A 54,074-nucleotide genomic window follows, 5' to 3' on the forward strand; every position below is an offset into this window, starting at 1 on the left:
CGCCTTCTCCTCGGGGGCCTTGTCGATCTGGTCGTAGGCCGTGAAGGTCGCGCCGCCGCTCTCGGCCAGAACCTTCGTGATCGCCGCCGTCAGCGAGGTCTTGCCGTGGTCCACGTGGCCGATCGTGCCGATGTTGCAGTGCGGCTTGGTACGGCTGAACTTTTCCTTGCCCATAGCTTCCTGAATCCTACCGATTAAGGGCCGCGGCGCCCGGAGCGCCGGTTCTGGCGACCGTCGCGCGCGCCGGTCGTCGCCGCCCGCGCGAGCCTGGGGCCGGGCGAAAAGCGCGGATCGCTTAGAGGGAAGCCGTCCTTTGATCAAGGGCCACCAACCGGATGCCGCCCAGTCCGGTACCCGCGCGGTGCCGGACGGCGGCGGCACGGAACCGGCAAGCCAAGCCAAGCCAGGCCAAGCCGTGGTCGCCGCAGGACCAAGCGGAGCAGTTTTCGAGTAGTGTGGCGCCGCGGGCATAGTGAAGCTTCGGCGTCCGCTTTACCTCTGTTGTCAGCGAACATCGAACGATCAGGCCGCCACCCCATGATGAAGAAGCTCCTCCTCGCGAGCGCCGCCTCGGCCCTCGTCGCGGGCGCCGCCAGCGCCGCCGACCTGCCGCGCCGCGCCGAGCCGCCGCCGGTCTTCACGCCGGTCCCGGTCTTCACCTGGACGGGCTTCTACGCCGGCACCCACACCTCGTACGGCATCACCGAGAACGGCAACATCCGCACGCTGGGCAACAACGGCCCCGGTGCCGGCCCGCTGCTCGCGCCGAACCTCACCAACACCGTCGCCAACGTCGCCGGCGGCCGCCGCCCGGCCTCCTTCAGCACCGAGACCGACAAGATCGGCAAGATCGGCGGCGGCATCGGCTACAACTATCAGTTCACGCCGGGCTCGGGCCTCGTCGTCGGCGTCGAGGCCTCGTGGACCTGGACCGACCTCACCCGCGGCCGCTCCTTCGTCAGCGGCCTGAACGACGTGAGCACCTACCGCCAGAGCCTCGACTGGCTCGGCACCGTCACGGGCCGCGTCGGCTACGCCTTCGACCGGTTCCTCGTGTACGGGACCGGCGGCTTCGCCTACGGCAACGTGTTCTACGACGCGCAATTCCGCTCGAACAACGCGGCCGCCGGCTTCCCGCTGGCCTATGCGGGCCGCTACGACGACCTCGAGACCGGCTACGTCTACGGCGGCGGCGTCGAGTGGGCCATCCCGACCGACTCGTTCCTGAACTTCTTCAGCGTCGGCCGCTATCTCGGGCTCAAGGCCGACGTGACCCTGAAGGCCGAGTACCTGCGTTACGACCTCGGCAGCCGCAACGTGCTGGTCAGCAGCATCAACCCGGCCACCGGCGGCCAGTTCGTGCCGACCGCCAACGGTTCCTACACCTCGCGCTTCAACACCGAGGGTCAGCTGATCCGCGCCGGCTTCAACTACAAGTTCGGCAGCTACTGATCGACCCGGGCGGGACACCGCCCGCCGGGACGGATCATCGAGGGCGGGTGCCGGCGACGGCGCCCGCCCTTCGCATTTCAGGCCCTCGGCTGACGGACCGGTTCGTCGCCCTATCTCGCGGCGACGCCGCCGCGGGCGGCGCGATCCGGAGCCACGACCTGCCGATGACCGAGCGCCTGCGTCTCTACACCTCGCCGTCCGCCTTCCCGAACCCGCAGCGCGTGCGGCTCTTCATCCACGAGAAGGGCATCGCCGATCGCGTCGAGGAGGTGGTCTACGACATGGCGCCGGGCGGCCAGCAGCGGCAATGGCCGCATCTGAAGATGAACCCCTGGGGCGAGACCCCAACCCTGCTGCTCGCGGACGGGAGCTACCTCTCCGAGACCACCGGCATCGTGCGCTATCTCGACGCCGCCTTCGAGGGTCGCCGGATCACCGGCGCCGACGCCCGGGAGCAGGGGCTCGACGCGATGTGGGACAGCCGCATCTGGGTGCACATCCTCTACCGGATCACCACGATGTTCCACGTGCTGCACCAGGGACTCGGCCCGAAGCTCGAACTGACGCACAATCCGCAATGGGGCGAGCACTGCCGCAAGGAGGCGCTGGCCCACGCCGCGCTGGTCGATCGGCATCTCGCGGACGGGCGATCCTGGCTGCTCGGCGGAGCGGCGCCGACGCTGGCCGACATCACGCTCTGCACGGCGATTGCCTTCGGGAAATTCCCGGTCAACGCGACGCCGCTGGACGAGCGCTTCGAGCACCTCGACGCGTTCTGGAAGCGCTGGATGGCGCGCGACAGCTTCCGCAGCGCCTACGCGGACGGCGGCAGCGGCCTCGACGAGTTGGCCTCACTCAAGCGGTAAGGGGTGCCGGATTCGGCCGGGGGCGGGGCATCTTCTCGCGCATGGCCACGGGGCGAGGTCCCGGGGCCGAAGCCTCACGCGCCGACCGCGATGCGGTCGGGGCGGCGCTGGGGAGCCGGACGCGCGGTCTCGGGTGTGGCAGGGCGCAGCAGGTCGCCGAGGGACACGAACCCGTCGGCGTCCCCCTGCCCGGACCGGATGCCGAACCCCAGCGCGAAGGAACGGCCCAGGCCGGCGTCGCGCTCCAGGCCGAAGGCCTGCAGGGCAGCCAGGAAGGCTTCACGAAACAGGCTCGGACGGCACCAGCGCTTCTCGGCCATCTGCAAGGGCCAATCCCACAGCCCCTCCTCGCGACGCGCGGCGATGACCGAGCGTCCGATGAAGTAGCCGCTGGCGTGCTCCAGCCCGTCCTCGGACAGCGACCAGTCGTCGTTCCGGAAGGTCACGGCCGCGCCGGCATCGTTCATGGCTGGTCCCCTGCTCGCGTCCTTGCCGTGTTCCGCGGCCGGCAGGTTTTCAGGCCCGCGTATCGGCTGGAACATTCAAGGAACACTGGCCCGGAACGACACAGGGGTCAAGCCTTTGTTCTCATTGTGTTCGCGTTGGGCGGGGACGGCGCTGCCGCGGCGCTCACCGCCCCTTGCGGAACAGGGGGTGGTCGACCCGGTCGCCCGGGCGGATGCCGAGGCGCGCCGCGGTCCCGGCGTTGAGTTCGAGCACCGCCAGCACCGGCTCGCCCGAGAGGATCGTGGCGGTCGAGAGCGGCTCGGTGTCGGCGGCGACGCGGGCCACCGTGCCGTCGGCCCGGATGAACAGCATGTCGAGCGGCAGGTAGGTGTTCTTCATCCACATCGCGACCGGCTCGACCCGCTCGAAGTCGAACAGCATGCCGTGGTTCGGCGCCATGCTGCGCCGGAACATCAGGCCGCGGGCCCGCTCGGCGTCGTTGCGCATCACCTCGACGTCGAAACGCTGCGGGCCGCCCCGGGTCGCGATGGCCAAGGGCTCGGTGCGGGCCGCCTCCTGGGCGTGTGCGGAGACGGGAAGGGCCACGGGAACCGCCGCGGCGAGCGGCAGGGCGAGGGACGCGAGCGCCCGGAGGATGCGCAGCACGGGGACGGGACCTTCAGTGGGAGGCGGGAAGCGTGCCGTCCAACAACCGCACTTCGGCCGCCATGGCTCCCTTCGAGCCGTCGCCGAAGCGCACCAGCACCGTCTCGCCGGGCTTCAGCTCCGCGATGCCGTAGCGCCGGAGCGTCTCCATGTGCACGAAGATGTCCGGCGTGCCGTCCCCGCGCGAGAGGAAGCCGAAGCCGCGCAGGCGGTTGAACCACTTCACCACCGCCCGCTCCAGCCCGCTCGTCGGCACCACGGTGACGTGCGTGCGGGGCATCGGCAGCTCGGACGGGTGCAGCGCGCTCGACGCGTCGAGCGAGACGACCCGGAAGGCCTGCCAGCCGCGGGGGCGCTCCACAGCCTCGACGACGATGCGGGCCCCCTCGTTGGCCGTCTGGTGGCCGTCGCGGCGCAGGCAGGTGACGTGCAGCAGCACGTCCGGCGAGCCGTCGTCCGGCACGATGAAGCCGAAGCCCTTGGCGACGTCGAACCACTTGATGCGGCCGGAGACCTCGACGAGGTCGAGGGGCTGTTCGGGTGCCTCGCGCCGGGTCGCGTCCGCGATGTCGCCCACGGGCCTGGGGTCCCCCGACCCAAATCCGATCTCGTCAGACATCACGCGCTACCCACACCGAATCGCACATCGCGGTTCGCCCACAAGATTAACGAAGTCCTAGTGGCGCGGAAGCCCATTTGGCGGTCGGGTTGCCCGCCCGGGATGCAATCTTGGCCGTGTCGGCAGGCCTGCAACATCCGGCTTCGCGCCGCGCCGGCCCGGCGCAGGCCGATGCGACGGCGCGGGAATTTTCGGTCGGTGCGCCGCCGCGTCGCGGGTCGGACGGTCCCGGCCGGGGCGGGATCACGTTTCTGCGAGAGCCCGTCCGGCCGTCGCGGGGTGCGAAACCGGGCGCCGTGTTGCTATGGCCCCGCCATGCAGACGCCCCCGCCCGACCCCAGCCCCGATCCCGACCTGCGGGCAGCGCCCGACCTGCGGGCAGCGCCCGACCTGCGGGCAGCGCCCGACCTGCGGGCAGCGCCCGACCTGCGGGCAGCGCCCGACCTACGGGCAGCGCCCGACCGCCAGCGCCCGCGCGGACGCCTCGCGGTCATCGATGTCGCCCGCGGCGGCGCCCTCGCGGCGATGGCCGCCTACCACGCGACCTGGGACCTCGGGCACCTCCGGCTCACGCCGGAGAACCTGGCGCTGAGCCCCGGGGGCCGCGTCGCCGCCCACCTCATCGCGGGCGGTTTCCTGCTGCTCGTGGGCGTCGGCATGGTGCTGATGAACGGCGGCGGCATCCGCCCGCGTCCGACTCTGCTGCGGGCCGCCCGGATCGGCCTCGCGGCGCTGGCGATCACGCTGGCGACGTGGCTCGCCTTCCCGGACAGCTTCATCTTCTTCGGCGTCCTGCACTGCATCGCCGTATCGAGCCTGCTCGGGCTGCCGTTCCTGTTCGCGCCCGCCTGGGTGACGGCGCTCGCGGCGTCTCTGGTCGTGGCCGCGCCCCACCTCGTGCGGGCCGAGGTTCTCGACGCGCCGGCCCTGTTCTTCCTCGGCCTCGGGCAGGCGAGCCCGCGCACCAACGACTACGTGCCGCTCTTCCCCTGGTTCGGGATCGTGCTGGCGGGGATCGTGCTGGGGCGCCTCGGCCTGCCGCGCCTCGCCGCCTCGGGGCTCGGCGCGTGGCGACCCGCGGGGCGGATCGGGCGCTGGGCGGCCTTCGCCGGGCGCCACAGCCTCGCGGTCTACCTCGTGCACCAGCCGCTGCTGCTCGGTGCCCTGACCGGGGTGGCGATGCTCACGGGTCCGCATCCGCGGGCGGGCGAGCGGGCGTTCCGCCTCGACTACGCGCAGACCTGCACCCGCACCGGCGGCGAGCCCGGAGCCTGTCGGATCGCGGCCCGCTGCACCGGGAAGGCGCTCCGGCGCGAGGGGCTGTGGCAGGCGCAGGGGCGGCCGTTCACCGGCGAGGAGCGCCTGCGCGCGCAGACGCTGTCGCAGGCCTGCTACGAGGCCGCGGAGGGCACGCGGGGCGCGCCCTGAAGGGGCCCCGCGCCCTGGGCGCGCGCGGGGACCAGGGATCAGTCCTTGGCGCGCTCGACGTAGGAGCCGTCGGCGGTCATCACCACCACGCGGGTGCCGGCGGCGATGTGGGGCGGCACGGTGGTGCGCACGCCGTTCGAGAGCGTGGCCGGCTTGTAGGAGGAGGAGGCGGTCTGGCCCTTGAGCACCGGCTCGGTCTCGGCGACCTCGAGGGTCACGCGCTGGGGCAGCTCGATGGTCAACGGCGTCGCGTTGTGGATCGAGAGCATCACGGCCATGCCCTCCTGCAGGTAGGGGGCGGCGTCGCCGACCACGTCCTCGGGCACCGCGACCTGCTCGTAGTTCTCGGGGTTCATGAAGTGGAACCCCTCGCCGTCCTGGTACAGGAAGGTGTGCTCGCGGTCCTCCACGAAGGCGCGCTCGACCTGCTCGGTGGTGCGGTAGCGCTCCGAGACCTTCACGCCGTCGGTGATGCGGCGCATGTCGAGCTGCGTCACCGGCGTGCCCTTGCCGGGGTGGATGTTCTCGGCGAAGAGGATGACGTAGAGCTTGCCGTCCTTCTCGACGACGTTGCCCTTGCGGAGCGTTGAGGCGATCACCTTCACGGGATTGGTCCTAGATTTGACAAGGCGGGACGCGCGCGCCAAGCGCGGGGCGCGTTCGCCCGCCGGGGCCACGGCTGGCCCCGGCACTATCCTATCCGCAGCCGGCTTGCCAGCCGCCGCATCGCCAGCCGCCGGGCCCGAACCGTGCCGACAGCCCCCGACTCCCCCTGGTGGGCGCCCGCGCGCCACGCCGACCGCCGCCCGGCGCTCCTCCTGCGCAACCGGATCACGGAAGCGGTGCGGGCGCACTTCGCCGCCCGCGACTTCGTGGAGGTGGAGACCGCCTGCCTGCAGGTCTCGCCGGGCAACGAGGCCCATCTCTCGGCCTTCGCCACGCAGGCGATCGGCGCCGACGGGTCCCGCGCCACCCTCTACCTGCACACCTCGCCGGAATTCGCCTGCAAGAAGCTGCTGGCGGCGGGCGAGCCGCGCCCGTTCAGCCTCGCCCGCGTGTTCCGCAACCGCGAGCGGGGCCCGCTGCACCATCCCGAGTTCACGATGCTCGAGTGGTACCGGGCGGGCGAACCCTACACCGCGCTGATGGACGACTGCGCCGACCTGCTGCGGCTCGCCGCGCAGACCGCCGGAACGAGCCGCTTCGCCTGGCGCGGTCGCGACTGCGATCCCTTCGCCGAGCCGGAGCGGCTGAGCCTCGCCGAGGCCTTCGACCGGTATGCCGGCATCGACCTGCTGGCCACCGTCTCGGCCGGCGGCGAGACCGACCGCGACGGCCTCGCCGTCGCGGTGGCGCGAGCCGGCCTGCGGGTGGCAGAGGACGATTCCTGGGCGGATCTGTTCAGCCGCGTCCTCGTGGCGCGGGTCGAGCCCGAACTCGGTCTGGGTCGCCCGACCATCCTGTGCGCGTACCCGGTCAGCGAGGCGGCGCTCGCCCGCCCGTGCCCGGCCGACCCGCGGGTCGCCGAGCGTTTCGAGCTCTACTGTTGCGGCGTCGAGCTGGCGAACGCCTTCGGCGAACTGACGGATCCGGCCGAGCAGCGCCGCCGCTTCGCGGCCGAGATGGCGGTCAAGCAGGCCGTCTACGGCGAGACCTACCCGATCGACGAGGACTTCCTGGCCGCGCTCGCCGCGATGCCGGAGGCGTCCGGCGCCGCGCTCGGCTTCGACCGGCTGGTGATGCTGGCGGTCGGCGCCCGGCGGATCGAGGACGTCCTCTGGACCCCGGTCGCCGGATGAGCCGGCCGCTGCGCAGCCTCGACGACCTCGCCGCCGCGGGCCTCGTCGCGGCCGAGGACCTGCCCGGCCTTGCGGCGGTCGCCGCGCGCTACGCCGTCTCGCTCACCCCCGACGCGGCCGAGCTGATCGACCGCGCCGATCCGGCCGACCCGATCGCCCGCCAGTTCGTGCCGGCGCCTGAGGAGGCGGTGACCGCCCCGGAGGAGCGCGCCGACCCGATCGGCGACGGCGCCCACGCCCCCGTGCCCGGCATCGTCCACCGCTACCCGGACCGGGTGCTGCTCAAGCCGCTCCACGTCTGCCCGGTCTACTGCCGCTTCTGCTTCCGGCGCGAGATGGTGGGGCCGGACGGTCTGGGGACACTGAGCGAGGCGGAGCTCGAACGCGCGCTCGCCTACATCGCGGCGAACCCGGCGATCTGGGAGGTGGTGCTGACGGGGGGCGACCCCTTCGCGCTCTCGCCCCGCCGGCTCGGCGACATCGCCGGGCGGCTCGGGACGATCGCGCATGTGCGGGTGATGCGCGTCCACACCCGCGTGCCGGTGGTGAGCCCCGCCACGGTCACGGACGACCTCGTCCGGGGCCTGAAGCGGTTCGGGCGGGCGGTGTTCGTGGCGCTGCACGCCAATCACGCCCGCGAGTTCACCGAGAGCGCCCGCGCGGCCGTGGCGCGGCTGGTCGATGCCGGGATCCCGGTGGTGAGCCAGTCGGTGCTGCTGCGGGGCGTCAACGACGACCCGGCGAGCCTGGAGGCGCTGATGCGCGCCTTCGTGGAGAACCGGGTGAAGCCCTACTACCTGCACCACGGCGACCTCGCCCCCGGCACCGGCCACCTGCGCACGGAGATCGCCGAGGGGCAGGCGCTGATGCGGCACCTGCGCGGCCGCCTCTCGGGCCTCGCCCAGCCGACCTACGTGCTCGACATCCCCGGAGGCCACGGCAAGGTCCCGGTCGGGCCGGGCTACCTGCGGGAGGGGCCGGAGGGCATGCGGGTGACGGATCCGGACGGGCGGGAGCATCCGTACCCGCCGGAGGGCTGAGGCTGCCTCTCGACGCGCCGTCATCCCCGAGCGGGGCTCGGGTCCTCTCTCCCCGCGCGCGTCTCCCCGCACGGCGGGGAGAGGGGATCCGCACGCATCGGACGCTCGACCGGAGATCGGACGTGGTGTGGTAAGCTGCCCTATCCCGTGCGCTCGCGGCAGGCCCCGCACTCGCCCTCCACCTCGACGATCCGGCTCGCGGGCTTGAAGCCCGCCCGGTCGAGGGCGCGGCCGAGGCCCGCCTCGATCTCCGGCGCGGTGGTCTCGCCGATGCCCCCGCAGGTGCGGCAGATCAGGAAGACCAAACCCTCCCCTGCCCCGTGCTCGTGCGCGCAGGAGACGAAGGCGTTGCGGCTCGCGATGCGGTGGACGAGGCCGAGCTCCGTCAGGAAGTCGAGCGCCCGGTAGACCGAGACCGCGGCGACGCGCCGGCCCGGCACGCTGAGGCGCTCGGCGATGTCGTAGGCGCCGAGCGGCCCCTGCGCCGCCGCCACCGTCTCCAGCACGTCCCGGCGCAGGCGCGTGAACTGCAGGTCCCGGTCGCGGCAGAGCGCCTCGGCGCGCGCGACGACGTCGAGGCCGTGCGCATGGTGGTGATGGCCGGCACCGTGCTCGTGCCCGTGCATGACGATCCCCGGGATAGCGCGGCCGCGCGCGGGGTGCCCCGCGAGGGCCCGCCGAGGACCCGCATTGAACGCGCCGTATGTTACAGTGTATCAGCCTATATAGGCGGCCCCCCACTGTGCGGCAAACCGCGCGCGGTCGCACGCCCCGCCGCGGCCGGAAGGCGGTTCGGAGGCGGCTTTCCCACACATGACGGCACCCGTGTCTCCCATCCCCACGCCCCTCCGCCACGCCTCGCTGTTCCGCAGCGGCCTGGGCGTCCGCCTCGCCCTCGCGGCGGGCCTCGTCCTGCCGCTCTGGCTCGCCATCCTGTGGGCGACCGCGTGAACGCGCCGCTCCAAGTCCTGCCGGGCGCCATCCGCCTCGCCGGCCTCACCCTCGGCTACGACCGGCACCCGGCCGTGCACCATCTCGACGGCACGATTCCCGCGGGTGACATGCTGGCGGTGGTGGGGCCGAACGGGGCCGGCAAGTCGACGCTCCTGAAGGGGCTCGTCGGCGAGATCCCCTGCCTCGACGGCGCGATCCTGCGCGGCGTGCCGCGCGAGGCGCTGGCCTACCTGCCGCAGGCCGACGAGATCGACCGCAGCTTCCCGCTGAGCGTGCTCGACCTCGCCAGCATGGGTCTGTGGCGGCGGGCGGGCGCGTGGCGCAGCCTCGGGCGCAGCCGCGGCGCGGTGCTCGACGCGCTGGGCTCCGTCGGCCTGTCGGGCTTCGAGGAGCGCGCCATCGGCACCCTGTCGGGCGGGCAGTTCCAGCGCGTGCTCTTCGCCCGGCTGATCCTGCAGGACGCCGCCGTGATCCTGCTCGACGAGCCCTTCACGGGCATCGACGCCCGCACGGTGGACGACCTCGTCGGGCTGATCGGACGCTGGCACGCGCAGGGGCGCACGGTGGTGGCGGCGCTGCACGATTTCGCGCAGGTGCGCGCGCACTTCCCCCGCACCCTGCTCATCGCCCGCGAGCCCGTGGCCTGGGGGCCGACCGCCGCCGTGCTGACCCCCCAGAACCTCGCCCGCGCCGCCCGCCTCTCCGAGGCCTGGGACGAGGCGGCGGGGGTGTGCGCGCGCGGCCACGACCACGCTCCGGCGCATCCGGACCCCGCGCAGGCGCACGGCCACGAGCGCGCCCACGCCCACACCCACGCGCACGGCCACGCGCACGGCCACGAGCACGGCCACGAACAGGCCGGCCACGGGCACGGGAGCGCGGCGTGAGCGACCTTCTCGCCCCCTTCCTCGAGTTCGGCTTCATGCGCCGGGCGCTGGTCGGCTGCCTCGCGCTCTCGCTCTCGGCGCCCCCGCTCGGCGTGTTCCTGATGCTGCGGCGCATGAGCCTGATGAGCGAGGCGATGAGCCACGCGATCCTGCCCGGGGCGGCGGTGGGCTTCCTCGTGGCCGGCCTGTCGCTGCCCGCGATGACGCTGGGCGGCCTCGCGGCGGGCCTGGCGGTGGCGCTGCTCGCGGGGTTCGTCACCCGCTCGACGGTGCTGCGCGAGGATGCGAGTCTGGCCGCCTTCTACCTGATCTCGCTGGCGGCCGGCGTCCTCCTCGTGTCGCTGCGCGGCTCGCAGATCGACCTCCTGCACATCCTGTTCGGCACGGTGCTGGCGCTCGACGACCCGGCCCTGTGGCTGCTCGGCGGGATCAGCTCGCTCACGCTCTTCGCGCTGGCCCTGCTCTACCGGCCGCTGGTGATGGAGTGCGTCGATCCGCTCTTCCTGCGCACAGTCAGCCGGGCGGGCGGGCCGGCGCACTACGCCTTCCTGGGGCTGGTGGTGGTGAACCTCGTGGCCGGCTTCCAGGCGCTCGGCACCCTGCTCGCCGTCGGGCTGATGCTGCTGCCGGCCATCGCCGCGCGGTTCTGGGCGCGGGGCCTGAGCGGCCTGATCCCGGTCTCGATGCTGGTGGGCGCCCTGTCGAGCGTGATCGGGCTCGCCCTCTCCTACCGCTTCGACCTGCCGAGCGGCCCGGCCATCGTGCTGGCGGCGGGCGCGCTCTACGCGGTCTCGCTGGTGGCCGGCCCGCGCGGCGGCCTCGCCTGGCGCCTCGTGCGGGCGCGGCATCTCGAGGCCTGATCTCCACGGCGTTTCGAAGCGCGGGCGAACTTTCGGGCCTCTCGGATCATATGATTCCGTCGAGGAGAGCGGGATGGCGCGGTCGAGGCTCTACAAGGTCACCCGGGGCACGCTGCGGCTGCTGTCGCGCCCGGTGCGGCGGGCACAAGGGCGGGGCGGCATCGTGCTGGAGCCCTATCGCGGCTACGGCTCCCGGGAGGAGATCTTCCTGATCGGCCGGGTCTTCCGGCAGTCGCGTCCGAACCCGGACGCCGACCGCGACTCGCTCGCCGACCTCTGGCGCGACGTCGCCCGCCGCATCGCCCGGCGCGCGGTCAAGGGCGCGCCCGTCACCGCCCGCTTCGGCGGCACCGAGCAGCGCGTCGCCACCGACCGCGACGGCTATTTCCGCGTGCACCTGAGCCCGCGCGCGATGCCCGACTGCGACGGGCCCTGGCACGTGGTCGATCTGACGCTCGAGGCCGACCCGCCGGTCGAGGCGCGGGGAGAGATCTACGTGCCCCCGCCGCGTGCGCGCTTCGCGGTGATCAGCGACATCGACGACACGGTGATGCACACGGGCGTCGCCAACAAGCTGGTGATGCTCTGGCGCCTCTTCGTGGAGGATGCCGAGAGCCGCGTCGCCTTCCCGGGGGTCGCCACGCTCTACCGGGCGCTCCACGACGGGCGGGCGGGCGAGCGCAACCCGATGCTCTACGTCTCGCGCGCGCCCTGGGGCCTCTACGAGGTGCTGAGCGCGTTCTTCGCCCGCCACGCGATTCCCGCCGGGCCGGTGCTGTTCCTGCGCGAGTGGGGCCTGTCCTGGACGCACCCGCTGCCGCGCCGGGCCGAGGACCACAAGCGCATCCTCATCGGCAACATGCTGGCGCTCTACCGCGACCTGCCCTTCGTGCTGATCGGCGACAGCGGCCAGCACGACCCGGAGGTCTACGCGCAGGTGGTGGCCGAGCATCCGGGCCGGGTGCGGGCGATCTACATCCGCAACATCTCGGCGGATGCCGACCGCATCGCCGAGATCGAGGCGATCGCCGCCGCCGTGACGGCGGCCGGCGCGAGCTTCGTGCTCGCCGCCGACAGCGTGGCGATGGCCGAGCACGCCGCCGGCCTCGGGCTGATCGCGCCGGACGCGGTGGCGTCCGTGCAGGCGGAGCGCGCGGCCGCCCCGCCCGAGCCCGCGACCGGCCCGCTTCCGGGCATGCTGCGCCCCTCCGAGCCCCCGCCCACGGTGGTGATCGAGCCCGAAGGCGGCCGACGCCTGTAGGGTCCGGTTGCCCCTCCGGCCCCCCTCCCGCAGAGGCGGGGAGGGCGTGCGGCGCGGATCAGGCCGCCTCGGCGCGCCCCGCGCGGGCGGCCTCGAGCGCCCGCACCCGCGGGATCACCTGCGCGCCGAAATACTCCACCTCTTCCTGGAAGTGCAGGAAGGCGAGCAGGGCGAGATCGACGCCGACATCCTTCAGCGCCACGATGCGTTCGGCGATCTGGTCCGGCGTGCCGACGAGGTTCGTCTTGAAGCCGTCGTTGTACTGGACGAGATCCTCGAAGCTCGACTTGGCCCAGTTGCCCTCGCCCTCGGGCGAGGCCCGGCCGGCGTTCCTGACCTCGTGGCCGAAGGCCCTCACGGCCTCCGGGTCGGCTTGGTCGATGATCTCCTGCAGCACGGCGCGGGCCTCCTCCTCCGTGTCCCGCGCGATCACGAAGGCGTTGACGCCGACCTTGACCGCGTGCCCGTTCGCGCGGGCCTTGGCCTGGAGGTCCGCCACCTGCGCCCCGATGGTCTCCGGCGTGCCGCCGTTGGTGAAGTACCAGTCCGAGACGCGCGCGGCCATGTCGCGCGCGGCGCGCGAGGAGCCGCCCTGGAAGATCTCGGGCAGGCCGGACGTGGGCTTCGGCTTCAGCGTGTAGTCGGTGTAGCGGTAGAAGTCGCCGCGGAAGCTGAAGGCGTCCTGCGTCCAGATCCCCCGCAAGCTCCGGATGAACTCCTCGGAGCGGCGGTAGCGCTCGTCGTGGTCGAGCCAGGGCTCGCCGATCGCCCGGAACTCGCCCGAGAACCAGCCCGAGACGATGTTGACGGCGATGCGCCCGCCCGTCAGCTCGGCGATCGTCGCGACCTGCTTGGCCGCCAGCGTCGGGTGCCAGGGGCCGGGCAGGAGCGCGGCGATCACCTTGAGGCGGGAGGTCGCGGCGAGCAGCGCGTGGCTGAAGGCCACCGATTCGTGCTGGTACTCGGCGCCGTAGCCCGCCGTGAAGCGGATCTGCGTCAGCGCGTAGTCGAAGCCCGCCGCCTCGGCGATCTGGGCGAGGCGGCGATTGTACTCCGCGTCCCAGTTCGTGCGCTGGGGGATCCTGCTGATCACCAACCCGCCCGAGACATTCGGGACCCAGTAGGCGAAGCGGATCGGCTCGGACCCGCTCGTGCCGATGGCCATGGCGATTCTCCTTCGGTCCCGTGCCGGCGATCTCCGCCCGTCGCCGGTGCGGGAGGCCGTCCGTTGCTGTCTCGATCGAACGAGGCCAAGTATTCAGGCCGTCCGGTCCCGCGTCAAAAGCAGGGATATGCTTTCTTTCGGCCCGTCGCGCGATATCGTTCCCCGTTCTCCGCCCGGGACGGCACGTTCCTCCCCGGCGCCCCGGACCCGTGCGTCGCCAGCCGATCCGCCGCGCGCCGTCGGCGCCGGATGCAAGAGGCCGTTCCGTAAAACGAACGCAACACGCCCTATCGGTTCGGGGTCGGGCGGCTATCGGGCGAGAAAACTGATGATATGCGGCGATTTTCTCCCTCGATCGTCCGATGGAACACGATCATCTCCGCGGCCGCGTTCATTTATAAGAACGTTTCATTGACCGGCGCGCGTCCGTCCCGCAGCCTTTCGGCCATCGGAACAGGGCGGGCGGAGCACCCCCTCCCCGCCCCCCGCGGATAGCCACCGGACGGATGAGACGCATGACACGACCCAGACTCGTCGGCTTCAGCGCCAACCTGCAGCGGCCCTCCAAGACCCGCGCCCTCGTCGAGGCGGTCGTCGAGGAGGCCGCGGCGCGCGTGCCGCTCGACGTGCGGCTCTACGATCTGGTCGATGCCGGCAGCGGGCTCGGCGCGGCCTGGAGCCGGGACGCGCTCTCCCTGCCGGCCCGGCGGGTGATCGAGGCGATCGAGGAGGCCGACGCGCTCGTCGTCGGCTCGCCGGTCTACAAGGGCAGCTACACGGGCCTGTTCAAGCACCTGTTCGACCTGATCCCGCCTGCCGCGCTCGCCAACAAGCCGGTGGCGCTCGTGGCGACCGGCGGCGGCGCCCGCCACGCCCTCGTGGTCGAGCACAGCTTCCGGCCGCTCTTCGGCTTCTTCAACGCCCTGCAGGTGCCGACCACCGTCTACGGCTCGGATCCCGATTTCACCGACTACCGGCTCACCGACGAGGCCGTGCGGGCGCGCGCGTCCCAGGCCGGAGCCGAGATCGCGGCGCTCGCCACCCGCGGCACGCTGCCGGGCCTGCGCCAGGAGCCGGTCGCCCGCGCGGCCGCCGCGCGCTGACTGGACCCGCCCGACCGAGGCCCACCCACCCTGTCGCCGCCGCGGCGGCGCGTTCCAAGACGGCGGAGTGCCCGATGGCATCGACCCTCCTCGACGATCTCGGCCGCCGCGCCGCGCCCTGGCTGCTGCCGGTGCTGGCGCTGGCGGGCTGGCAGGCCGCGGTCTCGGCCGGCCTCGTCTCCAATCGCTTCATGCCCGCGCCCCTCGACGTGGCGCGCGCCGGCCTCGCGGCGGCGAGCACGGGTGAACTCTGGACCAATCTCGGGGTGAGCGCGCTGCGCGCCATCGCGGGCTTCGCCATCGGCGGCGGCATCGGCTTCGCGCTCGGCCTCGCCAACGGCCTGTCGCGTCTCTCCGAGCGGCTCACCGACACCAGCGTGCAGATGGTGCGCAACGTGCCCCACCTCTCGCTGATCCCGCTGGTGATCCTGTGGTTCGGCATCGGCGAGGAGGCCAAGCTCTTCCTCGTGGCGCTCGGCGTCTTCTTCCCGATCTACGCCAACACGCTGCACGGCATCCGCTCGGTCGATCCCGGCCTCGTCGAGATGGGCCGCGTCTACGGCATGTCGCGGGCCGAACTCTTCCGCCGCGTCGTGCTGCCGGGCGCCCTGCCCTCGATCTTCGTCGGCCTGCGCTACGGGCTCGGCATCATGTGGCTGACGCTCATCGTCGCCGAGACGATCTCGGCCTCCTCGGGGCTCGGCTACATGGCCATGCAGGCGCGCGAGTTCATGCTCGTGGACGTCGTGGTGCTGGCGATCCTGATCTACGCACTGCTCGGCAAGCTCGCCGACGCCCTGACGCGCCGGCTGGAGCGCGCCACCCTCGCCTGGAACCCCGCCTACAGGACCGCCTGATGCTGCTCGACGCCATCCGACCCGACGCCGACGGTGCGGACCGCGCCCGGGAGGCGGTGCCCGCCCGGCCGGACTCAGAGACCGCCCGCAGCCAAGCCGCGCCACGGAGGGGCCCCGCCCGCGGCGTCGCCGTGACGGTGCGCGACCTGCGCAAGGCCTTCGACGGCCACACCGTGATCGACGGCCTCGACCTGCACATCCCGGCCGGCCAGTTCACGGCGGTGGTCGGCCGCTCGGGCTGCGGCAAGAGCACCCTGCTGCGCCTGATCCTCGGCCTGGAGACGCCGACCGGCGGCCGCATCCAGCTGGAGGAACCGGCGGGCGTCGCCCGCCGCAACGTTCCGCCGAAGCGCATCATGTTCCAGGAGCCGCGCCTGCTCCCCTGGGCGCGGGTGGTCGACAACGTCGCGGTCGGGCTCACCGGCCTCGGCTCGCGGCGGGAGCGGCGGGAGCGGGCGCTCGCCGCGCTCGCCGAGGTCGGGCTCGCCGACAAGGCCGGGCAGTGGCCGGCCACGCTCTCGGGCGGCCAGCGCCAGCGCGTGGCGCTCGCCCGGGCGCTGGTGAGCGGGCCGGGCCTGCTCGCCCTCGACGAGCCGCTGGGCGCCCTCGACGCGCTGACCCGCATCGGCATGCAGGGGCTGATCGAGCGGATCTGGCAGCAGCAGGGCTTCACCGCGCTCCTCGTCACCCACGACGTCGCCGAGGCGGTGGCGCTCGCCGACCGCATCCTCGTGGTGGACGAGGGCCGCATCGCCCTCGACGTGCGGGTCGACGTGCCCCGGCCGCGCCGCCGCGGCGACCCTGACCTCGCGGCGCTCGAGGGCCGCATCCTCGAGAACCTGCTGGGCGAGAGCCCGGCCGCCTGAAGTCCGGAGTGATTCCATGACCCAATCGACCGACGGGCGCGCCGACGTCCTCTGGTTCCTGCCCACCCACGGCGACGGGCGCTATCTCGGCTCCGAGGAGGGCGCGCGCGCCGTCACGCTCGACTACCTCCGGCAGATCGCGCAAGGCGCGGACGATCTCGGCTATTACGGCGTGCTGCTGCCGACCGGCCGCTCCTGCGAGGATTCGTGGATCGTCGCCTCGGCGCTGGCGCCGCTGACGAAGCGCCTGCGCTACCTCGTGGCGGTGCGGCCCGGCCTGATGGAGCCCTCGGCCGCCGCCCGCATGGCCTCCACCCTCGACCGGATCTCGGACGGGCGCCTGCTCATCAACGTGGTGACGGGCGGCGATCCCGTGGAACTCCGCGGCGACGGCGTCTTCCTCGACCACGACCAACGCTACGCCGTCACCGACGAGTTCCTGGCGATCTGGCGCGGCCTGATGCGCGGCGACACGGTGAGCTTCGAGGGCCGCCACCTGCGCGCCGAGAACGGCCGGCTGATCTACCCGCCCGTGCAGTCCCCCTACCCGCCGCTCTACTTCGGCGGCTCCTCGCCCGCCGGAATCGAGGTCGCGGCCGAGCACTGCGACGTCTACCTCACCTGGGGCGAGCCGCCGGCGGGCGTGGCCGAGAAGATCGCGGCGGCCCGGGCGGCGGCCGAGCGGCGGGGCAAGACCTTCTCGTACGGCATCCGCCTGCACGTCATCGTGCGCGAGACGGAAGGCGAGGCCTGGGCGGCGGCCGAGGGCCTGATCTCGCGGCTCGACGACGCCACCATCGCGCGGGCGCAGGAGACCCTGAAACGCCAGGACTCGGTCGGCCAGAACCGCATGATGGCGCTGCACGGGGGATCCCGCGACCGGCTCGTGGTGTCGCCGAACCTCTGGGCCGGCGTCGGGCTGGTGCGGGGTGGTGCGGGCACGGCGCTCGTCGGCTCGGCCGACCAGGTCGCCGACCGGATGAAGGAATACATCGACCTCGGCATCGACCGCTTCATCCTCTCCGGCTACCCGCATCTGGAGGAGGCCTACCGCTTCGCCGAGCTGGTCTTCCCGAAGCTGCCGCTGCGGGCGACCACCGGGCCGGCGACGCGCGACCGTGGGCCTGTCGGCGAGGTCATGGCCAACGACATCGTGCCGCTGCGCCGCGTGAGCGCGCACTGAGGGGCGCGAAGCTCTCCCTCCCCCCCCTCTGCGGAGAGGGAAAGGCTGCGTCGCGCCCTTTCATCCGACTCCACCCGTCCAACCAAGGAGACCCCCCATGCCGGCCCGAGCCGCTCGCCTTGCCGCGCGCGCACCCCTCCACCCCGCCTGGACGCTGCTGACCGCCCTCGCCCTGGTCCTCCTCACCGCCCTCACCGCGCGCGCCGAGGACAGGCTGTTCCGCGTCGGCTACCAGAAGTACGGCACCCTCGTGCTCCTGAAGGGCAAGGGCCTCCTCGAGAAGAAGCTCGCGCCGCTCGGCTACCGGGTGCAGTGGGCCGAGTTCCCGGCCGGTCCCCAGCTCCTCGAATCGCTGAATGCCGGCGCCGTCGATTTCGGCTCGACCGGCGAGGCGCCGCCGATCTTCGCGCAGGCCGCGAGCCCGAACCTCGTCTACGTCGCGGCCGAGCCGCCGGCGCCGAAGGGCGAGGCGATCCTGGTGAAGGCTGATTCGCCGATCAGGACCGTGGCGGACCTGCGCGGCCGCACGGTCGCCCTCAACAAGGGCTCGAACGTGCACTTCCTGCTGGTGCGCGCGCTGGAAGAGGCGGGCGTGCCCTACGAGGAGATCAAGACCGCCTTTCTGACGCCGGCCGACGGGGCCGCCGCCTTCGCCCGCGGCGCGGTCGATGCCTGGGTGATCTGGGACCCCTATCAGGCCTCGGGCGAACGCTCGACCGGCGCCCGGACGCTGGTCAACGGCGAGGGCCTCGCGCCGAACCGGCAGTTCTACCTGTCGCGCCGCGACTTCGCCGACCAGAACCGCAAGGCGGTCGATGCGCTGATCGAGGCGGTCGGCGAGATCGACGCCTGGGCCAAGGACAACACCGACGCGGTGGCGACCGAACTCGCGCCGAGCGTCGGCATCCCGGCGCCGATCCTCGCGGTGGCGCTGCGGCGGCAATCCTACGGCGTCGCGCCCCTCGACGCGGCGGCCATCGCCGACCAGCAGCGGGTGGCCGACACCTTCCACAAGCTGAAGCTGCTGCCAAAGCCGATCACCGTGTCGGACGCGGTGTGGAAGCCGGGAAGCTGAGGAACGCGGGAGGTCCTTCACTCCGGCAGGCGCGGGAGCGGCGTGCCGTCCTTCGGGAGCGGATAGCGGGCCATGTTCAGCTCCATCGCCAGGAAGGTGTAGTAGCCGCTCACCGCCGCGAGATCGACGACGCCGTCCTTGCCGAAGCGCTGCTCGGCCTTGGCGAATGTGGTGTCCGAGACGCGCTTGTTCTCCTGCAGCTCGTTGGTGAAATCGTAGACCAGCGTCTCGTCGGCGCTCATGCCCTCCGGGCGTCGCCCGTCGCGGATCGCCGCGATCACCGGCTCGGCGATACCGACCTTCCTGGCGATCGGCGCGTGGACGTACCACTCGTAGTCCTGCGTCCAGCGCCGCGCCGTGATCAGGATGACGAGTTCCGAGAGCGTGGTGCCGATCTTCGGCTTGTAGCGCAGGTAATCGCCCATCGAGCGGGCGAGCGTCATCACCTCGGGCGAGTACATCAGCGGCTCGAAGGGGCCGAAGACGGGCGTCTTGCGCGCCGCCTCGAAGGCTTCGGCGGCCTGCTTCTGCTCGGGCGTGTACTGGCTCGGCGGAATCGTCGGCAGCCTCTCCGCAGCCCGGGCCGCGAGCGGTGAGACGATGAGGGCGAGGGCGAGGAGGGTACGCATCGTGGATCGGGTCTCCGAAGGGGGCGCCTCCTTGTCGCCGAGCGGGCGACCGGATGCGAGGCTCCTCCGGAGTGTCGCGCCCGGAAGGCCTGACACCGGCCGCGATTCGCGACGCCCCGCACCTCGCGGCGAAACGAAGAAGGCCCGGAGCGGCGGGCGCTCCGGGCCTTCGAAGGTGGCGGCGGGACGTTGGCTCTAGGCCAGCGCTTCCTTCGCACGCTCGGCGCGCTTGCGGTCGTTCGGGTCGAGCACGGCCTTGCGCAGGCGGATCGACTTCGGCGTGACCTCGACCAGCTCGTCGTCCTGGATCCAGGCCAGCGAGCGCTCGAGCGTCATCTTGATCGGCGGCGTCAGGCGCACGGCCTCGTCCTTCGAGGTGGTGCGGATGTTGGTGAGCTTCTTGCCCTTGAGCACGTTCACCTCGAGGTCGTTCTCGCGGTTGTGCTCGCCGACGATCATGCCCTGGTAGACCTTCCAGCCGGGCTCGATCATCATCGGGCCGCGATCCTCGAGGTTCCACATGGCGTAGGCCACGGCCTCGCCCTTGTCGTTCGAGATCAGCACGCCGTTGCGCCGGCCCGGCATCTCGCCCTTGTAGGGCTCGTAGGCCTTGAACAGGCGGTTCATGATCGCGGTGCCGCGGGTGTCGGTCAGCAGCTCGCCCTGGTAGCCGATCAGGCCGCGGGTGGGGGCGTGGAAGACGAGGCGCAGGCGGTCGCCGCCGGAGGGGCGCATCTCCAGCATCTCGGCCTTGCGCTCGGACATCTTCTGCACGACGACGCCCGAGTGCTCCTCGTCCACGTCGATGACGACCTCCTCGACCGGCTCCAGCACCCCGCCGTCCGCGTCCTTCTCGTAGACGACGCGCGGACGCGAGACGGCGATCTCGAAGCCCTCGCGCCGCATGGTCTCGATGAGGATCGAGAGCTGAAGCTCGCCGCGGCCGGAGACGTAGAAGGAGTCCTTGTCGGCGGCCTCCTCGATCTTGAGCGTGACGTTGCCCTCGGCCTCCTTGAACAGGCGGTCGCGGATCATGCGGCTCGTGACCTTGTCGCCCTCGGTGCCGGCGAGCGGCGAATCGTTCACGATGAACGACATCGTCACGGTCGGCGGGTCGATCGGCTGGGCCTGGATCGGGGTATCGACCTGCGGGTCGCAGAAGGTGTCGGCGACCGTGCCCTTCACGAGGCCCGCGATCGAGACGATGTCGCCCGCCTCGCCGACCTCGATGGGAGCCCGCTCAAGGCCGCGGAAGGCCAGGATCTTCGAGACGCGGCCGGTCTCCACGACCTTGCCCTCGCGATCGAGCACCTTGATCGACTGGTTGGGGCGGACGGTGCCCGAGGCGATGCGGCCCGTGATGATGCGGCCGAGGAAGGGGTTGGCCTCGAGAAGCGTGCCGAGCATCCGGAACGGGCCGTCCTCGGTCCGCGCCGGCGGCACGTGCCGGAGCACGAGGTCGAAGAGCGGGCTGAGGCCCTGGCTCTGGTCGCCGTCCGGCGAATCGGCCATCCAGCCGGCGCGGCCGGACCCGTAGAGGATCGGGAAGTCGAGCTGCTCGTCGGTGGCGTCGAGCGCGGCGAACAGGTCGAAGACCTCGTTGACCACCTCGTTGATGCGCGCGTCCGGACGGTCGACCTTGTTGATCGCCACGATGGGCCTGAGGCCGATCTTGAGCGCCTTGCCGACCACGAACTTGGTCTGCGGCATCGGGCCCTCGGCCGCGTCGACCAGCACGATCACGCCGTCGACCATCGAGAGGATGCGCTCGACCTCGCCGCCGAAATCGGCGTGGCCGGGGGTGTCCACGATGTTCACCCGGGTGTCCTGCCAGACGACCGAGGTCGCCTTGGCCAGGATGGTGATGCCGCGCTCCTTCTCGAGGTCGTTCGAGTCCATCGCCCGCTCCTCGACCCGCTGGTTCTCGCGGAAGGTGCCGGACTGCTGGAGCAGCTTGTCGACGAGCGTGGTCTTGCCGTGGTCGACGTGGGCGATGATGGCGATGTTGCGCAGCTTCATAAGGATGTCCGAAGCGTGAAGAACCCGCCACGGGGCCGGCCGATCTTGGCCGTCCCGCCGGGTGTGGTGGCGGATTCAGGGCTTTCCGCGTTGCAATAGAAGGTGCGGACGCGTCCGGCAAGTGCGCGTCCTGCAAGTGTGGGTGGGTGCCGTGCACCGATCATGCTGCGGCCGCCCCCGCATCCCCCTCCCCCGCAGGGGTGGGTGATCGCATATGCCGAGCGAGCCTCGGTCCGGTAAGGCGCGGGTCCCCTCTCCCGTGCGGGAGAGGGACAGGGTGAGGGATGAGAACTGTCAGGATCGGGCGCGACTGGCCCGCTCGGCAGCCATGAGTCCTCTCCGTAGAGTTCTCATCCCTCACCCCAACCCTCTCCCGCACGGGAGAGGGGGCGCGTTGCGGTTCGGGTGCGATCCGAAGCAGATTGCCCGTCTTATGCGATCGACCTGCCCGAGGAGGGGGAGGGAGAGCGCAGGAGCTTCCGCCCGCGATACTGAGACACGGCCCCCTGCTAATGCGCGAAGGCCAGCAGGATCGCCGGGACCACGGCGAGGCCGAGCGGCAGCGCCAGCAGCGCCGCCGGGCGCAGCCAGGCCGGGCGGTAGCTCAGCACCAGCACCACCAGCAGCGCGCCGCCGGTGAGCGCGCCGATCCACTGGACGGGCCCGAAGTTCAGGCCCTCCCAGGCGACGGCCCCGGCGAGCGAGAGCGCGAGCAGCGCCCAGCCCGCGGCGCGCAGCGGCAGCACCCGGCCGGCCGGCACGCGGCCGGCGAGCGCCTCGCGGTGATGGCGGTCGAGGCTGAGCGCCAGCGCCGCGAACCCGGCGAAGCAGAGGGTGACGTTCAGGACGACGACGAGCGGCGTCATGCGCGCAGGGCCTCCTCACCGGTCATGCCGCGGACCGGCCGCCGCAGCGGCGCGCCTGCCCGGGCGGCGGCCTTGCGGGCCGCGAAGACGAAGCCCAGCCCGAGGGCCAGCATCCACAGATCGAAGCCGAGGAAGCGCAGCGCGCCGCCGGGCTGGCTGAGCCCCCCGGTCAGGGCGGCGACCGGCGGCACCGCGAGGTAGAGCGCGCCGACGAGCCCGAGCGCCTGCGTCCAGGCGCGCGGCCCCGGCCGCAGGACGGCGTAGAGGGCGACGAGGACCCAGACACCGAAGAAGGCGCCGACCTCGAAGGACGCCCGCTCGGAGAGGCCCACCGGCAGCAGGCGGTTCGCCAGGAAGTAGGCGGCGATCCCCGCGGGCAGGCCCGCGATCGTGCCGAGGTTGAGCGCGCGCACCAGAAGCAGGCCGAAGCCGGCGGGCGCCGCGCCCTTCGGCGCCCGCGCCACCGCCCAGAGCACGAGGCCGGTCGCGACCGTCGCGGCGCCCATCAGGCCGCAGAGGACGAGCAGGAGCCGCAGCACAGGCCCGGCGAAGTGCCCCATATGCAGGCCCGCCATCACGGTGCCGGTGCCGGTCGCAGGCCCGACCGCGCCGTTGGTGCCGAGCACCGCGCCGGTCTGCCCGTCGAAGGCGATCTGCGCGTGGTGGTGCGAGAGGCCGTGCGGCTCCTCGAAGATCGCCACCACGGCGGCGTTGACGTCGCCGGGGTTCCAGACCGAGAGGCCTTCCGGCACCTCGCCCCCGCGCGCCATCGCGGCCGCGACGATGGGGCCGAGCGGCGCCAGCGTGCCGGGCCGGCCCGCCGTCCAGCGCAGCTCCGGCATCAGGCCGGCCTCCACGAAGTAGCGGATCTCGTCGCCCTTGTAGGCGGTGCGCACGCCCCAGGGCATGTAGAGCGTCGCCAGCAGGGTGAGGCCCGTATAGGCGATCATCAGGTGGAAGGGCAGGCCGAGGACGCCCGCGACGTTGTGGGCATCGAGCCAGCCGCGCTGGGCGGATTTCGCGCCCCGCCTGAAGGTGAAGAAGTCGGCGAAGATGCGCCGGTGCGTGACGATGCCGGAGATTAGCGCCACCAGCATCACCAGGGTGCAGGCCCCGACGATCCAGCGCCCGAGTGTCGGCGGCATGCTCAACTCGTAGTGGAAGCGATAGAGGAAGTCGCCGCCCCGCGTCTCGCGCGCACGTGTCGGCTCGCCCGTCGCCGGATCGAGCAGGGCCTCGTGGAACGGCCCCTCCATGCTCTTCCACCACATCACGGAGATCGCGGGCTTCTCCGGGGTCGGCAGGGCGATGAACCAGCCCATCGCGTCCGGCATCTGGCGCCGCAGATAGGCGGCCCCCAGGTCCGCAGCCCGGCCCGGATCGGCCTCGATCGCCACGAGTTCCGGCCGCATCCACTGCGTGATCCCGGCGCGGTAGAAGCTCGCCGTGCCGGTGACGAAGACCGCGAACAGCACCCAGCCGACCACGAGGCCGGACCACGCGTGCAGCCACGCCATCGCGTGCCGGAAGCCCTGCCGCATCGCCGCCTCAGCCCGCGAAGGCGCCGGCGAGCCAGAGCCCGCCCGCGAGCGGGGCGGCGAGCCCGAGGACGAGCGCTGCGGCCCGCGCCAGGGAGCGCGCGGCGAAGACCGCCACCACGACCGCGACCATGACGGCGAAGCTCAGGAGCGTCGCCGTGGTCACGGCCTCCGAGCGCGGCATCGGCAGGACCAGGGCGAAGAGCCCGGTCGCCAGGGCCGCGACCGCGTAGCCGCCGAGCGCCGCGAGCAGCACCCGGCCGAGGACGGCCGCGCGGTAGGCCGGCGTGGGCGCCGTGCGGGCGCTCACGGCGCGCGGGCCGGGGCGGGGCACCGGAGGGCGCCGGAAGGACGAGCGGACGACATGGGCCGAGCTACCAAGCGTGCGACCGCGCGCGCAACAGCTATGTTTCGGAACGATTCCAATCCCGCCGGCATCGCGGGCGGCGACGACTTGAACGGAGCCCTCGCTCGACTGCGGAAACACTTCGCCGCGATGTTCGGGCGGATGAAGCGGGCCGCGCGCCGCGGCCTCGACCCGTCCGGCGGCGCGAACCATCCATAGATTCAACCTGAGATAGAAACAGGCCGGGCGGCGCTGAGACTTAACTCCTGCGAAAGGCGGAGGCAGCACTCTCCGACGTCAAGTCGCGGCCCTGGACGAAGGTGATAGCTTTCGCGAGGGGCGCGGATCTCGGCACCGATCCCGCTCACCCGGGGGACCGTGCCACCAGGGGGAAGGCGGGGTCGCGGACGGTTCTCGGGTGCAGGTCGATGCCGCGTCCACGATCCGTCGTGGGCCGGCATGCCCGGTCCCGTCGCCGTCCCGGCCGGTCAGGAACGCGTTATGGATGCGCTTCTCGTCGATGACAGTTCGACCAGCCGCATGCGGCTGCGGGAGATGCTGGAAGCCGAGCCCGGCGTCACGGTGGATGCCCACGCCGATCCGGTCGCGGCCCTGATCGAGGCGCAGATGCGCGCCTTCGACCTCGTGCTGATCGATTACCACATGCCCGAGATGACCGGCGTCGCCTTCATCGAGCGGATCCGCACGATCCCGCACTACGCCCAGGTGCCGGTGGTGATGATCACCAGCGACGTCTGCGACGCGGCGCGGCTGGCCGCCCTCGAGGCCGGGGCGACCGACTTCCTCGCCAAGCGCACGACCGGCGTGGAGCTGCGCGCGCGCCTGCGCAATTTCGTGCGGCTGGCCGGCGCGGTGCGCCGCCTCGCCGAGCAGGCCGCCGTCCTCGACGGCGCGGCGGAGGCCGCCATGCGGCACATGCACGAGCGGGAGGAGGAGATCATCTTCCGCCTCTCGCTCGCGGTCGAGTACCGCGACAACGACACCGGCGACCACACTTGGCGGGTCGCCCGCTACAGCGAGCTGATGGCCGAGGCGCTGGGCCTCGCCCCCGAGATGTGCCGCCGCCTCTACCTCGCCGCGCCGCTGCACGACGTCGGCAAGGTGGCGGTCCCGGACGGGATCCTGCTGAAGCCCGGCAAGCTCGACCCGGAGGAGTTCGCGCTGATCCGCACCCACGCGGAGATCGGCCGGCGCATCCTGGGCGGCAGCGAGTCCGAGCTGATCCGCCTCGCCGCCGAGATCGCGGGGGCGCACCACGAGCGCTGGGACGGGAGCGGCTATCCCAACGGGCTCGCCGGCGAGGCGATCCCGCTCGCGGCCCGGATCGTGGCGGTGGCGGACGTGTTCGACGCGCTCACCACGGAGCGGAGCTACAAGAAGGCGCTCTCGTTCGCCGAGGCGCTCAGCCTGATCCGGGCGGAGAGCCGGGGCCACTTCGACCCGGCCTGCGTCGCGGCCTTCGAGCTCTGCTGGCCGGAGGTCGTCGCGACGGGCCGCAACGGGGCGCGGACGCGCGCCGGGCGCGGGGCCGCGACCGAGCCCTGGGCGCGCGTGCCGATGCTGCTGCGGGAGACCTCCGCCGACAGGCCGGACGCGCAGGACGCGGCGGCCTGAGGGGCGCCGCGAGCGGTGGACGGCGCCGACGATCGTCCGGCCGCGCCGTGTGCCGGGATTGCCCTGGCGCCACCGCCGGACGCATGACACGGGGGAGAGCAGATCCAGCCCAGAGGCGCGTCCGAGCGGCGCGACGCCCCCGTGACCCAGCCCGTGCCCTCCCGCCCCCAGATCCGGTTCCGCGGCCGCTCCTTCATGGCGACCGTGCTGGCGCCGCTTCCCCCGGTCGCCGACTGGCTCGGCGAGCTCGACGCGCTCGGGCGCCGGGCGCCGGCCTTCTTCGCCGGGCGCCCGGTGATCCTCGACCTCACGGGCCTGCGCCTGACGCGGGCCGACCTGGAGGAACTGGTCGCGGATCTCTCCGCCCGCGACATCGCGATCCTCGGCGTCGAGGGGGCGCCGCCCGGCGTGCTCGGCCCCGGCCTGCCGCCCGCGCTCTCGGGCGGCCGCCCGGCCGGCGAGGTCGCCCCGCCCGAGGGCGATGCCCCGGCCGCCGACGCCGCACCCGACGCGGCGGCGCCGCCATCCCCCGCCCGCTCGCTGATCCTCGACCAGCCGGTCCGCTCGGGTCAGACGATCCTGCATCTGGAGGGGGACGTGATCGTGATGGGTGCCGTCGCCTCGGGCGCCGAGGTGATCGCGGGCGGCTCGATCCACGTCTACGGCCCCCTGCGCGGGCGCGCGATCGCGGGTGCGGCCGGCCATGCGGGCGCGCGGATCTGGTGCCGCAAGTTCGAGCCCGAGCTCGTCTCGATCGACGGCCTCTACAAGGCGGCCGACGACCTCGACGCGGCCTTCCGCGCGCAGGCGGTCGAGGTGCGGCTCGTCGAGGACGCGATCCGGCTGGCGCTGCTCGACCGGGGGTGAGATGGGGGCGCGGCGCATCCTGCGCCTCGCATGGCGGCGCGCTCCCGCGTCGAAGCGGGCGATGCTCTATCGAAGGTCACCGCCGTTTTCCCGGACGCCCGGAGCGTCAGCGGAGGGTGATCCGGGAAAGCGGCGGCGTTTCATCCGCCGAACTCGGCGAAGCTACGCGGCAGACCGTTCGTGTCGACGCCCGATCCAAGGATCCTCGCATGAAATGCGCACAGGATCCCGGACCTTAACGCTTCGGTAACCATGTCGGCCGTCAATGATCCGGTAAGGAATCGTTGAGCCGTGACCAGCCAGACCCTTCCGGACTCTCCCACACCCCGCCCTCCCGCCTTCCGCGGGCGCGCCTTCAAGGCGCTGGCGCTGACGCCCGAGATGCCGCTCGCCGACTGGTTCGCGGGACTCGACGCGGCGCTCCGGCGGTCGCCGACCCTGTTCGACGGCCGCGCCGTGATCCTCGACCTCGCCGGGCTCGAGCCCGAGCCGGAGGCGCTCCGCACGATCCTCGCGGATCTGCGCGCCCGCCGCATCCGCATCCTCGGCCTCGAAGGGGCCCAGGAAGCGTTCGGGGTCGCCGACGACGGCCTGCCGCCGCTTCTGGCGAACGGCCGGCCCACGCGGAACCTCGACCTGCCGGCGCTGCCGCCGGCGGAGCCGGAGACCACCTCGCTCACCATCGAGGGCTCGGTGCGCTCCGGTCAGTCGATCGTCCACCGCACCGGGGACGTGACGGTGATGGGCTCGGTCTCCTCGGGAGCCGAGATCCTGGCCGGCGGCTCCATCCACATCTACGGCGCCCTGCGGGGGCGCGCCATCGCCGGCGCCGCCCGCAACCCCCGCGCCCGCATCTGCTGCCGCAAGTTCGAGCCCGAGCTTCTCGGGATCGACCGCCTCGTCCGCACGGCCGAGGACATGGGGTCCCATCTGCGCGGTCGACCCGCGCAGATCTGGCTCGATGGCGGCGCTATCCGAATGGCAAGCTTGGATTGAGGAGGAACGAGAATGGCAAAGGTTCTCGTCGTAACATCGGGTAAGGGTGGCGTCGGCAAGACGACCACCACCGCGGCCCTCGGCGCCGCCCTGGCGCAGTCGGGCAAGAGCGTCTGCGTCGTCGACTTCGACGTCGGCCTGCGCAACCTCGACCTCGTGATGGGCGCCGAGCGGCGCGTCGTCTACGACCTCATCAACGTGGTCAACGGCGACGCCAAGCTCCCGCAGGCGCTGATCAAGGACAAGCGCCTCGAGACGCTGCACCTGCTGCCGGCCTCCCAGACCCGCGACAAGGACGCGCTCACCGACGAGGGCGTCGCCCGCGTGATGGAGGAACTGCGCGAAAAGTTCGACTGGGTGATCTGCGACAGCCCGGCCGGCATCGAGCGCGGCGCCCAGCTCGCCATGCGGCACGCGGACGTGGCGGTCGTGGTGACCAACCCCGAGGTCTCCTCGGTGCGCGACTCCGACCGGATCATCGGCCTGCTCGACTCGAAGACGGTGCGCGCCGAGAAGGGCGAGACCATCGACAAGCACCTGATCCTCACCCGCTACGACCCCAACCGGGCCGACCGCGGCGACATGCTGAAGACCGAGGACGTGCTGGAGATCCTCTCGATCCCCCTGCTCGCCATCATCCCGGAGAGCCAGGAGGTCCTCAAGGCCTCGAACGTCGGCTGCCCGGTGACGCTCAACAACCCGCTCTGCGCCCCGGCCCGCGCCTACGCGGACGCCGCCAAGCGCCTGAACGGCGAGAGCGTCCCGATGACGATGCCGACCGAGCGCAAGTCCTTCCTCGACAAGCTCTTCATGCGGAGGGCGGCATGAACCTGCGCGGCATCTTCAAGCAGCGGACCTCCAGCACGGTCGCCCGCGAGCGGCTGCAGCTGATCCTGGCCCACGAGCGCGCGGAGAGCGGGCGCCCGGATCTCGTGATCACGCTGCGCGAGGAGATCCTCGCGGTGATCGCCAAGCACGTCGCGGTCGAGCGCGACAAGGTGAAGATCACCCTCGACCGCGGCGAGGGTGTCTCCACCCTCGGCGTGGACATCGAGCTGCCGCTCAACTCCTCCGCGAAGTTCGCGGCGGAGAAGGAGAAGAAGGCCGCCTGAATGGACGGTCGGGGAACGGCCTGACGCCCGCGGATCGCTCTCGATCCGCGGGTTTTTTTCGTTGCGGGGCTTCTCCCGCCTACCGGCTAGCGCCGCGCCTCCAGCCGGAACGGCGGCGTGTGCTCGGGCTGGGTCGTGACGACCGCGGCCGGCAGGATCGGCCGCGGGTCGATCGGGCTGATCCGGAAGCGCCCGACGATGCGGGCGAGCGCCAGCACCGCCTCGGTCAGCGCGAACTGCGCGCCGATGCAGACGCGGGGCCCCACTCCGAAGGGCAGGTAGGCGTAGCGCGGCACCGGGGGGGCGCCCGGCAGGAAGCGGGCCGGATCGAAGGCGTCCGGGTCGCGCCAGAAGCGGCGGTGGCGGTGCAGAACCCAGGGCGGGATCGCCACGATGTCGTCGGGCGCGATCGCGTGCGCCCCGATCCGGTCGGCGGCGACCGCGCGACGCACGATCAGGAAGGCCGGCGGGTAGAGCCGCAGGGTCTCGTCCACCACCGCGCGGGTCAGGGGCAGGCGGCCGTCGCTCGCGCAGCCCGCCGCCTCGGCGAGGTCGGCGCCCCGTGCCTCGGCCGCGACCCGCTCCTGAAGCTCGGGCGCGAGCGCCAACATGTAGAGCGCCCAGAACAGCGCGACGGCGGTGGTCTCGTGCCCGGCCAGGATCATGGTGGCGACCTGATCGCGCAATTCGCCGTAGCTGAAGGCCGCGCCGGTCTCGGGGTTGCGCACGGCGATCAGGATGTCGAGCAGGTCGCGGGCCTCGCGCGGGGCGGCCTCGGCGGCGCGTGCCGCGATGATCGTGTCGAGGAAGGGCGTCCAGCGCCGCCGGAACAGGGCGCGCGGCAGGTCGAGGGGGGCGGGCCAACCCAGCGGGATCAGGATGTCGAGGAGATGCGGGCGCCCGATCCGCACCGAGTACTCGGCGATGAAGCGCCGCAGCTCCGGCCCGTGCCGCTCCATCGCCACCGAGAACATGCTGCGCCCGGCGATCTCCAGCGCCAGCCGGTGCAGGAAGCCGAACAGGGCCACGGGCCCGCGCGCGGCCTCCGCCGTGAGCTCGGCCATCCCGTCCTCGATCGCCGAGGCGATGTGGGGCGCCAGCCGCTCGATCGCCTTCGGGGTGAAGGCGGGGGCGAGCGCCCGGCGCTGGTGGCGCCAGGCCGCGCCCTCGCTGATCAGCAGGCCGTCCCCGAGGATCGGGCGCAGGATGCGCACCGAGCCGGAGGTGCGCAGGTAGTTCGCCTGATTGTCGACGAGGATGTGCCGGATCGCGTCCGGGTCGCAGACCGTGAAGCTGCTCCGGCCGAGAACCCGGCGCTTCGTAACCGGCTCCTCGTAGGCCGAGGACGGCCAGCCGAGGAGCGCGTTGGCCCGGAGCGACTGGATGTAGGGGATCAGGGGCAGTTGGCGCGCGGCCGGCTCCCGCCGCGGCGGCACCAGCCGGGGTGCGTCGAGGAGTGCCTCACGCGCGTTCATGCCGCCTCCGGGCTCCGCCCGGGTCGCCGGGACGGCCGCTTGATGCCGGAGCGGGGAACCCGTGTAAACGGCCCGGCCGCGGGGCGGGTCCGCGCCGCGGGACTGGCGGGAGGATATGATGCGCGACGTGTCGCCGGGGATCACGCCGCCCTACACCAGGGACGTGCGCGGCCTGCGCCTCGCCGTACGGGTGACCCCGCGGGGCGGGCGCGAGGCGGTCGCGGGGGTCGTCCACGACGCGGAGGGACGTCCCGCGCTCGCCGTGCGGCTCGCCGCGCCTCCCGTCGAGGGCGCGGCCAACGCCGCGCTCGTCCGCTTCCTCGCCGCCGTGCTGGATCTGCGCCGGGCCGACGTCACGATCCTGTCCGGCTCGACCGGGCGGCAGAAGATGCTGCATCTGGCGGGCGATGCGGACGCGCTGGCAGGAAAGCTCGACGCGCTGCTGCGCGCGGCCGGGTAGGCTCCTGCCCCGCGCCCGCGCCGCCCCTAACCCAGCGCCTGCTCGACCGCCTTGCCGCAGGTCTGCGTGTCGGCGTTGCCGCCGAGGTCGCGCGTGCGCAGGGTCCGCTCGGCGAGCACCCGCTCGATTCCCGAGACGATCTCGGCGGCGGCTTCCCGCTCGCCCAGATGCTCCAGCATCATCGCGCCCGACCAGATCTGGCCGATCGGGTTGGCGATGCCCTGGCCGGCGATGTCGGGGGCCGAGCCGTGCACCGGCTCGAACACCGAGGGGTGGAGCCGCTCGGGGTTGATGTTGCCCGAGGGCGCGATGCCGATCGTGCCGGTGCAGGCCGGCCCGAGATCCGACAGGATGTCGCCGAAGAGGTTGGAGGCCACCACCACGTCGAACCGGTCCGGGTTCAGCACGAAGTGCGCCGTCAGGATGTCGATGTGGTACTGGTCCCAGGTCACGTCCGGGTAGTGCTCGGCGACCGCCCGCACGCGCTCGTCCCAGTAGGGCATCGTGATCGAGATGCCGTTGGATTTCGTGGCCGAGGTCAGGTGCCGGCGCGGGCGCGTCCGGGCCAGCTCGAAGGCGAATTTCAGGATCCGATCGACGCCGTGACGCGTCATGATCGTCTCCTGCAGGGCGAACTCGCGGTCCGTGCCGGCGAACATCCGTCCGCCCGCGTTCGAGTACTCGCCTTCCGTGTTCTCGCGCACCACCCAGAAGTCGATGTCGCCGGGCTTGCGGCCGGCGAGCGGGCTCGGCACGCCGGGCATCAGGCGCACCGGGCGGAGGTTGGCGTACTGGTCGAACTCGCGCCGGAACAGGATCAGCGAGCCCCAGAGCGAGACGTGGTCGGGCACGCGCTCCGGCATGCCGACCGCCCCGAAGAAGATCGCGTCGTGCGATCCGATCCGGGCCTTCCAGTCCTCGGGCATCATCCGCCCGTGGCGCTCGTAGTAGTCGCAACTCGCGAAGTCGAACCAGTCGAGCTCGAGCGCGAAGCCGTGGCGTCGGGCGGCCGCCTCCAGCACCCGCACGCCCTCGGGCACGACCTCCTTGCCGATGCCGTCGCCGGGGATCACCGCGATGCGGTACCTGCGCGCGCTGCCCATGCCGTCCTCCGATGCGGGTGTTGTATCTTCTGGTTGTGGCCGGATGAGCCTGCACGCCGTCCCGGTCAACGGGGCGGTCCGTCGGGGCGCTGACAATCAGCCGGGTTCCCCGGCGATCGTGCGGCGCTGGCGCTCCAATTCGTCGCTGTAGCGCTTCAGCGTGTGGCTCTCGGTGAGCATGCCGATGACGCGGCGCTGCTCGGGGCCGTCGAGGACGGCCAGCGCCTCGCTCTCGCAGCGGTCGAAGGCGGCCGAGGCCTCCTTGGCGTTCATCTCGGGCGTCAGGAAATCCTGCGGGTGGCGCAGCACGTCCTTCAGGGTTCCCCCCGCGCCGCCCGCGTCGCGCAGCGCCGCGTGGGCCTCTGGCACCAGCACGATCCCGGCGTAGCGCTCGGCCGCGTCCACCACGATCACCCGCGAGGGCGAGCCGATCGGGTGGGCGCGCAGGAAGCTCGCCAAGGGCGTGTCGAGGCTGACCGGCCGGACGTCGCGCCGCATCAGCCGCCCGACCGTGAGGGTGCGGATCCAGCCGATGTCGTGCGCGCTGCGGATGCTCTCGCCGCGCAGGTGGAAGCGCCAGGTGGCGAAGGAGTAGCCGAAGGTCTTGCGCACGGTGAGCGAGGAGGCGATCACCGCCGCGAGCACGAGCCCGGTGATCGGCAGCGAGCCGGTCACCTCCAGCGCCAGGAACGTCATGGTGAGCGGACCGCCGATCACCGCGACCGCGAGCGCGCTCATGCCGATCACCGCGTAGGCGAGCGGCGTGAGACCGAAGCCCGCGAGCGCCGGCACCGCCATCGGCGCCAGGATCGCGAAGAGCTTGCCCGCGAGCGCGCCGAGGAAGAGCGAGGCGAAGAACAGGCCGCCCCGGAAGCCCGAGCCGATCGAGATTGCCGAGGCGGTGGCCTTGGCGGCGAAGAGCAGGCCGAGCGCCAGGACGTCGTAGCCCTGCGCCGTCGCGGCGAAGTGCTGGTGCAGCGCGCCGTGCCCGCCCGAGAGCACCTGCGGGGAGACCGCGAGCGCGAGCGCGCCGACGCAGAGGCCGCCCAGCGCCGGCGCGGCCGCCCGCGGGATGCGGCTCGCCTGGACCAGCCGCTCGACCAGGGTGACGCCGCGCATGATCAGGATGCCCAATCCCGCGCAGAGGAGGCCGAGGGCCAGGCTCGGCAGGATCTCGGCACTGGTGACCTGCGAGGTGACAACCGCCTGCATGTTCTCGAAGGCGACGAGCGGCTCCGTCTGCACGATCGCCTGCGCGACCAGGCTGCCGCAGAGGGCCGCCACCACGACGGGCGTCAGCGTCGCGATCGCGTAGGTGCCGATGATCAGCTCGAAGGCGTAGAAGGCGCCGGTCAGCGGCGCCCCGAAGGCGGCCGCGATCGCGGCCGCGGCCCCGCAGCCGACGAGGGTGCGCAGGTCCGCGCGCCGCATCTCGAAGCTGATCCCGAGCCGCGAGCTGATGCCGGCGCAGATCTGGGTGTAGCCCGCCTCGAGTCCCACCGAGGCCCCGGAGCCGTTCGAGACCACGTTCTGCAGGGAGACCCAGAGGCTGTCGCGCAGGGACATCCGGCCGCCGTGCAGCGCGTTCGCCTCGATCGGGTCGATGGCCGCGCGCCGCATCGCCCGGAAGCGGCCGACCGCGAGGATCAGGAGGCCGAGCACCGCGCCGCCGAGGCAGGGCGCGAGCAGCAGCGTCAGGGGATCGATCCCGGCGCTCGCGCTGAGGCGCGCCCCCGCCGGCAGCCCGTAGAGCAGCTCGCGCAGGCTCTGCGTGGCGATGTTCATGGCCGAGACCACGAGCCCGCTGAGGCAGCCGGTCGCGGCGGCGAGCAGCACCAGCCCGGCCTCGCTGCGCCGGACGAAGGCGCGCAGGCGCTCGGGCGCCTGGATCCAGGCACGGCCGGCGCGCCGGCCCTCCCCGCCTCGGCCCTCGCCGCCGCGGGGCGGCTTCGCCGGTGGGGCCGGTCGCGCCGCGGGCCCGGCCGCGGCGGCCGGCACGCGTCTGCGGGTGCTGCGCTGGCTCACGCCTCTGTTCCTAGGGCGCGGGCGCGCCCCGATCCACGGGGCCTGCGTTCTTCGCACAACAAACCCGGCCCCTCGCCCCGACAACCCGCTTGAAAAGCCCGGCGGCTCGGGATAGATCGCAGCCAGTGCCGCCGTAGCTCAGTTGGTTAGAGCACCAGATTGTGGATCTGGGGGTCCCCCGTTCGAGCCGGGGCGGTGGTACCATCGAATTGCAGGATGGGATGCGGGGTTGGCTTCTTGCCGGCCCCTTGTCGTTTTCCGGCGCCGCGTCGGCCGCGGCGCCGGCCCATCCGGGCCGCGGCCTCGGGCCGATCCTCCACGGCGTCCGTCGGTTTCCGCGTGGTTACGCGGGCGCGCACGCGGCGTTCCGTCTCTGCCGGACCTGCTATGCCGGACCTGCCGGCATCCGCGACGACGAAACGCCATGACCTCCGATCTCGGCTTCGACACCGTCCTGCTCCGCCTCGGGCTGAGCTTCGCCGCCGCGCTCCTGCTCGGCTGGAACCGGGAGGAACTCGGTCATCCGGCGGGCCTGCGCACCCTCGTGCTGATCTGCCTCGCGGCCTGCACCGCGATGCTGCTCGCCAACTGGCTGCTGGCCGGCAGCCGCGGGTCGGGCGAGGGCCTGATGCGGCTCGACCTGATGCGGCTGGCGCAGGGTATCCTGGCCGGCATCGGCTTCATCGGCGCCGGCACCATCCTCAAGCAGGACAACATCGTGCGCGGCGTCACCACCGCGGCGACCGTCTGGCTCGCGACCGTGATCGGTCTGTGCTTCGGGGCGGGTGCGTGGCCCCTCGGGACGGCGGCGACCGGCCTCGCACTCGTGACCCTCCAGGGCCTGCGCCCGGTCGAGCGGGTCCTGCGGCGCCGCAGCTACGGCGCCGTGACGGTGGTGTTCGACCCCGCGCTCACCTCGCACGCCGCGCTCCTCGCTCGCCTGGCCGAGACCGGGTTCAGCGTGCGCTCCACCACCCTCGAGCAGGAGGGCGCGCGCGGTGAGTTGCGCTGCCTCGGCGCGTACGGGGCCGCGATGCCCGACTGGCCGCTCGGCCTGCTCGCCCGGCTGCGCGCGGAGGCGGGCGTCGGCCGCGTGGTCTGGGAGGACATGGCGTGAGGGAGAGCCCCGCGCGGGGCCGGAACGTCTCCCCGCGGGCGCCGGTTGTCCGGGCGAAGGAGACATCCCGATGATGCAGACCAGAACCACGCTGCTCCCGACCCTCGCGCTCGGAATCGCCCTCGGCCTCGGCGCGACCGCGGCGGAGGCCAAGGGCTGCCTGAAGGGCGCCGTGGCGGGCGGCGTCGCCGGCCACATGGTGGGCCACGGCAAGGCCGGGGCCGCCGCCGGTTGCGCGATCGGCCACCACGAGGCCAACAAGAAGAGCCGGCAGCCGGCGCAGAGCGGCCAGCCCCAGGGACTGTGAGCGCCGGGCCGCGGCCGATGCCCCGCTACTTCTTCCACACCCGGATCGGCGCCGACCGGGTCGCCGACCCGGACGGTGTCGAGCTTCGGGACCCGGACCAGGCCTGGGAAACCGCGCGGGATACGGCCCGGACCCTGATGGGGCGCGATCGGGCCGGCCAGTCCCGGCTGTTGGGTGCCAGCCTTGTCGTCACCGACGCGGCCGGCGAGGTCGTGCTGGAATTTCCCTTCGCCGAGGCCGTAGAGCCGCCGGAGGACGAGAACCGGCCCTAGCGGCTCGGGCCTTTATCCATGTCGGCAAAGATCCGATCAGCAGCGCCTCGACAAAACGGCCGCGCTGCTCCATCTCTAGGACTGCGCATTCTGCGCAACATTGATCCACGAGAGACAAATCCCCACGATGTCACGCAATCGCGTGCGGCGGTCCTTCACCGTCGAGACGAAAGCGCGCGGCCGTCAGGCGCCCGCGACCCTGCCCGTGCGTGCGCCGCTGATCGAGCAGCCCTCTCCCGCTTTTCCGAGCCTCGAGGCCGCCGCGCTGTTCGGCGCGGGTCCCGCCCGCCCGGCCGAGGCGGAGACCGCGCCGGTCGGGCGCCCGGCGCCTCGCCGCATCCTGCCGAGCCTGATCGCGGCTCCCGCCGCCGAGCCGGAGGAGGCCGAGGAAGCCGCGTCCGTCGCGCGCGAGCCGCGCCTGCCGCGGGTGCGCCGGGTCAAGCTCCCGCGTACCGAGGCGCCCACGGAACCGGCCCGGGCCGAGCCGGAGCCCGCCAGCCGCCCTGAGGCGCCGCCCGCACCGGTCGATTCGGCCCAGCCGACGTCGACGCAGCCCAGATCGGTCCAGGCGAAGCCCGCCGAGCCGGTCCGCCGCTCCGGCCGCCGAGCCGAGAAGGCGCTGCCGCTGGGCGAGCGCTGGAAGCGGCGCCTGCCGCGGGTCTGCTGGTAGGGAGGGACCCTCAGGGCGTATCGACGCGCTCGATATCGAGCGCGAGGTGGGCCCGCAGGATCACCTCGCGCCGGTCGTTCCGGACCACCGCCAGGAAATCCTGGCGCTCGGGTCCGGGCGCGAGCCCCTGGGCGATCTTGGCCATGATCCGGACGAGCTTGGCCCGAACCTCGGCCTCGTCGGCGAGGTCGAAGCCGACGCCGTCGCGCACGAAGTTCGCGCCGTCGTGCAGGTCGATGAAGAACCGGGCCATCGTATCCGCGCCAGTGTGGGACAATCGCCCACGGCATTAGGGGACGAGGCGCCGGCCCCACAAGGCTCCGGACGGCACAGCGGGAAATGGTCGCGGGCGCGTGAGCCCGGCACGCGCCGGCTCAGTCCTCCCGGTCCTCGTCGCGCCTCAGCGTTCGGATCAGGCCGCGCGCCGCCTCGCGCACGTCCGGCGCGTCGATCGACCGGAACAGGGCGAGCAGTTCGACGAGGTCGTCCGCGGCAAGATCCCGGCCGACGCTCTCACGGATACGACCGTCGAGGAAGATAATCGGATCGACCCGCAGGATGGATGCGATCTCGGCCAGAAGTGTTGCCGTGCGTTCCGACGTGGGGCGAGCTAGCGGATCACCGTCTGGGACATGTTCCACGCACAATCCCCTTGCATCGTTGCCGCCGCGCGGCCGGCTATAGCCTAATCGCGAATCCTCGTCCTATAGATTTGTCGATCCGGGACGCGCGTCCCGCATCCTGCGCGGTCCGGCATGCTTCCCAAGCTCGTCGATCATACCTACGACCTGTTCCGCTCCTTCGATCGCGCGAGCACCGTCGAGGACCTGAACGCCTGCCTGGTCCGGGCCGTGGCGCGCTTCGGCGTCGAGAGCACCTTCGCGGGCGTCATCCCGCTGCCCGGGATCGGCCGCAGCGCGCAGGCCGCCCACGTGCTGATCGACCGGACGCCGCAGGGTTGGACCGACCGCTACTTCCGGGTCGGCCATCTCGACCGAGACCCCACCATCCGGCGCCTCACGACCGACGCGACGCCCTTCCTCTGGTCGGAGATCGAGCCGCTCTACCGCGAGGATCCGGCCGCGCGGCGGGTGATGGACGAGGCCGGAGACTTCCGGCTGCGCCAGGGCTTCACCGTGCCGCTCGTCACGCTGGACGGGCGGGTTGCGGGCTTCAGCTTCGGCGCGGAGCGGCTCGACCTCTCGCCGGAGTTGCGCGGGATGCTGCACCTCATCGCCTCCTACGTCTTCGGCCGTTCGCTGGTCCTCAGCCACGTGGCCGACGAGGGCGGGGGGCGCCCGCCCGTGCGCCTGACGCCGCGGGAGCGCGAGGCCCTGCAATGGGCCGCCGCCGGCAAGAGCGAGTGGGAGATCGGCACCCTGATGGCGATCTCCGAGCACGGGGCCGAGAAGCACCTGCGCTCGGTCCACCGCAAGCTCGGTGCCGGCAGCCGCACCCATGCGGTGGCCGAGGCCTTGCGCCGCGGACTTATAACCTAGAGTGTCTCTTTCGAGCCCGTGATCTGGCTGTGAGAAGCCGTCCCGAGGGCTGTTTTCCTAACATCGAGAGCGTCGCGGGCTGCGGAATGGTACGCGATCGCGGACTGTGAGCTCTCTTCCAGGTTGCGGATAACGGCGATCATCCATCGCGGAGATCGCCATGATCCACATCGTCACGGCCGAGAACACGGCGCGTTACGCCGACGCCCTGGAGCAGGCCTGGCGCCTGCGCCACCGGGTCTTCGTCGAGGAGAAGGGCTGGTCCGACCTCGCCCGCCCCGACGGCCGCGAGATCGACGGGTTCGACGACGCCCACGCGCTGCACATGCTGGCGATCGAGGCGGGCACCGTGGTCGGCTACCAGCGCATGCTGCCGACGACGCGGCCCTACCTGCTCACCGAGGTCTTGTCCGAACTCTGCGAGGTCGAGCCGCCGCGCAGCCCCCATGTCTGGGAGTGGACCCGCTACGCCGTCGAGCGCGGCCACCGGGACCGCGGGCGCATCCTCAGCCCCGTCGGCAGCGCGCTTCTCACCGGCATCGTCGAGTGGGGACTCGAATCCGGCGTCGATGCCATCGTCATCGAGATGAACCCGCTCTGGCTGCTGCGCCTCGTGCAGCTCCATTTCCGGGTGACGCCGCTCGGCCTGCCCCGCCCGATCGCCGGCGAGGACACGGTCGCGGTGAGCGCGGCCTTCGACGCGCGCACCCTGGCGCGCCTGCGCGCCGTCCGCGGCGACGACGCCTCCGTCCTGAGCGCGCGGCCCCCGCGCCCGCTGCGCCTCGCGAGCTGAGCGAACATCCGGGAGATTCCGACATGCCCAAGCTTCGACACGACATCGAGACCGTGCCGGCGGCCGCCGGCGCCGCGCCGGCGGATCCGGGCGCGCAGGCCGCGCTCCGCCGGCTCGCCGAGATCTGCATCGAGGCGCACGGCATCGTCGCCCGCGAGGGGCCGGCGGAGGTGCGTCTGCCGCTCGAGGCGCTCCTCGGACGGATCGGCCGCCGGCTCGGCGACGTCGATGCCGGGGCGCGCGGCGAGGCGGGTGGGGACTGAGCGCCCGGGCCGCGGCACAACCCGGCCGGCGGCGGCGAAACGCTCTGGTAACGGTGCGCGCGCGAGGGTGTGGATCCGTCCAGCACCCTCCGGGACCCGAGCATGATGACGAAGGACCAGCTCGCCGCCGAGCTGAAGCGCATCGCCACGTCGCAGATCAGCGACATCACCCGCGCGGTCAAGGAGGGCCAGAAGTCGATCGCCCTCAACGAGGTGCGCGACATGGCGCACCGCCTCAACCTGCTGGCCGACGCCTTCCACCCGCGTCAGGTCCAGTCCCAGCCGGGCGAGCCCGCCGCCGAGACGCCGCAGGCCGCCTGACCTCCCATCCACCCCGCAGGGCGGGTGCGGAGTCGCGTCCCGCCGGCATGAACAGGGAGCGCCTGATCATGATCCGCGTGTTCTTCAACATCCGCCTCGACGACGCCTACCTGCCGGAGCGCACCGGCCAGTGGGTGGAGGACGAGGCCGAGGCGCGCGACCTCGCGCGCATCATCGTGCGCCGGCTCGTGGCCGATCACGGCGGCGAGCAGCGCCTGCTCAACGCCGAGCTCGCGGTCACCGGCGAGGGCGGCGCGAGCCTGTTCGACGTCTCGTTCTTCGAGGCCCTCTACGTGCCGGTGGCCGCGCCCGGGCCGGTGGCCGAGCCCCTGCGCAGCGTCGCGACGATCCGGCCGCGCCCGCGCCTCGCGAGCCTGCTCGGGTCGTGGCGCGCGCAGGCGCTCGCCCTGGCGGCGGCTTGGCGTGCCCTGGCGGCGGGTTGGCGCGCCCGGGTCGCGGCGCTGCCCGCGCCGCGCGCGCTCCTGGCCGGCCGGCGGGGCGCCGCGCCCCGACCCCGCTTCCGCCTGGGCTTCGTGCACGGGGGCTGAACCGGGTCCTCCCGAAGCGTCTGGGCCCCCGTCGAGCCGGCCCTCAGCCGAACAGGTCCACCGTCGTGAAGCCGCGCGCCGCCAGGCGCTCGGCCAGGACGCGGCGGTGGCACCGCTCCGGGTCGCGCTCGTAGCAGAGCAGGCAGGTCGGCGCCCCCTCCGCCATCTCGGCGAGCGCGTCGAGGGCGAGCCCGCCGTCGGCGGTATCGAGCACCGTCTCGCAGTAGATCCTGCGCATCAGCCCGGCATCGTGGGCGCGGGCCGCCTCGCGCCCGGCCTTGGGCGTGCCGAGCGTCCGCAGATGCGCGTAGCCGATCCCCTTCTCCTCCACGCCGGCCTTCAGGGCGAATTTCGAGAAGCCGCGCTTGCGCGAGTTGGCCACCGCCCGCACGTCGGCGAGGAGCCCGACGCCCGCGTCGCGCAGCGCCCCCGTCAGGCGCTCGGGGTCGATGCCTTCGTAGCCTATGGTGAACAGAGTCTTGCCCAAGGTGCCGATCCGAAGATGCGTGTCCGAACCGGTACTTAAGCCGCCGCCCGCGGCCGCGCAAAGCGGCTCCGCGGCGGCTATGTGTCCGGCCCGCCACGCGTTCCGGAATTCCGCCGCAATGCCCGCAAAGTTCTGTTAACCGCCAGAAGGGCATCGAATACCCCTGTGATTGGCGCATGAGGCGGGTGCGGGGCATCGATGTCGCTGAGGATCTGGTCTTCCCTGACGTCGTCCCGGGCCGCGCGGGGCCGCATCGCGGGCCTCGCCCGCAGGGCCTTCGCCGTGACGGCGCTCGCCGGGCTCGCCGCCTGCGCCCAGAACAGCGACTTCTACCCGACCAAGGGCGACGTGAAGCCCCATCCGGGCGTGGCGCGGGCCAAGCGTCACCCCATCCAGGGCATCGACATCTCCAAGTGGCAGGGGCCGATCGACTGGGCCTCCGTCCGCGCCGCCGGCACGCAGTTCGCCTTCATCAAGGCCACCGAGGGCGGCGACCACGTCGACGAGCGCTTCCGCGAGAACTGGGAGGGTGCGGGCCGGGCCGGCGTGCCGCGCGGCGCCTACCACTTCGTGTTCTGGTGCCGCTCGGCGCGCGACCAGATGGAGTGGTTCAAGCGCAACGTGCCCAACGACCCGACCGCCCTGCCCCCGGTGCTCGACGTCGAGTGGAACGGTCACTCGCAGACCTGCCCGAAGAAGCTCCCGAAGGAGCAGGCGCTGGCCATGACCCGCTACATGCTGGAGGAGATGGAGCGCTACACCGGCAAGCGCCCGATCATCTACACCGACATCACCTTCCACAAGGACGTGCTCGAGGGCGAGCTGCCCGACTACCCGCACTGGCTGCGCTCGACCGCCGCCGAGCCCGAGCAGCGCTTCTCCAACCGCCGCTGGATGCTCTGGCAGTTCACCTCGACCGGCCGGGTGCCGGGCGTGCGCGGCGACGTGGACCGCAACGCCTTCTACGGCACGCAGGCGGAGTGGGCCTCCTTCCTCTCGACGGATTGCGACCCGCGCGACCACTCGCGCCTGTCCTCGCAGGGGCTCTGCACCGGCAAGTAGGCCGGGGGGACGCGGCCGCCCCGCGTCCCGGACGCCGCCGCGTCGAGCCTGGGCCGGGAGGCCGCCGACGCGGACGTGCGTCAGCGGGAGGAAAACTCCGGGATCCGTTCACGGTCTGTCTACAAACAGACAGATTTCGCGCAATCGATGTTGTAGGAGGGCCGGCAATCCCCCGATAGTAACGCACGATGCCGGCCGCGCCTGTTTCTTCGTTCGAGAACAACCAACTCCTCAAGGCGCTGAGCGACGCGGATCGCGACCTCGTCGTCCCGCATCTGGAAGCCGCGACGGTCCGGCGGGGTGAGATCCTGTTCGAGGCCGGGAGCGAGGTGCAGGTCATCACCTTCCCGTGCGACCGAGCGGTCGTCTCGCTCCTGATCACCATGCAGGACGGGCGCCGCGCCGAGACCGCCACGATCGGGCGGGAGGGGGCCGTGGGCGGCATCGTCAGCAACGGCCGCATCCCGTCCTCGACCCAGGCGGTCGTGCAGATCGGCGGCCCGGTCCTGCGCATCGAGTCGGCGCGCCTGCAGGACGCCAAGCGCCGCTCGGCCACGCTGCGCAACCTCCTGAGCCGCTACGGGGACTGCCTGCTCGCGCAGGTCCTGCAATCGGTCGCCTGCAACGCCCTGCACCCGATCGAGCAGCGCTGCCTGCGCTGGCTCCTCACCCTGCAGGACCGGCTCGGCACGGACGAGCTGCCGGTGACCCACGAAACGCTCGCCGCGATGCTCGGCGTGCAGCGCACCTACCTCACCCGGGTGCTCAGCACGCTCCAGGTCCAGGGACTGATCCGGGTCGGGCGCGGGCGCATCCACGTGCTCGGGCGGGCGGAGATGGAGGCCGGCTCCTGCGAGTGCCACGCGGTGGTGCGCCAGCACTACGAGGCGGTGCTGGGCCTGCCCGTGCCGGTGGCGGTGCCCCTCGCCGACGCCGGGCGCTGACGGGCGCGGCATGCCCGCACCGCGACCGCGCCCCTTGACCGGATGCCTGCGCCCGCTAAGGCATCCCGGCCAGTCCGGCACATGCGGGCACCGCGCGCGGGACGAGGCACCGCCGTCCCGACCGCCCCGATGACCGACCGCCCCGCCGACGATGCCCGCGAGACCGGGCGCCTCGACAGCCTCGGCCCGCGCCTCGTGCGCCTGGGCGAGAGCGCGCTCCTCATGCGCCTCGCGCTCGATGCCGGCGATATCGGGATCTGGGACTTCGACCCCGTCGGGGACCGGCTGGAATGGGACGGGCGCACCCGCGCCCTCTTCGGGCTCGGACCGGACGAGCCGGTGAGCTACGCGGGCACGTTCCTGCCGCGCCTTCACCCGCAGGACCGCGACGGGGTGGACGCGGCGCTTCGCGCCGCGCTGCGCCCCGAGGGGACCGGCCTGTTCGAGGCCGAGTACCGCGTCCGACTGCCGGACGAGGCCGCGCCGGGGGACGGAACGCGCTGGATCGCCGCGCGCGGGCGCCACGTCGTCTCGGGCGGCCGGGTGACCCGCATCGTCGGCACGGTGCGCGACATCACGCACCGGATGCGGGCGGCGCTCGCCGAGCAGGCCGTGCGGGAGCGCTACCGCCTCGTCACCCGCGCCACCAACGACGCGATCTGGGACTGGGACCTCGTCGCCGACGCGGTGACGTGGAACGAGGCGCTGACCACCGCCTACGGATGGGAGCTCGACCGGATCGAGGCGAGCGGCGGGTGGTGGCTCGCCCAGGTCCACCCCGCCGACCGGGGTCGCGTCGAGCAGGACATCCGCGCGGTGATCGCGGGCACCGCCGCCGAGTGGGCGCACGAGTACCGATTCCGGCGCGCGGACGGCTCCTTCGCGGAGGTGCTCGACCGCGGCTACATGGTCCGGGACGCGCAGGGGCGCCCGCTGCGCATGATCGGCGCGATGCTCGACGTGACCGAGCGCAACCGCGGCGAGGCCCAGTTCCGCGCGGTCTTCGAGGGCGCCAACCTCGGCATCGTGCAGCTCGACCCGCGCAGCCTGAAGGTGCTCAGGGTCAACCCGAAGCTCTGCGCGATCTGGGGCGCCCCCGCGGAGGCGATCGTCGGCAGCTCCGTCGCGGACTGGACGCCGGATGAGGACGCGGAGGCCCGCGACGGGCTGCACCGCCGCCTCGCCGCGGGCGAGATCCTGCAGGAGGTTCTCGAGAAGCGCTATCGGCGGGCGGACGGGCGGATCATCTGGGCGCGGGTCAACCTCGTCTCGCAGGTGCTCGGCGACGACATCCTCACCACGGCGATGATCGAGGACATCACGCAGGAGCGGCTCGGCGCGGCGCGGCGGCAGGCGCTCGTCGAGATCGGCGACGCCCTGCGCGAGGCGCGCGGCCGCGAGGCGGTCCTGGCGGCGGCGGTGGCGGTGGTCGGCCGGACCCTTCGGGTCCGCTGGGCCGGGCATTGCGGCCTCGACGGGGCCCGCGGCCTCGCCCCGGCCGAGGCCCTGTGGCACCGCCCGGAGGAACCGGCGCCCGCCGAGCCCGGAGCGGGCCTCCCCTGCCCGGCCGCCGTCGCCCTGCTGCGCGCGGGCGCGCGCCTGGCGGTCGCCGACATCGCGCTCGACCCGCGGGTCGCCGCGGACGCGGAGGCCTTCGCGGCGCTCGGCACCCGCGCGGTCCTGCTGGTGCCGGTGGGGGCGCACGGGCGCGTCGTCAGCGTGCTCGCCCTCCACGAATCGGCGCCCCGCACCTGGACGCCCGACGAGGTGGACTTCGTGCGCGAGGTCGCCGAGCGCGTCCGCGACGGCCTCGGCCGGATGCAGGCCGAGGACCAGCAATCCCTGCGCAACCGCGAGCTCAGCCACCGGCTCAAGAACACGCTGGCGATGGTGCAGGCCATCGTCTCCCAGACCCTGCGCGGCGCGCAGGATCTGGACGTCGCCAAGGAGGCGCTGGCCGCGAGGCTCGTGGCGCTGGGCACCGCGCACGACATCCTGCTGACCGGCGATACCGAGGGCGCCGGGATGGAGGCGGTGATCGCGGGCGCGCTGGCGCTCCACGACGACGGCCAGCCCGGCCGGTTCGCGCTCGGCGGGCCCCCGGTGGCGGTGGGCCCGCGGGTCGCCCTGTCGCTCGCCCTGATGATCCACGAACTCGCCACCAACGCGGCGAAGTACGGTGCCCTGTCGCTGCCCGGCGGGCGCGTCACGGTCGCCTGGAGCGTCGTGCCGGACGGCGCGGACGCGACCGTCCACCTCGCCTGGAGCGAGCGGGGCGGGCCGCCCGTGACCGCGCCCGCGCATCGCGGCTTCGGCTCGCGCCTGATCGAGCGGGGCCTCGCGGGCGCGGTGGGCGGCGCGGTGAGCCTCGACTACGCGCCCGAGGGTCTGACCTGCCGCGTCGCCGCGCCGCTCAGCGGATTCCAGGCGGCCGAGTAGCGGGATCGCCGGGGGGCGGGGTCCACGGGTGGAGGGGCATGCGAGGTCTCTGGGAACCGCATCCCCGGGCGGCGGTTCACGCCGCCCGCACGGTGGCCAGGAACCCGCCGACCGCCGCCCGCAGCGCGCCCGCCTGCCGGGCGAGGTCGCCGGAGGCGGCCAGCACCTGGGCCGAGCCGGCGCTCGCGGTGGCCGCGGTCTCGCTGACGCCGGCGATGTGGCCGGAGACCGCGCGGCTGCCCTGCGAGGCCTGCGCGGTGGTGCGGGCGATCTCGACGGTCGCCGCGCCCTGCTGCTCGACCGCGGCGGCGATGTCGCCGCCGATCCGCGACAGGCGCTGGATCGCGCCGTTGATGCCGCCGATCGCCGTGACCGACGCATCCGTGGAGCTGGTGATCTCCGAGACCTTGGCGCCGATCTCGGCGGTCGCCCGCGCGGTCTGGCCCGCGAGGTTCTTCACCTCCGCCGCGACCACCGCGAAGCCGCGGCCCGCCTCGCCCGCCCGCGCCGCCTCGATCGTGGCGTTGAGCGCCAGCAGGTTCGTCTGGTCGGCGATCTCCGAGATCAGCCCGACGATCTGGCCGATGCTGCCCGCGGCGGTCGCGAGGCGCCGGACCTCGCCCGCCATCTCCGCGGCGTCGCGCTCGGCCGCCGCCGAGAGGCCGGCGGAGGTCGCGGCCTGCTGGGCGATCTCGCGCACCGAGGCCGACAGCTCCTCGGTCGCCGCCGCGACCGTGTCGGCGGAGAGCGCCGCCTCGTGCGAGGCGCCGGCCACCTCGCTGCTGAGCGCGGTGGTCTCCTGCGCGGCCCGCGCCATCGCGGTCGCGGCGTCCTGGAGCTGCCCGGCCGCCTCCGAGACCGCCTCGACGATGCCGCCGACCTGCGTCTCGAAGCCGTCCGCGAGGTCGAGCACGGCGCGTCGCTGGGCCGCCGCGGTCTCGGCCGCGGACCGCTCCCGCGCCGCGCGGTGGGCCCGGCCCTCGGCGACGCTCGCCTGGAACGCCGCCGCGGCCCGCGACAGGGCGCGGACCTCGCGCGGGCCGCGCTGCGGGATCGCCACGTCCGTCTCGCCGCGCCCGATCGCACCGAGCACGTCGGCCATGCGGGTCAGCGGGCGGGCGATGGCGCTGCCGAGGCCGAACGCGAGGCCCGCCGAGAGCCCGAAGATGGCAAGCCCCGCCGCGAGCCACAGCGCGAGCGCCCGGTCGGCACCGGCCTGGATCGCGGCCGCCGTCTCCACGAGATCGGCGCTCAGTCGGTCCTCGACGCCCTTCAGGCCGTCGATCCGCTGCGTGGCGAGGCGGAACCAGAGTGGCGCGTCCCGGAAGGCCAGCGCCTCGCCGGGCGCCGTGTCGAGGGCGAGCCGGCGCAGGCGCGCGACCTCGCGCGCCGGCTCGCTCGCCTCGGCGGCGTCGAGGAGGCCGGCCTGCTCGGGGCCGGCGCCGGCCCGGAACTGCGCTTCGGCGCCCGCCTGCCCCGCCGCGAGGGCTGCGAGACGCACGAGGCCCGCCTGGTCCAGCCGGCCCGCCGCGAAGGCGGCGGAGGCCGCCGCCCGCTCCTGGCCGGCATTCTCCTTGAGGGTGAGGAAGGCCGCGTAGGTCGCCGCCCGGCCGGCGATGTCCGCCTCGCTCACGAGGCCCGACATCCCCCGCACGATGGCGAGACCCTCGCCGATCACGCCGGTGTAGTAGGCTGCGGCCTGCGGCGGAGTGAGCCCGAGGCCGTCGATGCTGCGCCGCTGGTCCGCGAGCCCGCCGAGCGCCCGGGCGAAGCCCGCGCCCCGCCCCGCGAGCGCCGGATCGGCCGCCGCCTCGGCGAGGCCGCGCAGGGCCGCGTCCGTGCGCGCGCGCTGGGCCGCGAGTTCGGCCCCGAACTGGGTCCCCTTCGAGCCGACGAACAGGCTCGAGGCGCCCCGCTCCCGCTGGGCCTCGTGCACGAAGGCGCTGATGCGCGTGGCGAGCCCCGTGAGGTCGGCCACACGGGCCATCTCGGTCCGCTGCGCGGCGCGCTCGCCGACCGTGATCGCCGTCACCGCCCCGAAGGCGAGGCAGGGCGCCAGTGCCACGGCGACGATGCGTCCGCGCAAGGATGCCAGAAAACCCCCGATCATGACTCGCCCGTCTTGTTCTCGTTCGTCCTGTTCGCAGTGTTGTGATGGGGCGTCTGAAAAAAGAGTTGCCTTCGGCGGATCTGCCCAACTTCAGTGCATGATGCGTAATTCGTAGACAGATCTTGCCCCCGCGAGGCTAAAGGACCGACGTTCGGCAGCGATGCGGCCGCCCGATGCATTGCGCCGGTCGCCGATTGCTCTGGATCCGGCGCGCATGATCCGGTGCCGTCGGTGCCGGATGCCGATCATCATGATCGCCGGGGCTTCGCGCGCGGAGAGGACTTGCGGGGAACGGCCGGCGGCATCGGGCGCGCAGACGGGCCGGTTCGCTATCGGCGCGATTGCCGCCGCGCGTCCGGAGACGGCCGCCACGCTGCTCGTCGATGCCGGTCTCGCCGATCGACCGACCGACCGACCGACCCCTTGGCCGCGAGCGCCCGGGTGTTCCGCGTCGATCGGCCGACCCGACCGCGGGATTGTGGCTGTACTCTTTTCGTTCTAAGCAGGCCTCTCGGATCCGGGTGAAGGTCTTGCATCGCCCCGTCTTGTCCAGGGCGCGGCGCGTCCGACATGAGCGGTGCGGACCGTTCCGCCGCCTCGCCCGTTACCGCTGCACGAAGACGCTCCGAAAGACTGCCCGCCCATGGCCAAAGCCAACGTCGCCGCGAAGAACACGGCCGGCAAGACCGGCGCCGGCAAGGTGACCCGGGGAGCGGGCGGCGGGGCGGCCAGTAAGACCGATCCGAAGAAGACGGTGGTGAAGAAGACCGTGGTGAAGAAGGCCCCGGTGAACGCGGCCGAGGCGGACAGGGCGGCGCCCGCGAAGGTGCGGGCGTCCGGCGGCGCCTCCGCCGCGGCGCAGGCCGAGAGCCGGTTCGACCGGCTCTTCGACGGCGCCCAGGCGGCCCGCGACCAGCGCGTGATCTCCGTGCGCGGCGCGCGCGAGCACAATCTCAAGAACGTCGATCTGACGATCCCGCGGGACAAGCTCGTGGTCTTCACCGGCCTGTCGGGCTCGGGCAAGTCGTCGCTGGCCTTCGACACGATCTACGCCGAGGGTCAGCGCCGCTACGTCGAGTCGCTCTCGGCCTACGCGCGCCAGTTCCTCGAGATGATGGCCAAGCCCGACGTCGATCAGATCGACGGGCTCTCGCCGGCCATCTCCATCGAGCAGAAGACCACTTCGAAGAACCCGCGCTCGACGGTCGGCACCGTCACGGAGATCTACGACTACATGCGCCTGCTCTGGGCGCGGGTCGGCATCCCCTACTCGCCGGCCACCGGCCTGCCGATCGAGAGCCAGACGGTCAGCCAGATGGTCGATCGCGTCCTGGCGCTGCCGGAGAAGACGCGGCTCTACCTGCTCGCCCCGGTGGTGCGCGGGCGCAAGGGCGAGTACCGCAAGGAGATCGCCGAGTACCAGAAGAAGGGCTTCCAGCGCCTGCGCATCGACGGCGAGTACTACGCCATCGACGACGTGCCCAAGCTCGACAAGAAGCTCAAGCACGACATCGACGTGGTGGTGGACCGGATCGTGGTGCGCGACGACATCGGCTCCCGGTTGGCCGAGTCCTTCGAGACGGCGCTGGAACTCGCCGACGGCATCGCCGACATCGAGTTCGCGGACGCGCCGGAGGGCGAGATTCCTCAGAAGATCACCTTCTCGTCGCGCTTCGCCTGCCCGGTCTCCGGCTTCACGATCCCCGAGATCGAGCCGCGATTGTTCTCGTTCAACAACCCCTTCGGCGCCTGCCCGACCTGCGGCGGCATCGGGCACGAGATGCGCATCGACCCCGAGCTGGTGATCGGCGACGGGGCCCTGAGCCTGAAGCGCGGCGCGGTCGCCCCCTGGGCGAAGTCCACCTCGCCCTATTACGGCCAGACGCTGGACGCGCTCGCCAAGCATTTCGGCTTCAAGACGACGGTGGCCTGGGACGCGCTGCCGGCCTCCGCCCGCGCGGTGGTCCTCTACGGCACGGGCGAGCAGGCGGTGCGCTTCGCCTACGACGACGGCATGCGCGCCTACGGCGTCTCGAAGCCGTTCGAGGGCGTGATCCCGAACCTCGAGCGCCGCTACAAGGAGACCGACAGCGACGCCACCCGCGAGGAGATCGGCCGCTTCATGAGCGAGACGCCCTGCGCCGCCTGCGCGGGCAAGCGGCTGAAGCCCGAGGCGCTCGCGGTGAAGATCGACATGCGGGACGTGGCCGAGGTGACCGCCCTCTCGGTCTCGGACGCGCATCGCTGGTTCTCCGAGCTCCCTGACAGGCTCACGCCCAAGCAGAACGAGATCGCGGTCCGCATCCTGAAGGAGATCCGCGACCGCCTGACCTTCCTGGTCGATGTCGGCCTGGAATACCTGACGCTCGCCCGCGGCTCGGGCTCGCTCTCGGGCGGCGAGAGCCAGCGCATCCGGCTCGCCTCGCAGATCGGCTCGGGCCTCACGGGCGTGCTCTACGTGCTGGACGAGCCCTCGATCGGCCTGCACCAGCGCGACAACGAGCGCCTCCTCGGCACGCTGAAGCGCCTGCGCGACCTCGGCAACTCGGTGATCGTGGTCGAGCACGACGAGGACGCGATCCTGCAGGCCGACTACGTGGTCGACGTGGGGCCGGGCGCGGGCATCCACGGGGGCCGGATCATCGCGCAGGGCACGCCCGAGGCGGTGCTGGCCAACCCCGATTCGCTCACCGCCAAGTACCTGACGGGCGCGCTCTCGGTCCGCACGCCCACCTCGCGCCGGAAGGGCCGCAAGGGCAAGCTCGCCCTCTACGGCGCCCGCGGCAACAACCTGCGCGACGTCGATGTCGAGATCCCGCTCGGCACCTTCACCTGCATCACGGGCGTGTCGGGCGGCGGCAAGTCGACCCTCATCATCGACACGCTCTACAAGGCGGTGGCCAAGAAGCTCAACGGCGCCCTGGAGCACCCGGCGCCCTACGGGCGGCTCGAAGGGCTGGAGCACCTCGACAAGGTCATCGACATCGACCAGTCGCCGATCGGGCGCACGCCGCGCTCGAACCCGGCCACCTATATCGGCGCCTTCACGCCGATCCGCGACTGGTTCGCGGGCCTGCCCGAGGCCAAGGCCCGCGGCTACCAGGCGGGGCGCTTCTCGTTCAACGTGAAGGGCGGGCGCTGCGAGGCCTGCTCGGGCGACGGCGTCATCAAGATCGAGATGCACTTCCTGCCCGACGTCTACGTCACCTGCGACGTCTGCAAGGGCCGGCGCTACGACCGCGAGACGTTGGAGGTGAAGTACCGCGAGCGCTCGATCTCCGACGTGCTCGACATGACCGTCGAGGAGGCGGCCGAGCTGTTCAAGGCGGTGCCCGCGATCCGCGACAAGATGGAGACCCTGAAGCGCGTCGGCCTGCACTACGTCCGGGTCGGCCAGCAGGCGACGACCCTGTCGGGCGGCGAGGCGCAGCGGGTGAAGCTCTCGAAGGAGCTCTCGAAGCGCGCCACCGGCCGGACCCTCTACATCCTCGACGAGCCGACCACCGGTCTGCACTTCCACGACGTCGCCAAGCTCATGGAGGTGCTCCACGAACTCGTCGATCAGGGCAACACCGTCGTGGTGATCGAGCACAACCTCGAAGTCATCAAGACCGCCGACTGGGTGATCGACATGGGCCCGGAGGGCGGCAGCGGCGGCGGCATGGTGGTGGCGCAGGGCACGCCCGAGCAGATCGCCCGCTCGACCGCGAGCCACACCGGCCGCTTCCTGCGCGAGGTGCTGGCGCGCCGACCCCTCGCCGCGCGCCGCGACGCCGCCGAGTAGCGCCGGGGCGGGACGGACGGGACCGATTCCGGCACGGAACGCACCCGATTCGGGATGACGGGCCCCGGATTGCCCATCGCGGGGTCGTCGGCCGCCCGGCGCGCGGGCAGTCCCGCCCGCGGCCGCGGCCTGCCGGCGGGCGATCGGCCACGGTGCGGTTGCCGGATTCTCCCGGGGGGGCAGGTCCGCCCAACAGCTTGACCGTTCTGAGATATTTTGCCGGGTGACCCGCATCGCACGGGTCAGATCAGGCAAGAACAGGTCTTGCCGCGCCGCAGCAGGAATGCGGCTTTTGCGCAACGCTGCTGGGGCTTCTGCCCGAAGGGCAGGCATTCCACTGTCCTTCTGCAACGCCGTGTAGAATAGTCCCAATCGTTGAGACTTGGGGTGGCGCCGTAAGGGGGCACCCGGTACCGGGCGACTCGGGGGCTGCACGGCAGCGAACCGGAACCGAAGTGCTGGGGCTACGGGACGGAAGGCCAGGGATCCTTGGGAAGGAACGATAACATGATGAAGAAGTGGCTCGCAGCCGGCGCCTTCGCGCTCACGGCCGCGGCGACGGCGACGCCGGCGCTCGCGCAGACCACCACGGTGCCCGGCGAGCAGGTCGGCCTCGCGACCGGCGCTCCGCTGCCGGAGGGCATCTATGCCCTGAACACCTTCACCTACCGCCGCACCGACGCGCCGTTCTCGCCCGACACGGCCGTGAACATCCCGGTGCTGGTCTGGTCGACCCCGCTGGTTCCGCTCGGCGGCCGCATCGAGCTGCTCGTCGCGCCCCCGACCGTGTTCGCCTTCACCCGCAACCGCGCCGGCGTGCCGAACCGCGACATCTCGATCAACGTCGGCACCTTCGTCGGCGGTATCTGGGCGTTCGACCTCGGCGGCAACTTCGGCGCCAGCCTCCTCGGCGGCGCGTACCTGAACGACCTGAACGGCGACCGCGGCTCGCTCTGCACCCCCGGCGCGCTCACCGCCGGCTGCACCCCGGTCCTGCCCCAGCTCTCGTCGAACACCTACCGCTTCGGCGTCGCCGGCAGCTACACGGGTGACGGCTGGAACATCACCGCCAACCTGACCGCCAACATCTACGACTCGCCCGGCCGCTTCCCCGGCCTGGTCGGCGCCGCCATCGGCCCGATCAACCTCTCCGACTCGCTGAACATCGACCTCACGGCGACGAAGAAGTTCGGCAAGTTCGAGTTCGGCGCCGTCGGCTACGGCACGTTCAACTTCGACATCGGCCCGCTGTCGGCCGCTGCCGGCAACCGCGGCCGGTTCGCCCTCGGCGGCCTCATCGGCTACGATTTCGGGCCCTTCACCGCCCAGCTCTACGTCGCTCGCGACGTCGCCACCGGCGCCCGCTACACGGACGCCCTCGGCCGGACCCGCGACAACTACTCGACCGACGGCTGGTTCCGCATCATCGCCCCGCTCTACACGGCGGCGGCGCCTGCGGCCCCGATCGCCCCGGCCCCGCTGGTGCGCAAGTACTGATCATCGGATCGGGCGTCCTCGGACGCCCGGCCCGCACCCTTCGGAGGAGCCGCCCGGTCCATGCCGGGCGGCTTTCTCATTTCTCGTCCGGTGCCGCATCCATTCGAACGAACCGGCTGTCGGCGGCGCGGCGGCGTCCTATCTCAGCGCGGATCCCCGGGCCGGGGCCGTCCCGGCAGGGCCGGAGACGCGAGCGGCGGGTGAGCGGCATGAGCAGCCAGGGCGAGTGGAAGATCCCGGCATCCGTCCAACCGAAGGCCGCCGACTGCCGCTACGACCTGGAGCGGGCGGTCTCGGCCGTGGTGGCGCTCTCGACGCGCGTGCCCGAGGCCGCCTTCACCGCGGAGGTGCTGGGCACCGAGCGGGCCGGCAACGGCGTGGCGATCCGCGAGGACGGCCTCGTCCTGACCATCGGCTACCTCGTCACCGAGGCCGAGAGCGTGTGGCTGACCACCCATGACGGCCGCTCCGTGCCGGGCCACGTGATGGGCTTCGACGCCGCCACGGGCTTCGGGCTCGTCCAGGCGCTCGGGCGGCTCGACGTGCCGGTGCTGCCGCTCGGCGACTCGCGCACGCTGAAGGTCGGGGATCGCGCCGTGCTGGCCGGCGCCGGCGGGCGCACCCGCGCGGTCTCGGTCGAGCTCGTCGCCCGCCAGGAGTTCGCCGGCTACTGGGAATACGTGCTCGACGAGGCCCTGTTCACCGCGCCCTCGCACCCGCACTGGGGCGGCACCGCACTGATCGGTCCCGCGGGCGACCTCCTGGGCATCGGCTCCCTGCAGCTGCAGCAGGGTGGCGGCAGCGCCCGGGCCATCAACATGGTGGTGCCGATCGAGTTTCTGCCGCCGATCCTCGACGACCTCGTCGCGCGCGGCCGGCCGAACCGGCCGCTGCGGCCCTGGCTCGGCCTCTACGCGACGGAGAGCGAGGAGGGCATCGTGGTGATGGGTCTCGCCGACCACGGTCCGGCGGAGAGCGCCGACCTGCGTGTCGGCGACCTGATCGAGGCCGTGGCGGGCGAGCCGGTCGGAGACCTTGCGGGGCTCTTCCGCAGCGTCTGGGCGCTGGGCGAGGCCGGCGTACGGGTTCCGCTGACGGTGCGGCGCGACGGACGCGTGCACAAGCTCACCCTGGTCTCGAGCGACCGCGAGCGCTTCCTGATCAGCCCGCCGATGCACTGAGCGCACGGGCCCGCTTGGCAGGCCGCGCCGTCGTCGGGACCCCGGCGCCGGGCGTCCGGCGGACCGCTTGCTGACGGAATGCTGGATCCGTCCATCAGCGTCGGTTCATCCGGCCGGGTGCAGTTTCGTGCGCGCCCGTCCGGCGCTTTCGGGCCCGGACATGAAGGAGAGATCCGTCATGACGCATGTGAACGCGCCCCGCGGGCGCACGCTCGTTCTGGCCGCCCTCGTCGCCGGTGGCCTCGGCTTCGCCGGCTCGGCCAACGCCGCGCCGCTCGCTCCGGCCCCGCTCGCCGGCGAGGCGACGGTCCAGACGGTCGCGGGCGGCTGCGGCCCCGGTTTCCATCCGAATCCCTGGGGCGTCTGCCGGCCGAACTGGGGCCCCCGCCCCTACTGGGGCCCGCGCGCCTACGAGCGCCGCCCGATCGGCTGGGGTCCCTACGGCCGTCCGTATCCGCGTCCGTACCGGCCCTACGGCTTCTACGGCCCGCGCTGGTAGCCCCCGCCCGCCTCGGCCCGACCCGGACGGCACCCCGCATCGCGGGGTGCCTTTTTCTTTTGCAAGCCTGCCCGCGCGGCAGGTCCTCCCGCGCGCCGAGGCCGATCGCGTGCCCTTCCCGCGCGCACCCGGCAGGCTTGCCGAAACCTTAAGCGGAACATGCTCTTGCTGCATATCAGCCGCTCGTCCGGGCCGCCTCCTGCTGCGATGCGGCAGGCCATATATGCGCTGCATCAAACACAGGCGGCGCTGCCCAAGCGGTGGGCGGTGCGGCCGCAAGCAAGGGTTCGTTATTCCATGGCCGCCGCCCGCAGCGTTCTGAACCGTGTCCGCGCCTACCTGCGCTACCGGGACACCGTCACGCAGCTCTCCCGCCTCACCGACCGCGAGCTCGCCGACCTCGGCATCAGCCGCTACGAGATCCGCGGCCTCGTCCGCCACTGAGGACGTCGCGCGTCCGTTCCGGGCGGCCCCGTTGATCGGGGCCCCCCGCCTCCGGTATGCCGGCGCATGACCGAGGCAAGCACCATCCACATCGTCGGCGGCGGGCTCGCGGGCTCCGAGGCCGCCTGGCAGATCGCCGAAGCCGGCCACCGCGCCGTGATCCACGAGATGCGGCCGCTCCGCCGCACCGAGGCGCACCAGACCGAAGGTCTGGCCGAGCTCGTCTGCTCGAACTCCT

At 72.7% G+C, this 54,074-nt stretch carries 58 protein-coding genes and 1 tRNA gene (1 of these 59 running past the window's edge); 39 read left to right on the forward strand and 20 right to left on the reverse strand.

Annotated elements, in window-relative coordinates:
- Positions 1-174 (reverse strand): GTP-binding protein (locus tag MFF56_RS20025; protein WP_238230710.1); only part of this gene is annotated, 174 nt, incomplete at its 3' end.
- 363 nt (positions 175-537) lie between these two features.
- Here MFF56_RS20025 and MFF56_RS20030 point away from each other — a divergent pair.
- Together MFF56_RS20030 and MFF56_RS20035 are read left to right on the forward strand one after the other, a co-directional pair.
- Positions 538-1,452 (forward strand): outer membrane protein, encoded by a 915-nt coding sequence (locus tag MFF56_RS20030; protein WP_066928049.1) that lies wholly within the window; start codon positions 538-540, stop codon positions 1,450-1,452.
- Between the two features lie 164 nt (positions 1,453-1,616).
- Positions 1,617-2,318 carry a glutathione S-transferase family protein gene (locus tag MFF56_RS20035; RefSeq protein ID WP_066928061.1) on the forward strand — a complete coding sequence of 234 codons (702 nt, stop codon included), beginning with the start codon at positions 1,617-1,619 and terminating at the stop codon, positions 2,316-2,318.
- 74 nt (positions 2,319-2,392) lie between these two features.
- Here the strand turns inward: MFF56_RS20035 and MFF56_RS20040 are convergent, their stop codons facing one another.
- The 3 genes from MFF56_RS20040 to MFF56_RS20050 all read right to left on the reverse strand — a co-directional run bounded on the left by MFF56_RS20040 (position 2,393) and on the right by MFF56_RS20050 (position 4,050).
- Positions 2,393-2,785, reverse strand: a complete 393-nt coding sequence (locus tag MFF56_RS20040; protein ID WP_066928052.1) for a hypothetical protein — start codon at positions 2,783-2,785, stop codon at positions 2,393-2,395.
- Between the two features lie 163 nt (positions 2,786-2,948).
- A complete protein-coding gene (locus tag MFF56_RS20045) occupies positions 2,949-3,428 on the reverse strand; it encodes a DUF192 domain-containing protein (protein WP_066928063.1) in 480 nt (159 codons plus the stop codon).
- 16 nt (positions 3,429-3,444) lie between these two features.
- A complete protein-coding gene (locus MFF56_RS20050; RefSeq protein ID WP_066928054.1) occupies positions 3,445-4,050 on the reverse strand; it encodes a cold-shock protein in 606 nt (201 codons plus the stop codon).
- 315 nt (positions 4,051-4,365) lie between these two features.
- Between MFF56_RS20050 and MFF56_RS20055 the strand changes: the two genes are divergently transcribed.
- The gene (locus tag MFF56_RS20055; protein ID WP_238230662.1) at positions 4,366-5,478 is read left to right on the forward strand and encodes an acetyltransferase domain-containing protein; all 1,113 of its coding nucleotides are present in this window, start codon (positions 4,366-4,368) and stop codon (positions 5,476-5,478) included.
- A 38-nt stretch (positions 5,479-5,516) separates the two neighbouring features.
- Here MFF56_RS20055 and efp read toward each other — a convergent pair whose 3' ends face one another.
- Positions 5,517-6,083 carry an elongation factor P gene (efp, locus tag MFF56_RS20060; protein WP_066928056.1) on the reverse strand — a complete coding sequence of 189 codons (567 nt, stop codon included), beginning with the start codon at positions 6,081-6,083 and terminating at the stop codon, positions 5,517-5,519.
- Between the two features lie 144 nt (positions 6,084-6,227).
- Here efp and epmA point away from each other — a divergent pair, with 144 nt between their 5' ends.
- Both epmA and MFF56_RS20070 read left to right on the forward strand, forming a co-directional pair.
- Positions 6,228-7,277 (forward strand): EF-P lysine aminoacylase EpmA, encoded by a 1,050-nt coding sequence (epmA, locus tag MFF56_RS20065; protein WP_066928058.1) that lies wholly within the window; start codon positions 6,228-6,230, stop codon positions 7,275-7,277.
- On the forward strand, positions 7,274-8,317 hold the full coding sequence (locus MFF56_RS20070) for a lysine-2,3-aminomutase-like protein (protein WP_238230663.1): 1,044 nt from the start codon (positions 7,274-7,276) through the stop codon (positions 8,315-8,317). Before epmA ends, MFF56_RS20070 begins: the two co-directional genes overlap by 4 nt.
- 140 nt (positions 8,318-8,457) lie before the next feature.
- On the opposite strand, the gene MFF56_RS20075 is transcribed toward MFF56_RS20070, so the two are convergent.
- A complete protein-coding gene (locus tag MFF56_RS20075) occupies positions 8,458-8,943 on the reverse strand; it encodes a Fur family transcriptional regulator (RefSeq protein ID WP_066920636.1) in 486 nt (161 codons plus the stop codon).
- 187 nt (positions 8,944-9,130) lie between these two features.
- On the opposite strand from MFF56_RS20075, the gene MFF56_RS20080 reads away from it, so the two are divergent.
- The 4 genes from MFF56_RS20080 (at position 9,131) to MFF56_RS20095 (ending at position 12,279) form a co-directional block, all read left to right on the forward strand.
- On the forward strand, positions 9,131-9,268 hold the full coding sequence (locus MFF56_RS20080) for a hypothetical protein (protein ID WP_238230665.1): 138 nt from the start codon (positions 9,131-9,133) through the stop codon (positions 9,266-9,268).
- A complete protein-coding gene (locus tag MFF56_RS20085; protein WP_238230668.1) occupies positions 9,265-10,158 on the forward strand; it encodes a metal ABC transporter ATP-binding protein in 894 nt (297 codons plus the stop codon). The genes MFF56_RS20080 and MFF56_RS20085 overlap by 4 nt, the downstream gene beginning before the upstream one ends.
- Before the next feature lie 35 nt (positions 10,159-10,193).
- Positions 10,194-11,018, forward strand: coding sequence for a metal ABC transporter permease (locus MFF56_RS20090; RefSeq protein ID WP_082773180.1), 825 nt, complete (start codon positions 10,194-10,196; stop codon positions 11,016-11,018).
- Between the two features lie 73 nt (positions 11,019-11,091).
- Positions 11,092-12,279, forward strand: a complete 1,188-nt coding sequence (locus MFF56_RS20095; RefSeq protein WP_238230669.1) for an App1 family protein phosphatidate phosphatase — start codon at positions 11,092-11,094, stop codon at positions 12,277-12,279.
- 58 nt (positions 12,280-12,337) lie between these two features.
- Here the strand turns inward: MFF56_RS20095 and sfnG are convergent, their stop codons facing one another.
- Positions 12,338-13,444: a dimethylsulfone monooxygenase SfnG gene (gene sfnG / locus MFF56_RS20100; RefSeq protein WP_197430665.1), complete on the reverse strand. Its 1,107-nt coding sequence runs from the start codon at positions 13,442-13,444 to the stop codon at positions 12,338-12,340.
- Between the two features lie 515 nt (positions 13,445-13,959).
- On the opposite strand from sfnG, the gene msuE reads away from it, so the two are divergent.
- The 5 genes from msuE to MFF56_RS20125 all read left to right on the forward strand — a co-directional run bounded on the left by msuE (position 13,960) and on the right by MFF56_RS20125 (position 18,528).
- Complete coding sequence (gene msuE, locus MFF56_RS20105) at positions 13,960-14,547, forward strand: FMN reductase (protein WP_238230671.1); 588 nt, start codon at positions 13,960-13,962, stop codon at positions 14,545-14,547.
- A gap of 74 nt (positions 14,548-14,621) precedes the next feature.
- Positions 14,622-15,404: an aliphatic sulfonate ABC transporter permease SsuC gene (gene ssuC / locus MFF56_RS20110; protein ID WP_238230673.1), complete on the forward strand. Its 783-nt coding sequence runs from the start codon at positions 14,622-14,624 to the stop codon at positions 15,402-15,404.
- A complete protein-coding gene (locus tag MFF56_RS20115) occupies positions 15,404-16,270 on the forward strand; it encodes an ATP-binding cassette domain-containing protein (protein WP_238230675.1) in 867 nt (288 codons plus the stop codon). The genes ssuC and MFF56_RS20115 overlap by 1 nt, the downstream gene beginning before the upstream one ends.
- 16 nt (positions 16,271-16,286) lie before the next feature.
- Positions 16,287-17,453, forward strand: a complete 1,167-nt coding sequence (ssuD, locus tag MFF56_RS20120; protein WP_238230677.1) for an FMNH2-dependent alkanesulfonate monooxygenase — start codon at positions 16,287-16,289, stop codon at positions 17,451-17,453.
- A 97-nt stretch (positions 17,454-17,550) separates the two neighbouring features.
- Positions 17,551-18,528, forward strand: coding sequence for a sulfonate ABC transporter substrate-binding protein (locus MFF56_RS20125; RefSeq protein ID WP_238230679.1), 978 nt, complete (start codon positions 17,551-17,553; stop codon positions 18,526-18,528).
- Between the two features lie 17 nt (positions 18,529-18,545).
- Here the strand turns inward: MFF56_RS20125 and MFF56_RS20130 are convergent, their stop codons facing one another.
- From MFF56_RS20130 to MFF56_RS20150, 5 genes are all read right to left on the reverse strand, one after another.
- Positions 18,546-19,157, reverse strand: coding sequence for a carboxymuconolactone decarboxylase family protein (locus tag MFF56_RS20130; protein WP_066921654.1), 612 nt, complete (start codon positions 19,155-19,157; stop codon positions 18,546-18,548).
- Between the two features lie 195 nt (positions 19,158-19,352).
- Positions 19,353-21,176 carry a translational GTPase TypA gene (gene typA / locus MFF56_RS20135; RefSeq protein WP_066921655.1) on the reverse strand — a complete coding sequence of 608 codons (1,824 nt, stop codon included), beginning with the start codon at positions 21,174-21,176 and terminating at the stop codon, positions 19,353-19,355.
- A gap of 509 nt (positions 21,177-21,685) precedes the next feature.
- On the reverse strand, positions 21,686-22,042 hold the full coding sequence (locus MFF56_RS20140; protein WP_066919047.1) for a DUF3325 domain-containing protein: 357 nt from the start codon (positions 22,040-22,042) through the stop codon (positions 21,686-21,688).
- Positions 22,039-23,583: a PepSY-associated TM helix domain-containing protein gene (locus MFF56_RS20145; protein ID WP_082772859.1), complete on the reverse strand. Its 1,545-nt coding sequence runs from the start codon at positions 23,581-23,583 to the stop codon at positions 22,039-22,041. The genes MFF56_RS20140 and MFF56_RS20145 overlap by 4 nt, the downstream gene beginning before the upstream one ends.
- Positions 23,584-23,590: 7 nt before the next feature.
- Positions 23,591-23,890 (reverse strand): iron transporter, encoded by a 300-nt coding sequence (locus MFF56_RS20150; RefSeq protein WP_066919051.1) that lies wholly within the window; start codon positions 23,888-23,890, stop codon positions 23,591-23,593.
- Positions 23,891-24,427: 537 nt separating this feature from the next.
- Here MFF56_RS20150 and MFF56_RS20155 point away from each other — a divergent pair.
- From MFF56_RS20155 to minE, 5 genes are all read left to right on the forward strand, one after another.
- Positions 24,428-25,561 (forward strand): HD domain-containing phosphohydrolase, encoded by a 1,134-nt coding sequence (locus MFF56_RS20155; RefSeq protein WP_066919049.1) that lies wholly within the window; start codon positions 24,428-24,430, stop codon positions 25,559-25,561.
- A 153-nt stretch (positions 25,562-25,714) separates the two neighbouring features.
- Positions 25,715-26,428, forward strand: coding sequence for a septum site-determining protein MinC (minC, locus tag MFF56_RS20160; protein WP_238230714.1), 714 nt, complete (start codon positions 25,715-25,717; stop codon positions 26,426-26,428).
- A gap of 381 nt (positions 26,429-26,809) precedes the next feature.
- Positions 26,810-27,424 carry a septum site-determining protein MinC gene (gene minC, locus MFF56_RS20165; RefSeq protein ID WP_066924229.1) on the forward strand — a complete coding sequence of 205 codons (615 nt, stop codon included), beginning with the start codon at positions 26,810-26,812 and terminating at the stop codon, positions 27,422-27,424.
- Positions 27,425-27,436: 12 nt separating this feature from the next.
- Positions 27,437-28,252, forward strand: coding sequence for a septum site-determining protein MinD (gene minD / locus MFF56_RS20170; protein ID WP_066924193.1), 816 nt, complete (start codon positions 27,437-27,439; stop codon positions 28,250-28,252).
- Positions 28,249-28,536, forward strand: coding sequence for a cell division topological specificity factor MinE (gene minE / locus MFF56_RS20175; protein ID WP_066924195.1), 288 nt, complete (start codon positions 28,249-28,251; stop codon positions 28,534-28,536). Before minD ends, minE begins: the two co-directional genes overlap by 4 nt.
- A gap of 86 nt (positions 28,537-28,622) precedes the next feature.
- Here the strand turns inward: minE and MFF56_RS20180 are convergent, their stop codons facing one another.
- Positions 28,623-30,011, reverse strand: a complete 1,389-nt coding sequence (locus tag MFF56_RS20180; RefSeq protein ID WP_066924197.1) for a cytochrome P450 — start codon at positions 30,009-30,011, stop codon at positions 28,623-28,625.
- Between the two features lie 127 nt (positions 30,012-30,138).
- Between MFF56_RS20180 and MFF56_RS20185 the strand changes: the two genes are divergently transcribed.
- On the forward strand, positions 30,139-30,471 hold the full coding sequence (locus MFF56_RS20185; protein WP_238230681.1) for a DUF167 domain-containing protein: 333 nt from the start codon (positions 30,139-30,141) through the stop codon (positions 30,469-30,471).
- Positions 30,472-30,497: 26 nt separating this feature from the next.
- On the opposite strand, the gene MFF56_RS20190 is transcribed toward MFF56_RS20185, so the two are convergent.
- Both MFF56_RS20190 and MFF56_RS20195 read right to left on the reverse strand, forming a co-directional pair.
- On the reverse strand, positions 30,498-31,574 hold the full coding sequence (locus tag MFF56_RS20190; RefSeq protein WP_066924201.1) for a tartrate dehydrogenase: 1,077 nt from the start codon (positions 31,572-31,574) through the stop codon (positions 30,498-30,500).
- 96 nt (positions 31,575-31,670) lie between these two features.
- Positions 31,671-33,359 carry a chloride channel protein gene (locus MFF56_RS20195; RefSeq protein ID WP_238230716.1) on the reverse strand — a complete coding sequence of 563 codons (1,689 nt, stop codon included), beginning with the start codon at positions 33,357-33,359 and terminating at the stop codon, positions 31,671-31,673.
- Between the two features lie 367 nt (positions 33,360-33,726).
- Here MFF56_RS20195 and MFF56_RS20200 point away from each other — a divergent pair.
- From MFF56_RS20200 to MFF56_RS20220, 5 genes are all read left to right on the forward strand, one after another.
- Positions 33,727-33,803: transfer RNA gene (locus tag MFF56_RS20200), tRNA-His, on the forward strand.
- 220 nt (positions 33,804-34,023) lie between these two features.
- Positions 34,024-34,716 (forward strand): MgtC/SapB family protein, encoded by a 693-nt coding sequence (locus MFF56_RS20205; RefSeq protein WP_066924203.1) that lies wholly within the window; start codon positions 34,024-34,026, stop codon positions 34,714-34,716.
- Positions 34,717-34,789: 73 nt separating this feature from the next.
- The gene (locus MFF56_RS20210) at positions 34,790-35,023 is read left to right on the forward strand and encodes a hypothetical protein (protein WP_066924233.1); all 234 of its coding nucleotides are present in this window, start codon (positions 34,790-34,792) and stop codon (positions 35,021-35,023) included.
- 17 nt (positions 35,024-35,040) lie between these two features.
- Positions 35,041-35,295, forward strand: coding sequence for a DUF6894 family protein (locus MFF56_RS20215; RefSeq protein WP_066924206.1), 255 nt, complete (start codon positions 35,041-35,043; stop codon positions 35,293-35,295).
- 127 nt (positions 35,296-35,422) lie between these two features.
- Complete coding sequence (locus MFF56_RS20220; RefSeq protein WP_156453841.1) at positions 35,423-35,965, forward strand: DNA-binding protein; 543 nt, start codon at positions 35,423-35,425, stop codon at positions 35,963-35,965.
- Between the two features lie 10 nt (positions 35,966-35,975).
- Here MFF56_RS20220 and MFF56_RS20225 read toward each other — a convergent pair whose 3' ends face one another.
- Entirely contained in the window at positions 35,976-36,218 is a 243-nt protein-coding gene (locus MFF56_RS20225; RefSeq protein WP_066924210.1) for a DUF6894 family protein, read from the reverse strand.
- Between the two features lie 121 nt (positions 36,219-36,339).
- Positions 36,340-36,606, reverse strand: coding sequence for a hypothetical protein (locus tag MFF56_RS20230; protein WP_156453842.1), 267 nt, complete (start codon positions 36,604-36,606; stop codon positions 36,340-36,342).
- 114 nt (positions 36,607-36,720) lie between these two features.
- Here MFF56_RS20230 and MFF56_RS20235 point away from each other — a divergent pair, with 114 nt between their 5' ends.
- The 5 genes from MFF56_RS20235 (at position 36,721) to MFF56_RS20255 (ending at position 39,389) form a co-directional block, all read left to right on the forward strand.
- On the forward strand, positions 36,721-37,464 hold the full coding sequence (locus MFF56_RS20235; RefSeq protein ID WP_066924213.1) for an autoinducer binding domain-containing protein: 744 nt from the start codon (positions 36,721-36,723) through the stop codon (positions 37,462-37,464).
- A gap of 160 nt (positions 37,465-37,624) precedes the next feature.
- Positions 37,625-38,257, forward strand: coding sequence for an acyl-homoserine-lactone synthase (locus MFF56_RS20240; protein WP_066924216.1), 633 nt, complete (start codon positions 37,625-37,627; stop codon positions 38,255-38,257).
- A 23-nt stretch (positions 38,258-38,280) separates the two neighbouring features.
- A complete protein-coding gene (locus MFF56_RS20245) occupies positions 38,281-38,520 on the forward strand; it encodes a hypothetical protein (RefSeq protein WP_066924218.1) in 240 nt (79 codons plus the stop codon).
- Between the two features lie 102 nt (positions 38,521-38,622).
- Positions 38,623-38,841 (forward strand): hypothetical protein, encoded by a 219-nt coding sequence (locus MFF56_RS20250; protein ID WP_082773151.1) that lies wholly within the window; start codon positions 38,623-38,625, stop codon positions 38,839-38,841.
- A 47-nt stretch (positions 38,842-38,888) separates the two neighbouring features.
- Positions 38,889-39,389 (forward strand): DUF6894 family protein, encoded by a 501-nt coding sequence (locus MFF56_RS20255; protein ID WP_066924220.1) that lies wholly within the window; start codon positions 38,889-38,891, stop codon positions 39,387-39,389.
- A 43-nt stretch (positions 39,390-39,432) separates the two neighbouring features.
- On the opposite strand, the gene MFF56_RS20260 is transcribed toward MFF56_RS20255, so the two are convergent.
- Entirely contained in the window at positions 39,433-39,876 is a 444-nt protein-coding gene (locus tag MFF56_RS20260) for a DUF488 domain-containing protein (protein ID WP_066924222.1), read from the reverse strand.
- Between the two features lie 198 nt (positions 39,877-40,074).
- Between MFF56_RS20260 and MFF56_RS20265 the strand changes: the two genes are divergently transcribed.
- The 3 genes from MFF56_RS20265 to MFF56_RS20275 all read left to right on the forward strand — a co-directional run bounded on the left by MFF56_RS20265 (position 40,075) and on the right by MFF56_RS20275 (position 44,321).
- Positions 40,075-40,938 (forward strand): glycoside hydrolase family 25 protein, encoded by an 864-nt coding sequence (locus MFF56_RS20265; protein ID WP_066924225.1) that lies wholly within the window; start codon positions 40,075-40,077, stop codon positions 40,936-40,938.
- A 188-nt stretch (positions 40,939-41,126) separates the two neighbouring features.
- Positions 41,127-41,882, forward strand: coding sequence for a Crp/Fnr family transcriptional regulator (locus MFF56_RS20270; RefSeq protein WP_066924227.1), 756 nt, complete (start codon positions 41,127-41,129; stop codon positions 41,880-41,882).
- Between the two features lie 129 nt (positions 41,883-42,011).
- The gene (locus MFF56_RS20275) at positions 42,012-44,321 is read left to right on the forward strand and encodes a PAS domain-containing sensor histidine kinase (RefSeq protein WP_238230683.1); all 2,310 of its coding nucleotides are present in this window, start codon (positions 42,012-42,014) and stop codon (positions 44,319-44,321) included.
- Positions 44,322-44,397: 76 nt separating this feature from the next.
- Here the strand turns inward: MFF56_RS20275 and MFF56_RS20280 are convergent, their stop codons facing one another.
- Together MFF56_RS20280 and MFF56_RS20285 are read right to left on the reverse strand one after the other, a co-directional pair.
- Positions 44,398-46,431 carry a methyl-accepting chemotaxis protein gene (locus MFF56_RS20280; RefSeq protein WP_066926703.1) on the reverse strand — a complete coding sequence of 678 codons (2,034 nt, stop codon included), beginning with the start codon at positions 46,429-46,431 and terminating at the stop codon, positions 44,398-44,400.
- A 90-nt stretch (positions 46,432-46,521) separates the two neighbouring features.
- Entirely contained in the window at positions 46,522-46,803 is a 282-nt protein-coding gene (locus MFF56_RS20285; RefSeq protein WP_156453978.1) for a hypothetical protein, read from the reverse strand.
- Between the two features lie 271 nt (positions 46,804-47,074).
- Here MFF56_RS20285 and uvrA point away from each other — a divergent pair, with 271 nt between their 5' ends.
- The 6 genes from uvrA to trmFO all read left to right on the forward strand — a co-directional run.
- Positions 47,075-50,215: an excinuclease ABC subunit UvrA gene (uvrA, locus tag MFF56_RS20290; protein ID WP_238230685.1), complete on the forward strand. Its 3,141-nt coding sequence runs from the start codon at positions 47,075-47,077 to the stop codon at positions 50,213-50,215.
- 507 nt (positions 50,216-50,722) lie between these two features.
- Positions 50,723-51,712 (forward strand): transporter, encoded by a 990-nt coding sequence (locus tag MFF56_RS20295; RefSeq protein ID WP_066926701.1) that lies wholly within the window; start codon positions 50,723-50,725, stop codon positions 51,710-51,712.
- Positions 51,713-51,921: 209 nt separating this feature from the next.
- Positions 51,922-52,893 (forward strand): S1C family serine protease, encoded by a 972-nt coding sequence (locus MFF56_RS20300; RefSeq protein ID WP_066926699.1) that lies wholly within the window; start codon positions 51,922-51,924, stop codon positions 52,891-52,893.
- Between the two features lie 178 nt (positions 52,894-53,071).
- Complete coding sequence (locus MFF56_RS20305) at positions 53,072-53,392, forward strand: GCG_CRPN prefix-to-repeats domain-containing protein (RefSeq protein ID WP_066926697.1); 321 nt, start codon at positions 53,072-53,074, stop codon at positions 53,390-53,392.
- Positions 53,393-53,689: 297 nt separating this feature from the next.
- A complete protein-coding gene (locus MFF56_RS20310) occupies positions 53,690-53,836 on the forward strand; it encodes a DUF1127 domain-containing protein (RefSeq protein ID WP_082773315.1) in 147 nt (48 codons plus the stop codon).
- A gap of 66 nt (positions 53,837-53,902) precedes the next feature.
- A protein-coding gene (gene trmFO, locus MFF56_RS20315) for a methylenetetrahydrofolate--tRNA-(uracil(54)-C(5))-methyltransferase (FADH(2)-oxidizing) TrmFO (protein WP_238230686.1) crosses the window boundary here: on the forward strand, positions 53,903-54,074 show its 5' end (the start). Its footprint extends 1,250 nt past the window's final position; only the first 172 of its 1,422 coding nucleotides appear in the window; it begins with the start codon at positions 53,903-53,905; its stop codon lies off the right edge, out of view.

Origin of the sequence: Methylobacterium hispanicum, assembly GCF_022179285.1 — a bacterium.
Lineage (GTDB): Bacteria > Pseudomonadota > Alphaproteobacteria > Rhizobiales > Beijerinckiaceae > Methylobacterium > Methylobacterium hispanicum.

What these genes read in the sequence shown, in the direction of transcription:
- minC (WP_066924229.1), top strand. Translation starts at nt 26,810, where the DNA reads ATGCCGCTCGCCGACTGGTTCGCGGGACTCGACGCGGCGCTCCGGCGG.
- MFF56_RS20195 (WP_238230716.1), bottom strand. Translation starts at nt 33,359, where the DNA reads ATGAACATCGCCACGCAGAGCCTGCGCGAGCTGCTCTACGGGCTGCCG.
- MFF56_RS20215 (WP_066924206.1), top strand. Translation starts at nt 35,041, where the DNA reads ATGCCCCGCTACTTCTTCCACACCCGGATCGGCGCCGACCGGGTCGCC.
- MFF56_RS20250 (WP_082773151.1), top strand. Translation starts at nt 38,623, where the DNA reads ATGATGACGAAGGACCAGCTCGCCGCCGAGCTGAAGCGCATCGCCACG.
- MFF56_RS20300 (WP_066926699.1), top strand. Translation starts at nt 51,922, where the DNA reads ATGAGCAGCCAGGGCGAGTGGAAGATCCCGGCATCCGTCCAACCGAAG.
- MFF56_RS20210 (WP_066924233.1), top strand. Translation starts at nt 34,790, where the DNA reads ATGCAGACCAGAACCACGCTGCTCCCGACCCTCGCGCTCGGAATCGCC.
- MFF56_RS20205 (WP_066924203.1), top strand. Translation starts at nt 34,024, where the DNA reads ATGACCTCCGATCTCGGCTTCGACACCGTCCTGCTCCGCCTCGGGCTG.
- MFF56_RS20030 (WP_066928049.1), top strand. Translation starts at nt 538, where the DNA reads ATGATGAAGAAGCTCCTCCTCGCGAGCGCCGCCTCGGCCCTCGTCGCG.
- MFF56_RS20035 (WP_066928061.1), top strand. Translation starts at nt 1,617, where the DNA reads ATGACCGAGCGCCTGCGTCTCTACACCTCGCCGTCCGCCTTCCCGAAC.
- MFF56_RS20295 (WP_066926701.1), top strand. Translation starts at nt 50,723, where the DNA reads ATGATGAAGAAGTGGCTCGCAGCCGGCGCCTTCGCGCTCACGGCCGCG.
- MFF56_RS20095 (WP_238230669.1), top strand. Translation starts at nt 11,092, where the DNA reads ATGGCGCGGTCGAGGCTCTACAAGGTCACCCGGGGCACGCTGCGGCTG.
- MFF56_RS20305 (WP_066926697.1), top strand. Translation starts at nt 53,072, where the DNA reads ATGACGCATGTGAACGCGCCCCGCGGGCGCACGCTCGTTCTGGCCGCC.
- MFF56_RS20310 (WP_082773315.1), top strand. Translation starts at nt 53,690, where the DNA reads ATGGCCGCCGCCCGCAGCGTTCTGAACCGTGTCCGCGCCTACCTGCGC.
- MFF56_RS20220 (WP_156453841.1), top strand. Translation starts at nt 35,423, where the DNA reads ATGTCACGCAATCGCGTGCGGCGGTCCTTCACCGTCGAGACGAAAGCG.
- MFF56_RS20155 (WP_066919049.1), top strand. Translation starts at nt 24,428, where the DNA reads ATGGATGCGCTTCTCGTCGATGACAGTTCGACCAGCCGCATGCGGCTG.
- minD (WP_066924193.1), top strand. Translation starts at nt 27,437, where the DNA reads ATGGCAAAGGTTCTCGTCGTAACATCGGGTAAGGGTGGCGTCGGCAAG.
- MFF56_RS20255 (WP_066924220.1), top strand. Translation starts at nt 38,889, where the DNA reads ATGAACAGGGAGCGCCTGATCATGATCCGCGTGTTCTTCAACATCCGC.
- MFF56_RS20270 (WP_066924227.1), top strand. Translation starts at nt 41,127, where the DNA reads ATGCCGGCCGCGCCTGTTTCTTCGTTCGAGAACAACCAACTCCTCAAG.
- MFF56_RS20180 (WP_066924197.1), bottom strand. Translation starts at nt 30,011, where the DNA reads ATGAACGCGCGTGAGGCACTCCTCGACGCACCCCGGCTGGTGCCGCCG.
- MFF56_RS20225 (WP_066924210.1), bottom strand. Translation starts at nt 36,218, where the DNA reads ATGGCCCGGTTCTTCATCGACCTGCACGACGGCGCGAACTTCGTGCGC.
- msuE (WP_238230671.1), top strand. Translation starts at nt 13,960, where the DNA reads ATGACACGACCCAGACTCGTCGGCTTCAGCGCCAACCTGCAGCGGCCC.
- typA (WP_066921655.1), bottom strand. Translation starts at nt 21,176, where the DNA reads ATGAAGCTGCGCAACATCGCCATCATCGCCCACGTCGACCACGGCAAG.
- MFF56_RS20140 (WP_066919047.1), bottom strand. Translation starts at nt 22,042, where the DNA reads ATGACGCCGCTCGTCGTCGTCCTGAACGTCACCCTCTGCTTCGCCGGG.
- MFF56_RS20040 (WP_066928052.1), bottom strand. Translation starts at nt 2,785, where the DNA reads ATGAACGATGCCGGCGCGGCCGTGACCTTCCGGAACGACGACTGGTCG.
- MFF56_RS20280 (WP_066926703.1), bottom strand. Translation starts at nt 46,431, where the DNA reads ATGATCGGGGGTTTTCTGGCATCCTTGCGCGGACGCATCGTCGCCGTG.
- MFF56_RS20090 (WP_082773180.1), top strand. Translation starts at nt 10,194, where the DNA reads ATGCGCCGGGCGCTGGTCGGCTGCCTCGCGCTCTCGCTCTCGGCGCCC.
- MFF56_RS20070 (WP_238230663.1), top strand. Translation starts at nt 7,274, where the DNA reads ATGAGCCGGCCGCTGCGCAGCCTCGACGACCTCGCCGCCGCGGGCCTC.
- MFF56_RS20235 (WP_066924213.1), top strand. Translation starts at nt 36,721, where the DNA reads ATGCTTCCCAAGCTCGTCGATCATACCTACGACCTGTTCCGCTCCTTC.
- sfnG (WP_197430665.1), bottom strand. Translation starts at nt 13,444, where the DNA reads ATGGCCATCGGCACGAGCGGGTCCGAGCCGATCCGCTTCGCCTACTGG.
- MFF56_RS20130 (WP_066921654.1), bottom strand. Translation starts at nt 19,157, where the DNA reads ATGCGTACCCTCCTCGCCCTCGCCCTCATCGTCTCACCGCTCGCGGCC.
- MFF56_RS20245 (WP_066924218.1), top strand. Translation starts at nt 38,281, where the DNA reads ATGCCCAAGCTTCGACACGACATCGAGACCGTGCCGGCGGCCGCCGGC.
- MFF56_RS20190 (WP_066924201.1), bottom strand. Translation starts at nt 31,574, where the DNA reads ATGGGCAGCGCGCGCAGGTACCGCATCGCGGTGATCCCCGGCGACGGC.
- MFF56_RS20075 (WP_066920636.1), bottom strand. Translation starts at nt 8,943, where the DNA reads ATGCACGGGCACGAGCACGGTGCCGGCCATCACCACCATGCGCACGGC.
- MFF56_RS20080 (WP_238230665.1), top strand. Translation starts at nt 9,131, where the DNA reads ATGACGGCACCCGTGTCTCCCATCCCCACGCCCCTCCGCCACGCCTCG.
- ssuC (WP_238230673.1), top strand. Translation starts at nt 14,622, where the DNA reads ATGGCATCGACCCTCCTCGACGATCTCGGCCGCCGCGCCGCGCCCTGG.
- MFF56_RS20055 (WP_238230662.1), top strand. Translation starts at nt 4,366, where the DNA reads ATGCAGACGCCCCCGCCCGACCCCAGCCCCGATCCCGACCTGCGGGCA.
- MFF56_RS20265 (WP_066924225.1), top strand. Translation starts at nt 40,075, where the DNA reads ATGTCGCTGAGGATCTGGTCTTCCCTGACGTCGTCCCGGGCCGCGCGG.
- MFF56_RS20125 (WP_238230679.1), top strand. Translation starts at nt 17,551, where the DNA reads ATGCCGGCCCGAGCCGCTCGCCTTGCCGCGCGCGCACCCCTCCACCCC.
- MFF56_RS20275 (WP_238230683.1), top strand. Translation starts at nt 42,012, where the DNA reads ATGACCGACCGCCCCGCCGACGATGCCCGCGAGACCGGGCGCCTCGAC.
- MFF56_RS20050 (WP_066928054.1), bottom strand. Translation starts at nt 4,050, where the DNA reads ATGTCTGACGAGATCGGATTTGGGTCGGGGGACCCCAGGCCCGTGGGC.
- MFF56_RS20145 (WP_082772859.1), bottom strand. Translation starts at nt 23,583, where the DNA reads ATGCGGCAGGGCTTCCGGCACGCGATGGCGTGGCTGCACGCGTGGTCC.
- MFF56_RS20115 (WP_238230675.1), top strand. Translation starts at nt 15,404, where the DNA reads ATGCTGCTCGACGCCATCCGACCCGACGCCGACGGTGCGGACCGCGCC.
- MFF56_RS20240 (WP_066924216.1), top strand. Translation starts at nt 37,625, where the DNA reads ATGATCCACATCGTCACGGCCGAGAACACGGCGCGTTACGCCGACGCC.
- ssuD (WP_238230677.1), top strand. Translation starts at nt 16,287, where the DNA reads ATGACCCAATCGACCGACGGGCGCGCCGACGTCCTCTGGTTCCTGCCC.
- uvrA (WP_238230685.1), top strand. Translation starts at nt 47,075, where the DNA reads ATGGCCAAAGCCAACGTCGCCGCGAAGAACACGGCCGGCAAGACCGGC.
- minE (WP_066924195.1), top strand. Translation starts at nt 28,249, where the DNA reads ATGAACCTGCGCGGCATCTTCAAGCAGCGGACCTCCAGCACGGTCGCC.